We start from the raw sequence: 56,439 nt of genomic DNA, 5'->3' as shown, positions 1-56,439 counted from the left end.
GACGAGCTGGTGCTGGCGCTGCCCGGTCGGCACCCCCTCGCCGCCCGGTCCGAGGTCGACCTCGCGGAACTCGCCGACCTGCCGCTCCGGTTGACCGAACGGCGCAACCATCCGGCACTGGTGGACCTGGTGATGGAGTCCTGCGCGAGGGCCGGCTTCGAGCCGACCCTCGGCCCGCCGCACGGCTCGCTCCAGGACACCCTGGCGTCGATCGGCACCGGCACGCCGATGTGGACGGTGGTGTACGCCGCGAACGCCCGGATGGTGAACGCCCGCCGGATCGCCTTCCGCCCCTGCCGGACCCCGCTGGCCCTGCCGACCTCGATCGCCGTACGGCGTTCCGGTCCGCTCCCCCGACTGCTCCTGGAAGCCTGCCGGTCGGCGGTGGCCTGGGACGATCAGGATTCGTGATCGCTGCCAGAGCGATTCCGGTCTGGGTGCGGCGGGCCCGCCCGGGATGGACTGTTCCCAGCCGGAGATCCCGGTGGAACACACCCGGTCAGGAGCCGAGGATGCCGATCGTCACCATTCAGCAGGGCCCGCGCGAGGTCGAGCAGAAGCGCGAGCTGGTCAAGCGGGTCACCGAGGCCTTCGTGGAGGCGCTGGAGGTTCCCGCCGAGAGCGTGTACGTGTGGATCCAGGAGTACCCGGCGGAGAACTGGGGCGCCGCCGGCAGGCTCGTCGCGGACCGGTAGCCCGTCCGGACGGCGGGGCGCCGGCACCGGTCCCCGCCCCGTCCTCGCCCCCGCCGCCGCACAGGAAGTCGGGTAGACCGACTTCCTGTGCGGCGGGCGCTTTCCCGGCCCCGCTCAGGGGGCCGCGTAGCGCGTGACGTTGGTGATCCGGCAGTTGACCTTGCCGGACACCTGCGCCGCCCCCGGGGCCTTCTGCACGGCGGCCTGGTTGGGGGCGAGGTTGTTGGTCGCGGCGGCGCCCTCGGCGATGCGGGTGCCCGAGGCGTCGGTGAACTCCAGTTGCACGATGTAGTTGCTGCTCTTGCTGCTGTGGTTGGTGATCCTGACCTCGGCCTCGGGCATCTTCAGCAGGTCGTTGACCGTGCACTTGGTGATCTCGGCGTCCTTGGCGGCGTCGCCACCACCGGCGGGGGCCGCGGCCGGCGGGGCGGCCGAGGGAGCGGTGTCGCCCGCCGCGGGTGCCGCCGGGGCGCCGGCGCTGGTCGCGGCGACGGCGGGGGCGGTGCTCTTGCCGCTGGTGGAGGTGCTGGGGTCGCATGCTGCCAGACCGAGAACGGTGGCGACGGCGGCGAGCAGGGTGAGGGCGGTGCGACGCATGGGTTCCTCTGGGACGTGGTGCGGTTGGTTGGAGCGACCGTAGCGATGCGCACCGTCGCGCGGGGATCCCGTGATGGGTCCGTGACCGGTCCGGGACCTACCCGTCGGTCATGATCTGAGGACCGTGGGCCGTGCGTTCGAAAGTTCGCAAATACGGTCGGATAAGGCTCATATGACGACTCATCCGATCGAGCCGAGCGCGGCCGCGTAGTCCGCCGCCGCGTCGGCGCAGCCCCAGCTGAGGGTGACGCCGGCGCCGCCGTGGCCGTAGTTGTGGACGATGCGGCCGGCCGGGTCCGGTTCGAGGCGGGGGCCGCCGTGGCGCGCGGGGCGCAGGCCGACGGCGTGGCCGATGACGCCGGCGTCGCGGAGGGCCGGGATGCGGGCCGTGCAGCGGGCGAGGATGGCTGCCGCGGTGGCGGGGTCGGGTGCGGTGTTCCAGTCGTCCGGTTCGAAGGTGCCGCCGAGGACGACGTCGGCGCTGCGGGGGTGGACGTAGGTGTAGCCGCCGGGGTCGTCCTGGATGCGGGTGGAGGCGGGCAGTCCGGGGTTGCGGACCAGGACGAGCTGACCGCGCACCGGGTGGACGGCCGGGTCGTCGCAGAGCCGTCGGGCGCCGATTCCGGTGGCGTTGACGACCACGGGCGCCCAGGCCCGGGCCTGGTCGAGGGTGTCGAGGCGGCGGTGGACGATCTGCCCGCCGTGGCCGAGGAACCGGTCGAGCAGCCAGGGCAGGTAGAGCGGCATCTCGACGGCGGGCGCGGTGAACGACCAGCCGTCCGCGCTGTCCGGTCCGCGTTCGGCGGCCGTCAGCCGGCGCAGGTCGGGGACGGCGGCGCCCCACCAGGGCAGGCCCGCCGGCTGCCGCTCGTGCTCCAGCATCCGGGTGCTGCGCATCGAGACGCCGGGGACGCCGTCGGCCGCCTGGCGGGCGAACACGGCGAAGGCGGTCGCGGACCAGTCCGCCACCCGGCCGCTGGTGCCGGTGGCGACCGGGAACCAGACGGCCGCGGCCACGGCCGAGGTCGTCGACAGCAGGTCGTCGGCCGTCACCACGACGACCCGAAGTCCCTTCTCCTGCAGCCGGATCGCTGTGGTGAGCCCGATGATCCCGCTTCCGACCACGACGACGTCCATGGTGAACTCCTCGCTCGAAGGGTGGCCCGCCGGGGGGCCGGCGTCCGCCTCCAGGAAAGCCGGTCACGCCGGGGGCCGTCCACGACCGGTTCCGACCGGGAGCGACAGGCCGCCCCCTTGTCGTCTTCACTCGAGCCGCCGGACGGCTGGTCGAGCGCACCGGTAAGGGCTGTGCGCCGGCGCCGGTCGGGCACGCGGTCGCCGAGGAGGCACGGCGGGTGCTGCGGGAGCGTGGTGGAGACAGCGCGCGGGCGTCGGCACCGGCGCCGGGCGACGGCATCCGGCCGTGAGCAGCTCGAAGGTCCAGCTCTGGGACTGCGGGAGCCAGGCCAACCAGTACTGGCTGTCCGACTGACCGACCACCGGCCCTGGGCGGCCCCGGTGCCCGCCCCCGCGAAGCAGGCGGGGGCGGGCACGGCCGTCAGGGGACTCAGCCGATGGTGGAGCCGGTGATCGGGGCGGAGAGCTCGACGGTCTCGCCGTTCCGCCCGGCCTTGACGAACTGCCAGCTCAGGCCGCTGATGACGCCCTTGTCCAGCGGGGCCAGCTTGGCGAAGGCCGGCTGGCTGAGGTCGATGTGGGTGGAGTCGCAGGAGGGACACTGGTCCTTCACCGGGACGGTGATGGTCTTGCCCTGGTAGGTCACCTTGACCGAAATGCCCTTGCAGACCGGGTCGTTGTTCGGGTTGGCGGTGGTCCACCAGGTGTGCGAGACGGCGACCAGCATCTGGGTGGCGGCGTTGATCTGGGTGCCGCAGGCGCCGTAGCCGGCGTCGTTGTAGTACGTGGCCTTGCCGGTCATGGGCTTGTTGATCGGTATCGCGGCGCTGGCGGAGCCGGCCGTGAGGGCGATCAGGGCGGCTGCGGCGAGCGGGGCGCCCGCGAGGATCCTGAGGTTCTTGCCGATGGCGCGCATGGTCCGTTCCCTCCGATTGCGGTTCAGGGCATGTGCATGACAGGCGGAATCCGACACGTCCGTACGACAGTTCGCCGACCGAATGTCCGCCCCTGTGGAGGAAACGTATGCGCCCGACCGCAAGGTGGTCCAGACCTCCACGATGTTGGCATGAACACAAGGCAAGCATCTTTACCAATGCGGCCGAAGGGGCGAAGATGCGTGACCGCCCAGCCACGGAGGGTGTTGACAGGCCGTCACCCGAGTCTCCGGAGGCCCCTCAGATGCGCACCTCGCTCGTCGCCCTGCTCCTCGGCACCGTCCTGCTCCCGACCGCCGCTCCCGTCGCCGCCGGTGCCGCGCCCCGTGAGGTGAACCAGGGCTACAGCATTCCGGTGGCCGGTGTGACCGACCTCGGCGCGCTGCCCGTCCTCGGCAGCCTCGGGCTGGACTTCGCCCGCCTGCTCACGCGGTAGCGGCCGCACCTCCACCGCCGAGCATCCTTCGGGAATCACCGAACGTCACCGTGCGTCACGGCCGCTCCGGCGTCCGGGCAGGCGTCGGCCCCGGGGCGGGAATCGCCCGCGCCGGCCCGGATTACTTCCGCTCCGAAAATTAGTAACCCGGCGCCCGGAGGACAAGCCCGGACGCCCGCCCGCAGTGCGCCCGCCATCCCCCCGCCATCGGCCGCAACACGCCGCAAGGAACCGCAAACGGCCGAAACGAAACCGCAACACCGGCTCTCACCAGCAAAGTTGACGATTGACAGGGGGCCGGTCGGTTCAGCACGATGAGGCCCGAGCCCAGCCGCAGCCACCGGGAAGGAGGGCCGATGCACACCGCTGTCCGCCCCGTTCCCCGTCGCCGCCCGCGCCGCTGTTGTCGCGGCGCGCTCGCCCGCTGACCGTCCGCGCAGCCGGACCGCCGCGACCGCACCCCGCTCCCCCGCGCTGCGGAGCCGTACGCCCACACCTGCCCGGACACCCGTCCGCGCACCTTCCGTACGTCACGCACCGTCACCATGCCCGGCGTCGCCACGCCCGCCGTCACCGCACCGACCCCGAAAGGGCCCCGCCATGACCTCCGCCCCCGCCGAGCCGACCGTCACCGGCATCGCGACCGACACCGACGCCACCGCACCGACCGAGCTCCGCCTCACCCCCGCGGCCGGCCGGATCGGCGCGGTCGTGCACGGCATACGCCTCGGCGGCGACCTCCCCGCCGAGACTGTCGCCGCCCTGGAGGCCGCCCTGTACGAGCACAAGGTGCTCTTCTTCCGCGGCCAGCAGCACCTGGACGACGCCGGGCAGGAGGCCTTCGCCCGGCTGCTCGGCCACCCGGTCGGCCACCCCACCGTGCCCAGCGCGGACGGCCGTTACATCTTCGAGCTGGACGCCACCAAGGGCGTGCGCGCCAACAACTGGCACACCGACGTCACCTTCGTCCCGTCCTACCCCAAGGCCTCCATCCTGCGCGCCCTGGAGGTCCCGCCGGCCGGCGGCAGCACCGTCTGGGCCAACACCGCGGCCGCCTACCGGGACCTTCCCGCCCCGCTGAAGACGCTCGCCGAGAGCCTGCGCGCCGTCCACACCAACGACTACGACTACGCCGCCCGGCTCGCCCTGCGCACCGACCTCGCGGACAACGCCGACGTCGCCAGGCTGTTCCGGGACGTGTTCGTCTCCACCGCCTTCAGGACCGAGCACCCGGTGGTCCGGGTCCACCCGGTGACCGGGGAGAAGTCCCTGCTCCTCGGCGCCTTCGCCCAGCGTGTCCAGGGCGTCTCCGGCGCCGACGGCAAGGCGCTGATCGACCTCTTCCAGCGCTACGTGGAGCGGCTGGAGAACACCGTCCGCTGGGACTGGCAGGTCGGCGACGTGGCGATCTGGGACAACCGCGCCACCCAGCACTACGCGGTCGCCGACTACGGCGACGAGCCGCGCCTGGTGCGCCGGATCACCCTGGACGGCGACCTGCCGGTCGGCGTGGACGGCACCCCGAGCCGGCTGCTGGAGCCCGCCGACCCGCCGCGGGTGCCGGGCCTGGTGCCCGCCGAGGAGCTCGAAGCGGCCAACTGACCGGGGCCGGGGAAGAACCGACGGCAGCGACGACGCCGTGACCACGTCCACCGCCCTGCGCACCGGCGACGACCGCCGGGACGCCAACGCCGCCGCCGTCCTGCGCACGGTGCTCGACCACGGGCCGATCGCCCGCAGCCGGGTCGCCGCGCTCACCGGGCTCAGCGCCGCGGCCGTCTCCCGGCAGGCGGTGGACCTGGTCCGGCTCGGACTCCTTTACGAGCGGCCGGAGTTGGCGGTCGGCGGCAGCGGCGCACTGGGCCGCCCGCAGCTGCCGCTCGACCTCGACCCGGAGCGACTCGCCGTGGCCGGGCTGCACATCGGCCTGCCGTTCACCACCGTCGCGCTGCTCGACCTGCGCGGCCGGGTGCTGCGGCGCAAGGAGGTCCCCAACCGCGGCCGGACCGGGCCCGATCTGCTGAAGCCGCTGGTGGCCCGGCTGCCCCGGCTGGTCGACGCCCTGCGCGGCGACCGTACGGTGGTCGGGCTGGGCGCCGTCACCGGCGGCTCGGTCGACCCGGCGGGCGGGGTGGTCATCCGTCACGACCCGCTCGACTGGCGGGACCTGCCGCTGCGCGATCTGCTGGTGAACGCCACCGGACTTCCCGTCCAGGTGGACAACCACGCCCGGGCGCTCACCCAGGCGGAGATCCTCTTCGGCCACCCGGCGGCCCGCCGCAGCATGGTGCAGCTGTTCGTCGGGCACGTGGTGGACGCGGCGCTGGCGGTCGCGGGCACCGTCCACCTGGGCCCGCCCTCGGTCACCGGCGACCTCGGCCACCTCCCGGTCTCCGGGACGGTCACCGACCCGGACGCGGACAGCCGGGAGCGCTGCCACTGCGGCCGGCTCGGCTGCCTCTCGGTGGCCGCCTCGGACACCGCGCTGTTCGCGGCGGCCGCCGCCGAGGGGGTCACCGCCGGGCCGGACCGGGCCCAGCTGATCGCCGCCGTCCGGCGCGGCGACCCGACGGCGAACCGGCTGGTCGGCAACCGGGCCCGGCTCATCGGCCGCGCGCTCGCCCTGCTCGCCGACGTCGTCAACCCCGACCTGCTGGTCCTGACCGAGCACTTCGCCGCCCTCGATCCGGCCCATCTCGACGTCGTCCGGGACGAGTTCGCGCTCCGCTCGCACCTGCACCGGGACGCCGGCCTGCTGATCTCCCAGCAGCGCGGCCGGGACGTGCTCGCCGTGGCCGCCGGGGCGCCGGTGCTCGGCGAGCTGTACGCCCGGCCGGTCCACGCGCTCACGGCTCCCCGCCCGTAGCCCACACATCCGCACCAGCCCCCTGTCCCCGAAGGACCCTTATGACCGCGCTCCCCCGTCCCCCCGCCGCCCCGAGCCGCCGCGCCCTGCTGCGCGCGGGCCTCGCCGGCGCCGGCCTGCTGACGCTCGCGGGCTGCCGGTCGGCCGTCGAGCACGCCCGGAACGCGGCCGACGCCGTGGACGCCGGCTCCCCGCGCCGGGGCGGCGTGCTGACCGTCTCGACCGGCATCGACGTCACCCCGAGCCTGCTCTTCGCCGTGAGCGCCAACACCCTCGTCCAGCGCCTCGTCTTCAACACCCTCACCAGGTACGACGACCGGCTCCAGCCGCAGCCCGAACTCGCCACCGCCTGGCAGACCGCCCCGGACGGCCTGAGCGTCACGCTCAGGCTGCGCGAGGACGTGCTGTTCCACAGCGGCCGCCGGTTCACCGCCGACGACGTCGTCTTCGCCGTCCGGAACCTCCAGAACCCGGCCCGCTCGGCCCAGTTGCGCTCCACCGCCGCCACCGTCACCGACTTCCGCCGGAACGGGGACTTCGAACTGACCCTGGTGCTCGCCCACCCGGTGAGCAACCTCTTCGACCTCTTCGAGTTCATGATCATCCCGGACCGGGAAAGCATCGAGGACGCCGTCGCCGGCACCCGGCTGATCGGCACCGGCCCGTTCGCCCTCACCGGGCGCAAACCGGGCTCCTCGCTCTCCTTCGCCCGCAACGAGCGCTACTGGAACCCCGGCCGCCCGTACCTCGACGGCGTGGAGATCCGGATCATCCCGCAGGCGGAGTCGCTGCTGTCCTCGCTCAGGACCGGCCAGACCCACCTGTCCTACAACATCCGGGGCAAGGACGTCGCCACCCTGCGCACCGACCCGCGGTTCCGGATCAAGCAGTACGACACCGGCTCCGGCGCCCACTACATCGGCGTCGACGTCACCGCCGAACACGTCCGCGACAAGCGCGTCCGCCAGGCCATCGCCTGGGCCGTCGACCGCGACCGGCTCGTCCAGCAGGCCCTCGGCGGCTACGGCACCGCCTCCTCGGTGCCCTGGCCCAGGTCCTCGCCCGCCTACACCGAGGCCGGCGCCACCCACTACCGGCACGACCCGGAGCGGGCCCGGGCGCTCCTCCGGGAGGCGGGCGCGGAGCACATCACCCTGCCCTTCGCCCACTCCAACGAGGCCGGGCCGACCGCCATCGCGCAGGTCCTCCAGTACGACCTCCGGCAGGTCGGCATCGAGACGGTGCTCCAGCCGGCCGACTCGCCGACCATGCAGAAGCAGCTGATCTCCCAGGCCATGCCCGCACTGTGGACGCTCAGCCACGGCTTCGCCCAGCTCCAGCCCGCCACCCTGGCGGTGAGCGCCTACCCCTTCAACGAGGCCAGGAACAGCTCGCGCTTCGACTCCCCCGCCTACACCGACCTGGTGCAGCGCGCCTGGAACCGCGGCGACGGCGACAGCCCCGAGGCCCGGGCGCTCCACCAGCAGATCACCGAGGTGCTGCTGGACGAGGAGTTCGTGATCGACCTCGCCATCGCCGGACTGGTCGAGGTCGCGGGCCGCCGGGCCCGGGGCGTGACGCTCAACAAGTTCGGCTACCTCAACCTCGACGACGCCTACCTCACGGCCTGAGCAGGACGGCCCGGAACCCCATGCGCACCTTCCTCCTGAAACGCCTCCCCAGCGGACTGCTCGTCCTGGTCCTCGCCTCCTTCCTGGTCTTCCTCATCCTCCGGCTGATCCCCGGCGACCCGGCCACCACCCTCGCCGGCCCGGACGCCACCCCCGCCACCGTCGAGGCCATCCGCCATCAACTGGGGCTCGACGAACCGCTGTTCGGCCAGTACGCGAGCTGGCTCGGCCGGGTGCTGACCGGCGACCTCGGGCCGAGCTACGCGATCGGCGGCCAGGTCTCCGACCTGATCGGCAACGGCCTCGGCGCCACCGCCCAACTCACCCTCGGCGCCCTGCTGCTGGTGGTGCTGATCGCCCTGCCGCTGGCCGTGGCCGGCGCCACCACCCGGCGCGGCCCGGTCGCCGCCGCCGTCCAGGCGGTCACCACCGGCGTCCTGGCGGTCCCGCCGTTCGTCACCGGCGTGCTGCTGGTTCTGCTGTTCGCCGTCTCCTTCGAACTGCTCCCGGCCGGCGGGCACGCATCCCTGCTGGCGGAGCCGGACCTGGCCGTGCAGTACCTGGCGATGCCCGCCGTCTGCCTGGCCCTGCCCAGCGCCGCCGTGCTGGCCCGCTACCTCAAGGACGGCATCCAACGCGCCCTCGCCGAGGAGTACGTCCGCACCGCGACCGCGCTCGGCGTCTCCCGGCGTCGCATCGTCTGGCTGCACGCGCTGCCCAACGCGCTGCCCTCCGCCGTCACCGTCCTCGGCCTCCAGATCGGCCACCTGGTCGCCGGGGCCGTCCTGGTGGAGCGGATCTTCGCCTGGCCGGGCCTCGGCCAGCTGATCGAGCAGGGCGTGCTGCGCCGGGACTACCCGGTGGTGCAGGACCTGCTGCTGCTCGTGGTCGCGGTCCACGTGGCCGTCCAACTGCTCACCGACCTGGCCTACACCTGGCTCGACCCCCGGATCCGCTGGGAGTGACCCGATGACCACCACCACCCTTCCCCTCGAGTCCGCCCCACCGCGCGGCCGTCACCGCTCCGCCCTGCTCAGCGGGCGCGGCCTGACCGGCCTCGTCCTGGTCGGCGCGGTCGCCCTGGCCGGGCTGCTCGCACCGCTGCTCACCGGCACCGACCCGAACGCCCAGAGCGCGCTCGCGCTGGCCGGCCCCAGCGCCGCCCACCCCTTCGGCACCGACGACCTCGGCCGCGACCTGTACAGCCGCGTGCTGCACGGCATCGGCACCGACCTCGCGCTGATCGTCACCGCCGTCCCGATCGGCGCCCTGCTCGGCTGCTCCGCCGCCCTGCTCGCGGCCGCCTCCCGGTGGACCGACCTCGCCGTCCAGCGCGCCTTCGACCTGCTGCTCGCCTTCCCCGGGCTGATCCTCGCGCTGGCCGTGACCGCCGTCCTCGGCCCGGGCCGCTGGCCGGTGGTGATCGTCATCGCGCTGGCCGAGATCCCGGGCTTCGGACGGCAGTTGCGGGCCGGCATCCTGGTCCAGCGGGAGCGCGAGTACGCCGTGGCCGCCCGGGTCGGCGGCGCCTCCCGGGCCCGGGTGCTGCTGCGGCACGTCCTGCCCAACGCCGTCGACCCGCTGATCGTGCAGACCGCCGTGGCGCTCTCGCTCGGCGTGTTCATCGAGGGCGCGATGAGCTTCCTCGGCCTCGGGGTCCGCCCGCCGGATCCCACCCTGGGCAGCATCCTCAGCCAGTCCGTCGCCTACCTGGCCACCGACCCGACCTTCGCGGCCGCCCCACTGGCCGCCACCACCGCACTGGTGCTCGGCTTCACGCTGATCGCCGAGGCCCTGAACCGGGGGATCCGCCGATGACCACCGTGCTCCGAGTCACCGACCTCACCGTACGGTTCGGCGACGCCCGCGCCCCGGGCACCGCCGCCGTCGACGGCGTCTCCTTCGACCTGGCCGCGGGCGACACCCTCGGCATCGTCGGCGAGTCCGGCTCCGGGAAGTCCACCACCGCGCTGGCCCTGCTGCGGATGCTGCCACCCGGCGGCCGGATCACCGCCGGCTCGGTCGAACTCGCCGGGCAGGACCTCGCCGCGCTCCCCGAGGAGGCGCTGCGCGCTCTGCGCGGCCGGCGGATCGCCATGGTCTTCCAGGACCCGATGTCCTCGCTCAACCCCGTACTCACCGTCGGCCGCCAGCTGGACGAGGCACTGCGCGCCCACGGAAGCCGGCTCCGGAAGGCCGAACGCCGGGCCCGCGCCGCCGAGTTGCTCGACCTGGTCGGCATCCCCGACGCCGCCGGGCGGCTGTGCGACCACCCGCACCGGTTCTCCGGCGGCCAGCGCCAGCGCATCATGATCGCCCTCGCCCTGGCCCACGACGCCGAGGTGCTGGTCGCCGACGAGCCGACCACCGCCCTCGACCCGACCGTCCAGCAGCAGATCCTGCGCCTGCTGGCCCGGATCAACCGGGAGACCGGCACCGCCCTGGTGGTGATCAGCCACGACCTCGGGGTGATCGCCCAGACCTGCCGCCGGCTGCTGGTCATGCGGCACGGCCGGGTGGTCGAGCGCGGCACCACCGCCGAGGTCCTCGCCCGCCCCGAACACCCCTACACCCGCGAGCTGTCGGCCGCCGTCCCACGCCTGACGGAACCGTCCCGGGCAGCCGCCAACAGCACCCCGGGCACCCGGCCGCTGCTCACCGTCCGCGGCCTGACCAAGACGTACGGCTCCCGGCGGCGCCCCGTCACCGCGCTGCACGGCGTCGACCTCGACCTGCACCCCGGCGAGACGCTGGGCCTGGTCGGCGAGTCCGGCTCCGGGAAGTCCACCCTGGCCCGGGCGCTGGTGCAGGCGCACGCGCCGTCCGGCGGCAGCATCCGCTTCCGCGGCGAGGAACTCGGCCGGCGGCCGCACCGGGAGGTCCAACTGGTCTTCCAGGACCCGTACTCCTCGCTCAACCCCCGGATGACCGCCGGGCAGATCATCGCCGAGCCGCTGATCGTCCACCGCCTCGGCGGCCGGGAGCAGCGCGCCGCCCGGGTCGCCGCACTGCTGGAGCAGGTCGGGCTGGACCCGGCCACGGCCGACCGCCACCCGCGCGCGTTCTCCGGCGGCCAGCGCCAACGCCTCGGCATCGCCCGGGCGCTGGCGCCCGAGCCGAGCGTACTGATCTGCGACGAACCGGTCTCCGCTCTGGACGTCTCGGTACAGGCCCAGGTGATCGAGCTGCTCGCCCGGCTCCAGCGCGAACTCGGCCTGGCCGTCCTGTTCATCGCCCACGACCTGGCGGTGGTCCGCCGGGTCAGCCACCGGATCGCGGTGATGCGCCACGGCCGGATCGTCGAGACCGGCCCGGCCGACCGGGTCGTCACCGCTCCCGAACACCCGTACACCGCCGAGCTGTTGGCCGCCGTACCGCGCCTGGAATCCGCTCCGGCCGCCGCCTGAGACACCCCCCGCCCCAGCCACCCCCGGAGCCCCGCATGAGCACCGCGCCCGAGCCGAACCCGCACCGCCGCGACCCGTACGCCGGCTTCCCCGGCACCGTCGGCCGCACCTTCGCCGAGTCCGTCCCCGCCTGGCCGCAGCGGGTCCGCCCGCGCGAGGGCGCGCCCAACATCGTGGTCGTGCTGATCGACGACATGGGCTACAGCGACATCGGCCCGTTCGGCGCCGAGATCCCCACCCCGACCCTGGACCGCCTCGCCGCCACCGGCGTCCGGCTCGCCAACTACCACACCATGCCGCTCTGCTCCCCCGCCCGGGCGGCGCTGCTCACCGGCCTCAACCCGCACCGGGTCGGCTACTCCTTCGTCGCCAACGCCGACCCGGGCTTCCCCGGCTACGGCATGGAGGTCGCCGGGGACATCCCCACCCTGGCCGAGCTGCTGCACGACGCCGGGTACGCCACCTACGCGGTCGGCAAGTGGCACCTCACCCGGGACTCCGCCTCCAACGCCGCCGACGACCGCGCCAACTGGCCGCTCCAGAAGGGCTTCGACCAGTACTACGGCGTCCTGGAGGGCCTGACCAGCCTTTTCCACCCGCACCAACTCGTCCGCGACAACAGCCCCTTGGACATCGACGAGTTCCCCGACGGCTACTACTACACCGACGACCTCACCGACCAGGCCGTCAAGATGGTCAAGTCGCTGCGCGCCCACGACGCCGACAAGCCGTTCTTCCTCTACCTCGCCCACAACGCCGTGCACGGCCCGCTCCAGGCCAAGCCCGAGGACCTCGTCCGCCACCGCGGCCGCTACGACGGCGGCTGGGACGAGCTGCGCCGCACCCGCTTCGCCCGCCAGCTGGCCGCCGGCCACTTCCCGCCCGGCACCGAGCTGCCCGAACGCAACTCCGAGGCCGGGTACGAGGTCGGCCCCTGGGACGAACTCACCGACGTCCAGAAGAAGTTGTACGCCCGCTACATGGAGGTCTACGCGGCGATGGTCGACAACGTCGACCAGAACCTCGGCCGGCTCGCCGACACCCTGGCCGCCCTCGGCGAACTCGACAACACCGTCATCGTGTTCACCAGCGACAACGGCGGCACCGGCGAGGGCGGCGCCGAGGGCACCCGCAGCTACTTCAGCCGCTTCGTCCACCACCCGAACCTGCCGGCGGACTGGAACCCGGACGTCCGGCGCGAGATCGACCTGATCGGCGGCCCGCAGAGTCTGGTCCACTACCCGCGCGGCTGGGGCATGGCCTCCAACACCCCCTTCCGCCTCTACAAGGGCCAGACCCACGCGGGCGGCGTCCGCGTCCCCTTCGTGCTCTCCTGGCCGGCCGGCCTGCCGCGCGCCGAGGGCGACACCGGCGTCCGCACCCAGTACCAGTACGTCACCGACATCCTGCCCACCCTGCTCGAACTCGCGGGCGTGGAACGGCCGTCGGAGCGCCGGTCCCAGCCGGTCCAGGAGCTCGACGGCACCAGCTTCGCCTCCGTGCTGCGCGACGGCGCCGCGCCCAGCACCCACCACGAGCAGTACTGCGAGATGACCGGCAACCGCAGCTACTACCGCGACGGCTGGAAGCTGGTCACCCTGCACCGCCCCGGCACCCCGTACGAGGACGGCGAGTGGGCACTGTACGACCTGCGCACCGACCCCACCGAGATCCACGACCTCGCCGCCGAACACCCGGGTCTGGTGAAGGAGTTGTCCGCCGCCTGGGAGGCCGCCGCCTGGCGCGACGGGGTCTTCCCGCTGGCCGATGGCAGCGGCGCCCTCGCCCTGCGCGGCCCCGAGGCGGACCGGCTGCGCCGCCCGGTCACCCTGCTGGCCGGCACTCCCGAGCTGGAGCGCTACCGCTCCTCCCGGCTGATCTCCTTCCGCTCCTTCACGGTCGAGGTCGCGCTGGACGGCTACCGGCCGGGCGACCAGGGCGTCCTGGTCTCGCACGGCGACCAGGGCGGCGGCTACAGCCTCTACGTCGAGGACGGCCGGCTGCGCCTCGCCTACAACCAGTACGGCGAGCTGCTGGAGGCCGACGGCGGCCCGCTGCCGGCCGGGACCCGGCTGATCACCCTGGAGGCCACCGCCGTCGCCGACCTCACGTGGGAGTTCCGGCTGATCGTGGACGGCCGACCGGTGGACGGCCCGTTCCTGGACGGCCCGTTCCCGGACGGCACCGGGGACGGCACCCTTCCGGACGGCTCCCGGGGCGGCCGGCTCGGCCCGGTCCACCAGCTGATCGGCATGGCCCCGTTCCAGGGCATCAGCGTCGGCATCGACCGCAAGTCCCCGGTCTCCTGGCCGGTGTACGAGCGGCACCGCTCGTTCCGCTACACCGGCGCCCTGCACTCCGTCACCTACCGGCCCGGCGACCCGGCGCCGTACGACCCGGAGACGGTCGCCCGGGCACTGCACGAGGCGGCGGCCGCCTTCGAGTAGCCGGGCCGGGCCGAGCCGTCCGGCCGGGGTCCCCGATCCCCCTCCAAGATCCCTCCACCCGGGTTACCCTCGTCCCGCGCGGCGACCGTCCGCGCGGCCGACCGAGGGGGGAACGGATGATCGGGGACCTGCTGCCGGACGTCGTGGTGACCGAGGTGGCCTACGACGACCCGCCGGAGGCCCGGCTGGAGCCCGAGGAGGAGCCGGCCGTCGCCCGGGCCGTCGACAAGCGGCGCCGCGAGTTCACCACCGTCCGGCACTGCGCCCGGGCCGCCCTCGCCCGGCTCGGCGTCCCGTACCGGCCGCTGGTCCCGGGCCTGCGCGGCGCCCCGAGCTGGCCGGACGGCGTGGTCGGCAGCCTCACCCACTGCGACGGCTTCCGCGCGGCGGCCGTGGCCCGGGCCGGCGCCCTCGCCTCCGTCGGCATCGACGCCGAACCCGCGCTGCCGCTGCCCGAGGGCGTCCAGGAGGCGGTCGCGCTGCCGGTCGAGCAGCAGCGGCTCGCCAAGCTGGCCGCCGAGCACCCGGACGTGCCGTGGGACCGCATCCTGTTCAGCGCCAAGGAGTCGGTGTACAAGGCCTGGTTCCCGCTGACCCTGCTCTTCCTGGACTTCCACGAGGCCGAACTCGACCTCGCCCCCGACGGCACTTTCACCGCCCGGCTGCTCGTCCCCGGCCCGGTGGTCGGCGGCCGCCGGATCGACGGCTTCGACGGCCGCTGGGCGGTCCGGGACGGGCTGCTCGCCACCGCGATCGCCGTCTCCCCCTGACCCGCCGTCGGCGCCGCATATCCTCGACCCCGTGACGGTGACCTATGTGATCGACGGCAACGGGATCAGGACCCTGGAGGACTTCTGGGACGCGGTCGGGCGGACCATCGGCGAGGACGGCTACTTCGGCCGCAACCTCGACGCCTTCGCCGACTGCCTGCGCGGCGGTTACGGCACGCCCGAGGACGGCGACTGGGTCATCGAGTGGCGCCACCACGAGGCCTCCCGCCGCAACCTCGGCCACCCGGAGACGGTCCGCCAACTGGAGCTGCGGCTGGCCCGGGCCCATCCCGCCAACCGCGCGCAGATCACCGCCGAGCTGGACGCCGCCCGGGCGGGCCGGGGGCCGACGGTCTTCGACTGGCTGGTCCGGATCATCGAGGAGGAGCACCCGGGCGGCCTGCGCCTGGCCTGAGCCGTCTGCCCCGAGGCGCCCCCACCCGCCCGGCTACAGCACGTCCGAGAGCCGTACGAAGCGCCGCCCGGCCGCCAGCAGCCCCGGCACCGCCGCCGCCACCCCGGGGGCGGTGCCGCCGCCCGGATGGTTCAGATGGCCGATCACGATCGCGCCGGGCGGGGCGGAGGCCACCTCCTGCCGCACCTCGGCGGCCCGCAGCGTCGCCCCGCCGTCGCCGTTCACGGTGAAGCCGGCCACCCGCTGGCCGAGGTCGGCGACCACCCGGGTGGCGACGTCGTCGTAGTGCGCGGTGCCGGAGCGGAAGAACCGGGGCGGGTGCCCGAGCAGCTCGGCGAGCTTGTGGGCGTTGCCCGCCACCTCGTCGTACACCTCGCCGACGTCGCGCGTGCCGGCGATGCCGTACGCGGAGCGGCCGGTGACCGAGAGCGGGCGGTGGGCGGTGCCGTGGTTGCCGATCTCGAACAGCGGGTCGGCGGCGAGCCGCTCGAACTCCTCCGGGTTGGCGTCGATCCAGCGGGCGTTCAGGAAGAGGGTGGCCGGCACGCCGTTCGCCCGCAGGAAGTCGATCAGGTCGGCGTCGTAGCCGTTGCCGCCGGGGCCGCCGCAGGCGTCGAAGGTGAGCGCCATGGCGCTCTCGCCCTCCGGCAGCGCGGTGATCACCCCGGACACCTCCAGCCCCCAGTCGCCCGGGGCCTGCCCGTCGTACCGCTCCACCACCTCGGCCCGGGTCGGCTCCCGCGCCGGCTGCTTCGCGGCCTCCGGGGCGGGCGTGGGCTCCGGCCCGGCCGTCGGCGCGGCGGCGGCCTCGGCGGGCCCGTCGGCGGGCGTCGCGAGCGGGACGGCGGACGGTATCGCCGAGGCCCCCGAGGCGGAGCCGGCCGGCGGGAGCAGGGGTGAGTCGGCGCCCGACGACCTGGTCCGGCACCCCGTCAGCGCTCCTCCGGCCACCACCATGAGCAGCGTCCGCCGCCTCACCGACACGTCCGTCTCCCATCCGCACTAGTTCTCATATAAATCGATGACATGACTATGAACCGACCAATCGTCACTCCCCGCAACTCGCCCCCGCCCCCGCCCGGCACCTCTTCACCGCCCCGCCCCACCACCGTGGGCCCCGACTCACCCCCGGTTCACTCGCCGGGGTAGGCACGCGAGCGACCCGCCCGCCGCGAACCGGAGACCTCGATGCCGACCGAGCCCAGCACGCCCCGCCACGACCGGCCGACCGAGCCCAGCACCCCGCGCCACGACCAGCCCGCCCGCCGCGACCTGCTCCGCACCGGCCTCGCCACCGGCGCCGCCACCGCCCTCGGCCTGGCCGCCACCACCGCCGGGGCCGCCGCCGCCCCCACCGACGCCCCCGGCGGCGCCCCCGCCGACCGCACCCTCACCCTCACCGGCCATCTGCCCACCGGCGCCCCCGACTTCGTCCACCTCCCCGTCGAAGTGCCCGAGGGCGTCCGCGAGATCGCCGTCTCCTACCGCTACGACAAGCCGCCGGTCCCGGCCGGCACCCCCGGCAACTCCTGCGACATCGGCATCTTCGACGACCGCGGCACCGACCTCGGCGGTGCCGGCTTCCGCGGCTGGTCCGGCGGCTTCCGCGCCGAGTTCAGCCTCTCCCGCGGCGCCGCGACCCCCGGCTACCTCCCCGGCCCGATCAACCCCGGCACCTGGCACGTCGTCCTCGGCCCCTACCAGATCGCCCCGCAGGGCCTGGACTACCACGTCGAGGTCACCCTCCGGTTCGGGGCGCCCGGGCCGCGGTTCACCCCCCACTACCCGGCGGAGCGGGCCCGCGGCCGCGGCCGGGCCTGGTACCGGGGCGACTGCCACCTGCACACCGTCCACTCCGACGGGCGGCGCACGCCCGAGGAGGTGGCGGCCGGGGCCCGCGCGGCCGGCCTGGACTTCATCGTCTCCACCGACCACAACACCAGCTCCTCGCACGGCTCCTGGGGCCCGCTGGCCGGCCCCGACCTGCTGATCCTGCCGGGCGAGGAGGTCACCACCCGCAACGGCCACTGGCTGGCCCTCGGCCTGGAGCCCGGCCAGTTCGTCGACTGGCGCTACCGCTCGCGCGACGAGGAGTACCCGCGCTTCGTCCGCCAGGTCCACCGGGCCGGCGGCCTGGTGGTGCCCGCGCACCCGTACTGCCCGTACGTCGCCTGCCAGTGGAAGTTCGGCTACGAGGGGGCCGACGCCGTCGAGGTGTGGAACGGCCCCTGGACGTACGACGACGAGTCGGCGGTGGACACCTGGGACGGCCGGCTCGCCGTCGCCCTGCGCGAGGGCCGCTCCTGGCTGCCCGCCCTGGGCGACAGCGACGCGCACAGCGAGCCGCAGGCCATCGGCTCCCCGCACACCGTGGTGCTGGCCGAGGACCTCACCCGGGACGCGATCCTGGACGGGCTGCGCGCCGGGCGCAGCTGGCTGGCCGAGTCCTCCGCCGTCGAGCTCGACTTCACCGTCACCGGGCACGGCCGCCGGGCGGGCATCGGCGAGGAGCTGACCGTCCCGGCCGACGCCCCGCTGGACGTCCGGCTCACCGTGTCCGGGGTGCCCGGCGGGACGGTCCGCCTGCTCACCGACGAGGGGCAGCTGCACCAGGAGTCGCTGCCCGCCGACGGCTCCGGCACCGTGGTCTGGCGCACCACCGCCTCGCTCGCCTCCTACGTCCGGGCCGAGGTGCGCCACCCGAAGGCGGACGGCAACCCGGGCAGGGGAAACTCGATGGGGCCGGACCTGCCCTGGGGGCCGATGGCGGCGCTCACCAACCCGATCGTGCTGCGCACCGAGGACCGGTAGCGGCCGGCACCGACCCGCCCGGGCCTCCCCGGCCTCCCCGCCGACCGGCCCGGAGTTCCCCGCCGACCCGCGCCGACCTCCCCCTCCGACCCGCCCAGGAACCGGATGGGGGACGACTCCGCCACCCGTTTGGACTAGGTTGATCCCCGAAACGCATCAGTCGTAGGGACGAGGCGGTCGGTTGTCCGGTACAGGGGCCGACCAGCCCCTTCGCACGCCGACCGCCCCGCCCCCGGCTACCCGACCGTCCCCGGCCCGCGAAGGGATCAGCAGCTGTGAACCGTACGACCGTAGGTGGGCCGGAGCTCGGGGGCGGCCGGGGCGCCGGGGGCGTCCTCGTCCTCGTCGACCCCGACGGGGCCGGGAACAGCCCGGTCGCGGAGCTGCTCGCCCGGGAGCTGAGCCCGAGCGTCCACCTGCGGACGGACGACTTCCTGCGGGTCATCCGCAGCGGCCAGCTGCCGCCCCACCTGCCCGAGGCCGGGCGCCAGAACGCCACCGCCCTGGCCGCGGCCGCCCAGGCCGCCTTCGCCTACGCCACCCGGGGCTACCAGGTCGTGGTGGAGGCGCCCGCCGTCCCGGCCGCCCTCGACACCTTCCGCCGCGAGAGCCGCACCACCGGCGCCGCCCTCCACTACGTCGTCCTGCACGCCGGCCCGGCCGCCGAGGCCGCCGACCACGCGCTCGACACCACCGCCCTCACCCCCGAGACCGCCGCCGAAGCCGTCCTCGCGGCGCTCGCCCACCGCACCCACCTGCTCGGCTGGTAGGGCGCTCGGGCTCGTCAGGCGCCCACCACCCCGTCGATCGCCTCCCGCAGGAAGTCGGCGTGCCCGTTGTGCCGGGCGTACTCGTGGATCAGGTGGAGCATCACCAGGCGCAGCGACACCTCGGCGTCCCACCGGGGCTGGTGGCCGGTGACGTCGAGGGAGTCGGCGGCGAGCTCGATGCGCCGGGAGTGCTCGACCTCGGTCCGCCAGGCGGTGAAGGCCTCCGCCCGGGTGGCGCCGGCGGGGTCGTACGCGGCCTGGTAGTCGCCCTCCTCGGACCAGACCAGCGGCAGGTCCTCGGCGTTGATCACCCGGCGGAACCAGGTCCGCTCCACCTCCGCCATGTGCCGGACCAGGCCCAGCAGGCTGAGCGTGGACGGCGGGCTGGAGCGCAGCCGCAGCTGCTCGTCGGTCAGGCCCTCGCACTTCAGGGCGAGGGTCGCCCGGTGGAAGTCGAGGAAGCCGCGCAGCATCTCGCGCTCGCCTCCGGTCAGCGGCGGGGCGGGGCGGTCGTCGGGGACGTTCACGGTGTCGTACTCCTCGCGGTGGTCGGCGGTACCCGCGGACTGTAGCGAACCGCCCGGCCCGTCCGGAAAGCGTTTTCCCCTGCTCTCGCATCGCGCTGTCACATCCGCGTGCCCTCCGGTGTCTTCATGTCCGGCGAACCCGCCGCACCACCGAACCCCCGAACCGGGAGGACACCATGGCACTGCGACTGCCGAAGGCCCAGCTGCCCGCCGAGCTGAGCGAGAACATGATCAAGGGCTTCGGGACGGAGCTCGAACCCGTCGAGGCGATCTGGCACAACCCCGGCGTCGCCACCGCGAACCTGGACTTCTCCCGCCGGATCGCCGAGTGGGACGCGCTCGACGAGAGCCTCAAGTCCTTCGCGCACATGGCGGTGGCCGCGCAGGTCGGCTGCGGCTGGTGCCTGGACGTCGGCTACTTCCAGGCGCGGAACCAGGGGCTGGACCTGGCCAAGGCGAGCCAGGTGCCGAACTGGCGGGCGTCCGAGGTCTTCACGCCGCTGGAGCGGGAGGTGATGGAGTACGCCGAGGCGATGACCGTGACCCCGCCGGCCGTCACCGACGAACTGTACGAGCACCTGCTGGACGAGCTCGGCCCGGCGGCCATGGTCGAACTCACCGCCTACGTGGCCTTCGTCAACATGGCCACCAGGAACAACACCGCGAACGGCGTCCGCTCCCAGGGCTTCTCGGACTCCTGCGAGATCCCCCTGGCCCGGCGCGGCGCCGCCGCCGTCGACGACGCGGCCGGGGCGTCGCCGGCGTGACCGGGGCCGAGGACCCCTTCGTCACCCACCGCAGCCTGCTCTTCACCGTCGCCTACGAGCTGCTCAGCTCCGCCGCCGACGCCGAGGACGTGCTGCAGGAGTCCTGGCTGCGGTGGGCCGAGGTCGACCACGACCGGGTGCAGGACCCGCGCTCCTACCTCATCCGGATCGTCACCCGCCAGGGCCTCAACCGGCTGCGGACGCTCTCCCGCCGACGCGAGCAGTACGTCGGCGAGTGGCTGCCGGAGCCGCTGCTCACCAGCCCCGACGTCGCCGAGGACGTCGAACTCGCGGAGAGCGTCTCGTTCGCGGTGCTGACCGTGCTGGAGACCCTCGGGCCGGCCGAGCGGGCGGTGTTCGTGCTCCGCGAGGTCTTCGAGCTGCCGTACGAGGAGATCGCCGAGGCCCTCGGCAAGACCCCGGCCGCCGTACGGCAGATCGCCCGCCGGGCCCGCGGGCACGTGGCGGCCCGCCGGCCCCGGGTGCGGGTGAGCCGCTCCGAGCAGCAACAGGTGGTGGAGCGCTTCCTGGAGACCCTGCGCACCGGGCGGTTGCAGGACCTGATGGCGGTGCTGGCGCCGGACGTCGTCCTGATCGCCGACGGCGGCGGGATCGCGGCGGCCGTCACCGCCCCGGTGCACGGGGCCGAGGCGGTGGCGGCGCTGCTCGCCCGCGCCGGGCGGCTGCCGGTCGCGTTCGACGCCGCCACGGTCTGGCTCAACGGCGCTCCGGCCGGCCGGATCGACATCGGCGGCGAACCCTCGGTGGTGAGCCTCGCGGTGGAGGACGGCCGGATCACCCGGGTCTACATCGTGCGCAACCCGCAGAAGCTGACCCGGATCGACGCCCCGGCCGCCCTCACCCGGTAGCCGCCCCCGTCGCGTGGTGGTGCCCGCGCCCCCTCGGAGCACCACCACGCCCCCCGCCGCCCCCTGGACACCGCCCGCCCCGCCATCACGTACCGTGTTCGGACCACCACAGGTTTGGGTACGTACCTCGGCACGCCCGACGGCCGGGCACCCACCGACCAGGAGACCCAGCGGCCCATGGACCACAACCGCATCCCCCCGACCGTGCGCCAGACCTACGGCGCCGACGACCTCAGCACGGCCCCGTCATTCGCCGGCGGTTTCATCAACTTCGGCTACTGGCAGGGGATCGGCCTCGCGGCGCCGACCCCCGAGGACCGGGTGCGCAGCCAGGAGCAGCTGTACCGGCGGGTGTTGCGGGAGTTCCCCGAACCGCGCGAGCGGCTTCGGCTGGCGGAGGTGGGGTGCGGGCGCGGCCTGGGGAGCGCCCTCGCCCTGCGGGAGTTCCGGTTCGCGGGGGTGACGGGGGTGGACATCCACCCGGACCAGATCGAGCGGGCCCGGGCCGTCAACGCGAGAGCCCTGGCGACGTACCCCGATCGGTTGGCTTACACCCTGGGCTCGGCGGACGAACTCCCGTTCTCCGACGGCTACCTGGACGGTGTCTTCTCCGTCGAGGCCGCCCAGCACTTCCGCGAACTGAGCGGTTTCGCCCGCGAGTCCTCCCGCGTCCTGCGATCGGGCGGCCGCCTCGTCGTGACCACCTTCTTCACCGCCCCCGGCCCCGACGCCGCCGAACGCCTCAAGATCATGCTCGCCAGCTTCGCCGACGGCCTCGACGTCCCCCACCCCCTCGACGCCTTCACCGCCGACCTCACCCGCCACGGCTTCACCGACATCACCACCGAATCCATCGGCTCCGACGTCTGGCCCGGCTTCGACCGCTACCTCACCGACACCGTCCCCACCGCCCACTGGTCCCGTCACTTCCTCACCGCCTGGCGCGACGGCCTCCTCGACTACCACGTCCTCACCGCCACCCGCATCTGACGCCCTGCCCGGGCCCGGGCCCGCCCGCACCCCCGGCGGGCGGGCCCGCACCGTTCCGGGTGGACGCCCCGGCCCCGGCGTCGGCACCGCCTCGACGCCGGGGCCGGGTCAGCGGCCGGGCGGGTGGCGGCTCGGGCGGGCGGGTCAGTCCGCCGCCGGGGGTGTGCGGGCGAAGTGACGGGCGGTCGGGACCAGGGCGGCGGCGGCCGGCACCAGGAGGCAGGCGGCGGCGCACACGGCGAGGACGGCCGTGACCCCGAACCAGTCGATCGCCGGGGCGATCACGGCGAGGCCGACCGGCGCCAGGCCGTAGGACACCAGGAAGTCGAGCGAGGAGACCCGGGCCAGCTTGTCCGGGGCGACCTCGCGCTGGGTGGCCGTGAACCAGGGCACGTTGAACAGCTCGATGCCGACCCCGGCCACCGCGTACGCGGCGACGACCACGACCGGGTGCACGGGCAGCATCAGGCTGAGCGGGGCGACGCCGTACGCCGACAGCCCGGCGAAGGCGGCCCAACCCTGGGAGCGGGGCCGCCATCGGGCGATGACCACGGCCCCGCCGAGGGCGCCGACCGTGTACGCCGTCATGGCGGCGGCCAGCACCCATTCGGTGCCGTAGCGGTCCCGGCTGATCAGTGGCAGCGCGACGCTGGTGGCCGAGTAGCCGAGGGCGATGACCGCGACGAGGGCGGCGAGTCCGGCCAGGAACCACGGGTGACGGCGCGCCTCGCGGATTCCCTCCAGGAACTCCGCGCGGAATCCGGCGCGCGGGGCCGCTTCCGGGGCACGATCGGCGTCGGTGGCCGGGGCCGGGGCCGTTCCGCGGCCCGGGACGAGCGCGGCGACCAGCCAGAGCAGGCCGATCCCGAGCAGCAGCGCCCGGACGTCGAGGAAGGCCGCGAGCAGCGCGGTCAGGGCCGGTCCGGCGAGCGTGGAACCGCGGACGGCCATGGTCGTCGCGGCGTTGGCCTGCTGGCGCCGCTCGGGCGCGACGGTCTCGGCCGTGAGGGCCTGGAACGCCGGGCGGCAGGCGCCCTGTCCGGCTCCGGCGAGCACGGCGGCGGCCGTCATCAGCACGAGCGAGCGGCCCAGACCGGCGGCGAGCAGGGGCGCGGCGAGTGTCGCCGCGAGGGCGGACCACAGGACGACCGCGCGGCGGGAGTGCCGGTCGGCGAGCACTCCGCCGACGGCGACGGCGGCGAGGAAGCCGGCGGTGCGCGCAGCGAGGACCAGTCCGAGGCCGGCGGCGCCGAGTTCGCGGTGGAGGACGGCGAGACCGAGGACGAAGGGCAGGGCCCAGGTCGCGAGTCCGGAGGCGGTGGTGCCCGCCCACAGGCGCAGGAACGCGGGGTCGCGGAGGACCGAACGTGCGGGCGGGGCACCGGTGTCGGCCGTCCGCGGGGAGGTGGTGGTCACGGTGTGGTGGCTCCTTGGCGGTGGGGATCGGGGCGGCGAACCGGCCCCGGATGTGATTAATGGAAATGATTACCATTACAGTACCGTGAGAACGCGGCGCCCCCGGCCAGCGGTCCGGGGGATCGACCGACCGCGCCCGCGCCCCACCCAGACCCGCCCGCGCCCGATCCAGACCGGAGAACTCATGCGTCACCCCGCCCGCCTGGGCATCGCCCTGACCATCGCTCTCACCGCCATGGGCTGCGCCTCGGCCACCGGCGGCGGCCCCGGAGCGACCAGCGGCCCCGCCGCCCAGGCGGCCTCCGTCACCAGCTGTGGCCGCCGGTTGACCGTCACCGAGCCGCCGAAGCGCACCGTCACGCTGGATCAGACCTCGACCGAGACGCTGCTCGAACTCGGGCTCCAGGACCGGATGGTGGGAACGGCCAACCTCAAGACCAAGATCCCCGCGAAGTACGCGGCCGCGTACGCCGCCGTGCCGGTGATCGCCCCCAGGATCGCCACCGGCGAGCAACTGCGCGCCGCGCTGCCGGACTTCGTCGTGGCCGGCGAGACCGGCCTGTTCACCGAGGACCGGGCCGGCACCCGCGAGGAGCTCGACGCCCTCAAGGTCCCGAGCTTCGTGAGCGCCGTCGACTGCCCGCAGCAGAACCCCGCCGGCCGGACCCCGTTCGAGCTGCTCTTCTCCGACTACGAGAACCTGGGCCGGATCTTCGGCGCCGAGGAGCGGGCCGGCCGGCTCGCCGCCGACCAGCGGGCGGCCGTCGCCAAGGCCGGGGAGAACGCCGCCGAGGCGCCCCAGGGCGCGGAGCGGCCCACCGTGGTCTACCTCTACTCCGTCTTCAACGGGATGCCCTACGTGGCGGGCAGGACCGGCCTGCCCAGCGAGATGAGCCGGATCGTCGGTGCGAGGAACGCCTTCGACGACGTGGCCGAGGACTGGCCGGAGGTCACCTGGGAGGAGGTCGCCAGGCGCGACCCGGACTTCATCGTGATCGGCGACCTGTCCGAGCGCGGGCGGCCCGGCGACAGCGCCGCCGAGAAGCGCGCCACGATGACCGGGCACCCGGTGATCTCCAAGCTGGCCGCCGTGCGGGACAACCGGATCCTGGAGGTGCCGGGCATCGAGCTGGACCCCTCGGTGCGCTCCGTCCACGCCCTCGGGCTGCTGGCGGACGGCATGAAGGGCCTCGGGTATGTCCGCTGAACCGGTTGCCCCGGCCGGGCCGGCCGCCGCTGCCGGCCGGCCCGCGGCCCGGGCACTCCTCCTCGTCCTCGCCGTCGGCGCCCTGGCCGGCTCGGTGGCGGCGGCCGTGCGGATCGGCACCGCCGACGTCGGCTGGGGCGGCCTCGCCCGAGCCCTCGGCGCCCGGCTCGGACTGGCCGTCGAGCCGCTGCCCCCGCTGCTGGACTCGCTGCTCTGGGACCTCCGGCTGCCGCGCGTCCTGATGGCCGCCCTGGTCGGCGCCTCGCTCGCGGTGTGCGGCGCGGTGCTCCAGGCGGTCACCCGCAACGCGCTCGCCGACCCCTACCTGCTCGGCGTCTCCTCGGGCGCCTCGGCGGGCGCCGTCACCGTGGTCGTCCTCGGGATCGGCGCGGGCACGCTCGGCGTCACCGGCGGGGCGCTGGCCGGGGCGCTGCTCTCCTTCGGGCTGCTCCTGCTGCTGCTTCGGCGCACCGGCCTCGACTCGCGTCGCATCGTCCTCACCGGTGTGGTCGTCGGCCAGCTGTTCACCGCGCTGACCTCGCTCGTCCTGATGGCCTCGGCGGACGCGGACACCACCCGGGCCGTCACCCACTGGCTGCTCGGATCGATGGCACCGGCCCGCTGGGACACCGTCGCGGTCTGCGCCGTCGCCACCCCGCTGGGGCTGCTGGCGGTGTGGCTGTGCTCGAACGCCCTCGACGGTCTCGCGTTCGGCACCGACACCGCCCGCTCGCTCGGGATCGGCGTGCGGCCCACCCGGATGCTGCTGCTCGTGGTCACGGCCGCGCTGACCGCGGTGGCGGTGGCCACCGTCGGCGCCATCGGCTTCGTCGGGCTGATCGTCCCGCACGGGGTGCGGTTCCTGGTCGGCCCGTTGCACCGGGTGCTGCTGCCGTACACGGCACTCGTGGGCGCGGTGTTCCTCGTCTGGACGGACACGCTGGCCCGGTTCGCCTTCGCCCCCCGAGAGGTTCCGGTGGGCGTGGTCACCGCCCTGCTCGGCGTGCCGCTGTTCCTGCTGGTCCTGCGCCGCAGGGGTGAGCTGTGAGGATCACCGCCGAAGGGCTGAGCTGGTCGGTGGCGGACACCCCGGTCGTCCGCGAGGTCGACGTGGACATCGCGCCGGGCGAGACGGTCGGCCTGCTCGGCCCCAACGGCTCGGGCAAGTCCTCGCTGCTGCGCTGCCTGGCGGGCCTGCGCCCGCCGAACGCGGGAACCGTCCGGTACGACGACGAGTCCGTCCGGGGCTGGAGCCCGCGCCGGATCGCCAGCAGGGTCGCCTTCGTGGAACAGGACTCGGGCGTGGACAGCGATCTGCGGGTCGCCGACGTCGTGGGCCTGGGGCGGACCCCGTTCCGGGACCGCTGGAGCGGCCCGGACGCCACCGACCGGGCCGTGGTCGCCGCCGCGCTGGAGCGCGTCGGCCTCACCGCTCTCGCCGACCGCCCCTGGAAGGCGCTCTCCGGCGGCGAGCGCCGGCGCGCCCACATCGCCCGCGCCCTGGCCCAGCAGCCGGACGCGCTGCTGCTGGACGAACCCACCAACCACCTCGACGTCAAGCACCAGTTGGAGCTCATGGAGCTGCTGACCGGCACCGCCCGGACGGTCCTGGTCGCCCTGCACGACCTGTCGCTCGCCGCCCGGTACTGCGACCGGCTGCTGCTCCTGCACCGCGGCCGCCTGGTCGCCGCGGGCCCGCCCGGCACCGTCCTGACGGTCGAGCGGCTCGCCGAGGTCTTCGAGGTGGACGCCGAACTCACCACCGACGCCTTCGGGCACCCCTCGGTCGCCTACCGGGGGCCGCTCGGCGCCCCGAACGCCATACCCGCACCCCAGCCCACCCCATGACGAGGAATCCCGTGAACCGGACGACCACCACCCCCGCCACCACCCCGGCCGTCGACGCGACCACCGCCCCGACCGCCGCCCCGACCGTCGACGCGCTGATCGAGGCCGTCCTCGCGGGCGAACACGGCCCGCTGCCCGCCGACCTCGTCGCGACCAGCGTGTTCTGGATCCACCACGGCACCCGCCTGGCCGGCGGCGCGACCACCTACCTCAACCAGTACGTACTGGTCCGCCTCGGCGGCTCGTTCGGCGGCTGCGCCTTCGAAGCCGGCGAGATCGACCCGGCGATCTGCCGGAACTCCTCCGGCACCCCGCTCGACGTCCTGCTGCGCGAGGCCCCGCGCCCGTTGCGGATCGCGGCCCTCGACGCCTACCTCTCCGAGGCCCGCCCGCACCGCCTCGCCGCCGCGGCCGGCGAGGCCGAGCCCGTCATCCTTCCCACCGGCACCCCCGAGGTGCGCGCACGGGCCCGCGACGCGGCCATCGCCGGGCTGCTGGACATCGGGAAGGGCGCCGCGGTCGGCCTGATCGGCGTCGTCAACCCCCTGGTCGCGGCGATCCGCGAGCGCGGCGGCGAACCGCTGCTCTGCGACTTCAACCTCCGGGCCACCCAGTGGGGCGACCCGGTCACCGACGACATGAACGAGGTGCTGGACCGGGCCGAAGCCGTCGTCGCCACCGGGATGACCCTGAGCAACGGCTCGTTCGACACCGTCCTGGCCCGCTGCCGGGCCCGGGACATCCCGCTGATCGTCTACGCGCAGACCGGCAGCGCCGTCGCCCGCGCCTTCCTCGGCTCGGGGGTCACCGCGCTCTCCGCCGAGCCGTTCCCGTTCTCCCAGTTCAGCGCCGAGGAGACGGTCCTGTACCGCTACCGTGTGGTGGACGGCGCATGACCTCCACCGCCCGACCGGGCGTACCCGGTGCCGGTGGCCTCCCCACCGGCACCGGGTACGCCCCGTGCCACCACGGCGAACTCCTCCAGGGCGTCTTCCGCGACGGCGAGGGGCACCGGTGCGCGGGCCTGGTCACCCTGCCGATGGCGGGGCCCGGCAGCGACGCCCGGTTCGTCCGCCGACCCGGCACCCCGCCCGAGGCACTGACCGTCCTGCCCGCCGACCGGGCCAAGGCCGCGCGGGCCGCCGCCCTCACGGTGGCGGAGTGCGCGCGGCGGGCCGCCCTGCCGCCCTGCGGCGGGGAGTTGAGGCTCACCGGCGACATCCCGGTGGGCCTGGGCATGGGCAGCTCCACCAGCGACGTGATCGCCGCCGTGCGCGCGGTCGCCGACTCGTACGGCCTGCGGCTCCCCGCCGACACCGTCGCCCGGCTCGCCGTGCGCGCCGAACTGGCCTGCGACCCACTGATGCTGGACGGCCGGCCGGTGCTGTTCGCCCAGCGCGAGGGCCGGGTCCTGGAGGTCCTCGGCCCGGCCCTGCCGCCACTGGTCGTCGTGGGCTGCACCCTCGGCGGGGGCGAGCCGGTGGACACCCTGGCGCTGCCCGCACGGACCCCCGCCGAGGCCGGCGCCGACGAGGTCCGGGCCTACGAGCGGCTGCGCGCCATGCTGCGCCGGGCGGTGGCGACCGGCGACGTCCGGCTGCTCGGCGAGGTCGCGACCGCCAGCGCGCGGCGCGGCCAACAGGTGCTCCGGCACCCGGAGTTCGAGGCACTGACCGCCGTCGCCCGGCGGGCCGGGGCGGTGGGCGTACAGATCGCGCACAGCGGCGCGGTGGCCGGCGTGCTGTTCGACCCCGCGGCGCCGGGCCTGCGACACCGCGTGCGCGACTGCGTACGGGGGCTGGACGCCCACGCCATCCCCGCCACCCGGACCTTCACCACCCTCACCACCCTCACCACCGTCACCACCGGCAAGGAGCCTGCGCATGGACCAGCACGTCGCGGAGTCGATCGGCCGACCGGACCTGATACGCCTCGACAGCCGGCTCGTCTGCCTGCGCTTTGAGACGATGAAGGTGGTCTCCGCCCTCGCGGCCGTACGCCACCTGCTGGACACCGGGGCCGTGCGGCGCGGGGACACCCTGCTCGACAGCTCCAGCGGCATCTACGCCTACGCCCTCGCCCTGGCGTGCCACCGGCACGGCATGCGATGTCACATCATCGGCTCGACCACGGTGGACCACACGCTGCGCACCCAACTCGCCGTGCTGGGGGCGACACTGGAGCAGATGGAGCCGTGCAGCGACCTCAAGCTCGACCAGAAGCGGCGGGTGGAACGGATCCACGAGGTCCTCGCCGAGCACCCCGAGTACCACTGGATGCGGCAGTACCACGACGACATCCACTACCTCGGCTACCGCGCGATCGCCGACCGGATCCGGGACGCCGTCGGGGCGGACGGCCTCACCGTCGTCGGCGGCGTCGGATCGGGCGCCTCCACCGGCGCCCTCGCCCGCTACCTGCGCGACGGTTCGCCGGCGGGGCCGGCCGACGTCGAGCTGGTCGGCGTCCAGCCGTACGGCAGCGTCACCTTCGGCGCCGAGCACGTCGCCGACCCCGAGATCATCATCGCCGGCATCGGCAGCTCGATCCCCTTCGGGAACGTCGCGCACGAGCTGTACGACACCCTGCACTGGGTCTCCTTCGACGCGGCGCTGGCCGGGAGCGTCGACCTGCTGCGGCGGCACGCGGTGTTCGCGGGCCTGTCGACCGGCGCCGGGTACCTCGTCGCCCGTCACGAGCGGCGGCGCGCCCCGGAACGCACGGTGCTGTTCGTCGCCGCCGACACCGGCCACCGCTACGTCGACACCGTCTACGCCCGGCACCGCGAGGCCGCGCGGATCGCGGACCTCGCGCCGCGCGAGGTGTCCGACCGCAGCGAGCTGGCCCTGCCCTGGTCCCGGATGCGCTGGAACCGGGCCCCGGCCCCGGCCCTGGCGGTCGCGTCGTAGCGCGTTCCGCCCGTGAGCGCGGGCGGCGTGGACCGGCAGACCGGCCCGGGGCCACGCCGCCCACCTCCGCTGTTCGGCCGGCTCCGGGGAAGACCACTCCGCCGGTTCCGGCCTGCTCCGTGCCCGAGGGCAGGCCGTGGGCGCTGTCCGGCAGGAGGCGATCTCTGCGATGAGGCCACGGGGGCGTGGACGGCCGCGCGCAGGGCCCCGGCCGGCCGTCAGGACGTGGCGGCGCGGCCGAAGCGGGGTGCGCTGTCGTCGTCGAGCTGTTCGAGGAAGCCGCCCAGTGTGTCGGCGACCTCGGACAGGGCCCGGGCGCCGAAGAGGACCGGCTGGTAGCCGGTGATGTCGTAGTCGGTGGCGAGCACGGCCGTGATGTCCAGCGGTCGGACGCGGGCCCGCGTCAGCCGTCGGATCTCGCCGTAGGAGGAGAGCAGGGCCGCGCCGTACGCCTTGGGCGTGCCGTCCTCGTGGAGGACGCCGTACTCCAGGGTGAACCAGTAGACGTCGCTGATCATCTGCAGGACGTCCTCGTCGTCGATGCGTCTCGCCGCCTCTCCGATCAGGCGGTAGACCTCGGCGAAGTCCGGCGAGGCCAGGTGGATGCCGTGGCCGAAGACGTCGTGGAGGACGTCGGGCTCGGGCGTGAACAGCGGCATGGCCGGGTGGCGGACGAACTGTACGGCGTGGAAGTAGCCCTCGGCCATCGACCCCAGGAACCGCTTGTTCTCCACCACGCCCCCGGCCGCGGTGAAGTCGAAACCGGTCAACTGCCGCAGCCGGGAGCCCACTTCGGCGTGCTGCGGGATGCGGTCGGCGGGAATCGGAGCCTGCTCCCGGGCTTTCAGCACGGCACGGCACGCGTGCTCGCCCTGGGCCGTCCACAGTGCGCGGTGGACCGCCCGCCAGGTCCGCTCCTCGCTGTCGCTGTACGCCACCGTCGGCGACGGGTCGCCGACCCGCAGGCCACGGGCGAGAGCCGCGACGGCCGCGCGTCTGCACAGGTAGCGGGGGTCGCTGAACCCCGGGTGCTCGGCCGCCGTGCCGAGTCGTCCGTCGGGGGCCACGGGCGTGCGCGCCTGGGTGTCGTCCACGATCCGATTCTTGCCATCGCACCGTGGTGGCGCACCGGGACTCGCGGTAGCCCGCAGCAGTAGCCGCGGCCGGTACGGCGGTCGCGGGCGGCCGGGCTTCGGCGCCACCGCGGTCGTACGTCGAAGGTACCGGTGGGAGCCGGTCGGTCCTCGGCGCGCAGGCGTAGGACCAGCGCCCGATGGCACGCGGTCACGTGATCCCTAGGCTCGCTGTCGTCCGAGCCCGAAGACCCGGCCGCCGGCCCACGCCCGGCCCGCCCGATGACGAGGTGCCACGAAATGCCGGCTGACTCCACCGCCCACATCCGCATGGCCCGCCCCTCACGCGACCTCCGGGCGGCGGAACGCTTCTGGGTCTCGGGCCTCGGCCTCGACGTCCTCTACCGGCACGCGGCGGACGGCACCCCCGGCCGCAGCTCGCTCCTCATGGTCGGCTGGCCCGGTGCCGGCTGGCATCTGGAACTCGTGCACGACCCCGCCGCTCCCGTGGAGCCGCGGTCGACCCCCGAGGACCTCCTGGTCGTCTACCTCGGCGAGCCGGTGCCCGACTCCCTCGTGGAACGGCTGGAACGGCACGGCGGGAAGCGGGTGCCGGCTCACAATCCGTACTGGGACACCTGGGGTGTGACGTTCCAGGACCCCGACGGCTATCTGCTGGTGCTGTCCACCCGCGCCTGGTCCGACTCGTAGCCCACGCAGGGCGCGCCGGTCGGGCCCGCGGGCCCGACCGGCGGGCTCCCGTCAGGGAAGCGCGACGAAGGGGGCGAGGAACCCCCGGGCGACCGGCGTGTCGAGTCGGTACGCGACGTTGGTCGCGTAGCACGGCCCGTCGCCCGTGACGGTCGTCGCGACCAGCAGCGTCCGGCCGTCGATCGTGGCGAAGTTCGGACCGCCGGAGTCCCCGTAGCAGGCGCCGCCGTTGCCCTGCGGCGCGGTCATCGCCAACCGCACCCACGGGGCGTTGAGCGCGTCGAAGCCCACCGGGGCCTTCATCCGCACGCCGCCGCCCGGGTGCGTCTGGCCGCCGGGGCCGCGTTGCGCCTCCTGGGTGCCGTAGCCGGCGACGGTGAACGGGGTCGCGTCGAGTCGCTGCGGCCCGAGCGCGCCGAGCCGGCCCTCCGTGGGCAGCGTGGCCGGGGTGAAGGTCCAGCGCGCGGCCACCTCGGCCGCGGGCAGCTGGACGACGGCGATGTCGTGGGGGTCCGAGGAGGGCCCCGGGTAGGCCGGGTCCTGATGGGCGGTCCCTTCGACGGCCACCGCCGCGGCGACGGCCGACGGGTCGCCGGGGTGGGCGGCCCGGGCGGCGTCCAGGCCGGCCTGGACGTCCTGGTCGAGCGAGACGTGGAAGCGGGCGCCGGCCGGCCAGTCGCTGGTGCAGTGCGCGGCGGTGAGGAAGGTGTCGGCGTCCACCATGGTGCCGGTGCACATCCAGTCGACCCGGTCCGGGGTGGCGGGGTCGCCGTCGTCGTCCCACTGCACCACCAGGGCACCGACCTCGGTGCGCTCCGGTGCGGGTGAGGCGTTGTACGAGTTGATCGCGGCGGCGGGCGTGGTCCCCGTGACGAGCGCGCCGACGGCGAGCGCTCCGGCGAGGGCGGCACCGGCCGCCCGTCTGAGGGCTGGGGGGAAGTCGGTGATCGGCACTGCTGGGGGTTCCCTTCCGGGCCACCGGAACCTCCGGTGGCCCACTGCTCGGCACCGTGGGGCGCCGTCGGACGGACGTCCGGCGCCGCCCGGCCGGACCCGGCCGCCGCACGCGGCCGGAGCTCCGGCCGGGCGGGCCGGGGGTGTGGCGGTCGGGCCGGAGATCCGGCCCGGGGTGTCGCGGTCGGGTCAGAAGACGCTGACGCCGTACTTGGCGAGGGCCTCGTTGGCCGGTTGGAAGAAGGTCGTGCCGCCGGTGCTGCAGTCGCCGCTGCCGCCGGAGGTGATGCCGAGGGCCTTGGTGCCGTCGTACAGCGGGCCGCCGGAGTCCCCGGGCTCGGCGCAGACGTTGGTCTGGATCATGCCGCGGACGGTGCCGCCGTCGGCGTAGCGCACGGTGGCGTTGAGCCCGGTGACGGTGCCGCCGTGGGTGCCGCTGGTCGACCCGCTGCGCTTGACCGACTCGCCGACGTAGGCGTTCGGGGCGGAGGTGAACCCGCCGCTGTGGCTCAGGGCGCTGTTGTCGTAGCGGACGAGCGCGTAGTCGTTGCCCGGGAAGCTGGAGTTGACGGTGGCCCCGATCAGCGTGGTGTGGCCGGAGTTGGTGTACCAGGTGTTCGCGACGTTCCCGCAGTGGCCCGCGGTGAGGAAGTAGTACGTGCTGCCGCTCACCACGTTGAAGCCGAGCGAACAGCGGTACTGGCCGCCGTAGACGGCGTCACCGGCCGCGAGCAGCGGGCGGAAGGTGCCGGGGGCGCGCTGGATCGTCAGCTTGGCCGCGTCGGCGCCCGCGGCCTGCTTGATCCTGGCGATCGCGGCCGGCGACACGGTGCCGTCCGCCGTGACGACGACGCGGTCGGCCGCCTGGTCGACGTACCAGGCGATGCCGTTGACGTCGGTCCGCTGCACGGCGTCGCCCACCGCCGCCAGTCGGGCCTGGCCGGTGGCGGGGGTGGGGGCGGACGGGGCGGCGACCGCGCCCGGCGCGGCGACCGCGGTGGCGGACAGCAGGCCGACGACGGCGGCGAGCAGTCGGGTGGTCCTCGCGGTGCCGGTGTGGGGGGTTGTGCGCGTGGTCCTCACTGGGTCTCCTCCTGGGAGTGAGAGGCCCCCTGAGGGTGTGGGGGCCGTGAGGCGCGATCAGGGAGTGCGCGGACACCCGACGGTGCCCATGGGGGAGCCACCGCGGATGAACTGCCCCTGACAGGCGCTGACGGGAAGTATGGGCAGGCCCGTGGAGCGGCACAAGGCCCCGGACGCGGCCTGCACACCATCTCGACAACCCCCCGGGGCACCGCCCGGCGGCACCGGTCCTGAACTGCCGGTTTCCTCAACGGAATTCAGGCGCGACCTCGCTCGGCACGGTCGGCCGCCCGGCCCGACCGCCCCCACCGCCGGCGGTGGGCCACCGGCCGACGGCCCACCCGGCTCAGCCCCCCGCGGGCACCCGGAGCGTCCCGTACCGCTGCATCCGCTGCCAGCGCAGGCGGGATCCCGCGAGCGCGGTGAAGACCGAGTGGATCACCACCAGGTACATCAGCTGCCGGTAGACGAACTGCTGCAGCGGCAGGCTCCACAGCGGCCCGAGCCGTTCCTTGTCGAGCCGGAACGCGTAGGCGCCCATCAGCATCTGGACCACCAGGAACGCCGCCCACAGCCCGACGATCCGCACCGGGTCGAGGAAGACCAGTCCGTACAGCGCGAAGACGTCGACCACCGGCGCGAGCAGCGGCAGCAGGACCTGGAACATCAGCAGGTAGAGCAGCCCCCGACGGCCCAGCTTCCCGGCCTGCCCGCCCTGGACCAGCGCGCCGCGGTGCTTCCACATCGCCTGCAGGGTGCCGTAGCACCAGCGGTAGCGCTGCCGCCACAGCGCGCTCAGCGAGGCCGGGGCCTCGGTCCAGGCCTTCGCCCGCTCCTCGTAGACCACCCGCCAGCCGGCCCGGCAGAACGCCATGGTGAGGTCGGTGTCCTCGGCGAGCGTCTCCTCGCCCACCCCGCCGACCGCCAGCAGTGCCGAGCGGCGGAAGGCGCCGACCGCGCCCGGCACGGTGGGCATGCACTCGGCGAGGTCGAAGAGCCGGCGGTCCAGGTTGAAGCCGACCACGTACTCGATGTGCTGCCAACGCCCCAGCAGTCCACCGCGGTTGATCACCTTCGCGTTGCCGGAGACCGCGCCGACCGAGGGGTCCGCGAACGGCTGCACGAGGTGCCGGACGGCGTCCGGCTCGAACACGGTGTCACCGTCCACCATCACCAGCAGCTCCGCGCGGGCGGCCGCGATGCCGGTGTTGAGGGCGGCCGGCTTCCCCGCGTTCTCCTGGCGGATCACCCGGGTGTACGGCAGGTCGAGCGCCTCGACCAGGTCGGCGGTGCCGTCGGTGGAGCCGTCGTCGACCACGATCACCTCCACCGGATGGTCCGAGGCGAGCAGCGACCGCAGTGCGGCCTCGATCCCGGCGGACTCGTTGTACGCCGGCACGATCACGCTGACCGGTTCGGTGACCGGCGCCCCCCAGCGGCGGCGGCGCAGCCGCCGGTGCCGGCGGGCGGCCACCAGGACGGCCACGGCGCGCAGCACGCTGATCGCGCCCGCCGCCCACAGCAGCCAGCCCAGGGCGGTGAGCGTCCAGTCGCCGCCCCGCAGGATCCAGATGAACGCGGTCCCCTGGAGGCGGTCGGCGGTCCCGGCCGGGTGGACCGGGTCGGACAGGCCGACCGCCTCGCTGACGGTGGTGAAGCGCAGGCCACGGGCCTTCAGCCGGGGCAGCTCGGTGGTGAGCGCCGCGACGGTCTGGGAGCGGTCGCCGCCCGCGTCGTGCAGGAGCACGATCCGCCCCGGGCCCGCCGGAGCGTCGTCGAGCGTCCGCGCGATCTGCGCGGCCCCCGGCAGTCGCCAGTCCTCGCTGTCCTGGGTGGTGAGCACGGTCAGGTAGCCGGCACGCCCGGCCTCCCGGACGGCGTCCCACGCGCGGTCGTCCAGGGCGTCCGGGCTGGAGGAGTACGGCGGCCGCAGCAGGGAGCTGGTCACCCCGGCCGAACCGGCCAGCACCAGCTGGGTCTCGCGCAGCTCCAGCGAGCGACGCCAGTCGGGCGCGGCGCCGAGGTCGGTGTGGGTGAAGGTGTGCACACCGATCTGGTGGCCCTCGGCGACGATCCGGCGGACCAGCTCCGGGTGGGCGGCGGCCTGGGTGCCGACCACGAAGAAGGTGGCGTGCACCCCCTCGCGGCGCAGCACGTCGAGGACCCGCGGGGTCCAGGTCGGGTCGGGGCCGTCGTCGAACGTGAGGGCGACGGTGCCGGGCCCGGGGGCGGCGCTGCGCGGCTGCGGGTCGGCGGCGTCGATCACCGGACCGCCGTCGAGGACGGGCGCCGGCACGGTGTTCGCGCTCGTGCGGGTGGCCGTCCCGTCCGGGCGGTCGTCGAAGCTGTGCTGGGTGTACCCCTGGAGCAGCAGCGCGCCGGAGAGGGTGAGCAGCAGGGCGGTGAACAGCACCCAGTGGGTGCGCAGCGGACGCTGCCTCACCATGGCGCGCCGACCTCTTCGGGGACGGTCGGGGGCTGGGGCTCGACGGCGGCGGGCGCTGCTCATGGGGCTGCTTTCGATGTGCGGGTCGTGAATCGGGGAGATCGGGGGTCAGGGCTTGACGGGTTTGTTGCCGGAGTTCCCGGGCTGGCTGGTGGGGCGCCCGCGCCCTGGCGTGGGCGTGGTGCCGGGCTGCGCGCCCGGGGGTGCCGTGGCGGTGGCGACGGGAGCGGGTGAGCCGGCACCCTCGGAGGCGCCCGGCAGGCCGGCGGCCGGTTCGGCCGGCTCGCCGGTCGGCCGCGCGCTACGGCCCCCGGTCGCCGGGCCCGGGCCGGTCTGGCGGGCGGGGGCGGCCGTGGGCGGCGCGCCGGGCGGGGCCGCGGCCTCCGGGGCGGCGGAGGGCGCCGCGGACGGGGTGGCCGAGTGCGCCGGCGCGCTCGGCGCGGCGGGCTGGGGGACCGGGAGGAACGGCGCACTCACGGTGGGGCCACCGAGCAGCGTGCTGGCCAGCAGAACGAGGTACCCGCCGGCCGGCACGGCCAGCGCCACCCCGAGCCGGCGGATCCGGCGCTGACGGCGTCCGGAGGCGTCGACGAACACCGGCGGCGGGACGGAGGCGGGCTCGGACGCGGGCTCGGACGCGGACGGGGGCTGCCGGTCCGCGGCGTCGGCGAGGACGGGCAGCTCGGCGGTGGGCGGGTCCTGCGCCTCGCCGGGCCACGGCTGGTGGTCCGCGGTACCGGCCACGGGGGCGAAGTGGTCGGTCACGGGGCCGAAGCGGTCGCCCGGGGCGCCGAATCGGTCGGTCTCGGGGCCGAAACGGTCGGCCGGGGCGGCAAGCGGTTCGTCGGCCGATGGGCCGTGGAAGTACCTCGGGACCAGCGGTGGCTGAGGTTGTTCCTCGGCGGTCGGCCACGGGCCGTACGACGTGACGGGCACGATGTCGAGTCCAGGGGTTGTCGGTTCACGGGGCTACCACGGCTGCGCCCGTCGATCACGGCGGACCGGACGGTGAGGTGGTCGCACCCTCTTCAGCGCCGACTCCCGGCCCGCTGTCACACCCCGGCGGCCGAGGACCGCGCACCGCCGCCGGGCGGCCCCCACGGTCGGGCGGCCACTTCGGCTCCGAGGCACGTCGGAGCCGGGCACGGAGGCGACAGGAGCCGTACGCATCGGGACCAACCCGCCCTCGCCCCCGCCCGTAGCCTCCGGAGCGATGAGGGCCCGCCGCTCTGCCGGCGCCCGCCCCGAGGACGCCGAGTACCGAGAACGAGGAGCGAGTCGATGGTGGCAGTGGTGAGGGAGGACGAGCAGGTGCGCGGGCCGGGCCCGGCGGTGTCCGGGACGGAGACGTCGACGGGCCCGGAACCGGAGGCCCGCTCCGGGGCCGAGCGGGACCTGCACGCCATGACCCGGATCACCCTGCGGCCGATCGCCTCGCCGATGCCGCTGGGCTTCTTCACGGTGGCCATCTCCTCCGCCGTGACCAGCAGCCTGCAGCTCGGCCTGATCGACGCCGCGAACCGGCAGGCCGTGGCGCTCACGGTCTTCTCCGCCTTCGTGCTCCAACTGCTGGTCAGCATCCTGGCCTTCGGCGCGCGTGACGTCATCGCGGCGACCCTGATGGCCGGATTCGCGGGCGCCTGGCTGGCCAACGGCCTGGTCACGGCGACCGATGCGCACGGCGGGGCGCAGGTGCTCGGCGTGATGAACCTGGCGTTCACGGTCTTCGCGGCTCTGATGGCCTCGGTGGCCAGGCCGAAGCGGGTGCTGTGGGTGCTCCTGCTGATCGCCGTGCCGCGCTACTTCGTCGCCGGCCTCCACGGCGTCTCGGGCGTGGCCGTCCTGGGCCAGGTGGCCGGCGCGCTCGGCATGCTCCTCGCGGCGGTCGCGATGTACGCGGCCTACGCCTTGATGCTGGAGGAGCTCCGGGGCCGGGAGGTCCTGTGGATCGGGCGCAACGGCCCCGTGCGGGACGCCATGCGGGCGGGGCTGGACGGCCAGCTGCAGCGGCTGGAGCGGCAGGCGGGGGTGCGCCGCACCCTGTAGCCGGAGGAGCCGGGGCGGTCCTAGGGATCGGACGGCCCCGGCTCGACCGGGTGCCGGAGTCGGACAAGGCCGGCGACGCGGTCGGCTGCCAGGTCGGCGGCCATGGCGGCGAGCGGGTCGCCGTCAGGCCCGGAGGAACTCCAGCACCGCCAGCACCCGCCGGTGGGTCTCCTCGGCCGGCGGCAGGTCCAGCTTCATCAGGATGTTGCCGATGTGCTTGCTCACCGCCGCCTCCGACACCACCAGCTCCCGGCAGATCGCCGCGTTCGACCGCCCCTCGGCCATCAGCGCCAGCACCTCCCGTTCGCGCGGGGTCAGCCGCTCCAGCGGGCTGCGGCGGCGGCGCAGCAGCTGCCGCACCACCTCCGGGTCCACCACCGTGCCCCCGGCCGCCACCGTGCCCAGGGCCGCCACGAACTCCTCGATCTGCCCGATCCGGTCCTTCAGGAGGTAGCCGACCCCGGAGCCGTCCCCCGCCTCCAGCAGCCGGGCCGCGTACGAGTGCTGCACGTACTGGCTGAGCACCAGGACGGGCAGCCCGGGGAAGCTCTCGCGCAGCGCGAGGGCCGCGCGCAGCCCCTCGTCGCGCTGGGCCGGCGGCATCCGCACGTCCGTGACCACGAGGTCCGGCCGGTGCTCCGCGACCGCCGTCCGCAGCGCCTCGGCGTCCCCGACGGCGGCCACCACCCGGTACCCGAACCGGGTCAGCAGGCCGATCAGGCCCTCGCGCAGCAGGACGCCGTCCTCGGCCAGCACCACCCGCAGGCCGTCCGTCGTCGGTCCGTCGGTCGTCACGCCGCTCCTCGGTCGATCGGGGTGCAGGGGATCTCCACCCGCACCAGGGTCGGTCCGCCGGGCGGACTGCTGACGGACAGTGTGCCGTGCACCACCGCGACCCGGTCGGCCAGCCCGGTCAGTCCGGTGCCGCGCGCCGGGTCGGCGCCGCCGTGGCCGTCGTCCGTCACCTCGATCGTCAACCGGCCCTGCGCATACCGTCCTTCCACCGTCGCGCCGCTCGCGCCGCTGTGCTTGGCGAGGTTGGCGAGCGCCTCGGCGACGGCGAAGTAGCCGGCCGACTCGACCGGGCCCGGAAGCCGCCCGGGCAGGTCGAAGCGGGTGACGACCGGGACCGGCGAGCGGTCGGCGGCGTCCGCGCAGGCCTCCGGCAGGCCGTGGTCGGTGAGCACCTGCGGGTGGATACCGTTGATCAACTCCCGCAGCTCCGCGAGGACTTCACCGGCCTCCCGGTGGGCCTCGGCCAGCCGGGAGGCCAGTGGCCCGTCCGTCGGCGCGTCCAGCCGGGCCAGTCCGAGCGCCATGGTCAGTGCCACCAGCCGCTGTTGGGCGCCGTCGTGCAGGTCGCGTTCGATCCGGCGCCGCTCCGCCTCGAAGGCGTCCACCAACCGGGCCCGGGAGCGCACCAGTTCGCCGATCCGCTGCTCCTGCCCGCCGGGCGCCAGCACCAGCCGGACCAGCGCCGCCCGGGCGGCCGCCAGGACGGCCAGCGGGTAGGCGAGCAGCGGGAGCAGCAGCAGTCCGGCCAGGCCGAGCAGGGCGGCCACCGTCGGCGAGTGCACCACGACCACCTTGAGCACGTTCACCTGCTCGCCGTCCCGCAGCAGCAGCGGCAGGGCCGCGACCAGATAGCCGGGGACGACGAGGAAGCAGCCCGCCACCACCAGGTCGATCGGCCAGAGCACGAACGCCGCCAGCAGCGCGAAGCCCAGCTCCCGCCAGGTCGCCTGCTCGCGGTAGCGCAGCCGCAACCAGGCGGCCAGGCCCGGTTCCTGCGGGACGAGGTGCGGGTCCGAAACCCGGCCACCGTCCAGGAAGCGGACCAGCCGCCGCTCCCAGGCGGCGATCGGCACCCCGGCCAGGGCCAGCGCGGCCGCCAGCGGCAGCCCGACCAGCACCACCGACAGGAGCCCGGCGACCAGCCCCGACAGCAGCAGTCCGAAGCAGAGCAGCAGCCCGCTCAGGCCGGTGGCCAGCAGGTACCCGACCACCCGCCAGGGGGCGTCGGAGCGCAGGAACCCTGCCCGGACCGGCGACGCCCAGCGGCTCCCGGAGCCCGCGCCGCCCGTCGTCGCCCCCACCGCCGTCGTGCCCCCGTTCACCGTGCCCCCTCCGTCGCGAAAACCGTCCGGCCCACCCTAGGACGGACATCCAGGCGGTGGAGCCTGGCCCACCTTTCCTCCGGCACCAGGCAGGCCCGGCCCGCCTCCCCCCCGCTCCGGCCGGGTGCCGGCCACCGGGGACCTCCCCTACGGGTAGGGCTGCCCCTACCCCGCGGAGTAGGCCCCGGGCTGCTGACCGCCCCCGCCCCCGGCCGGTTCGCTGGACGCCATGAGAACGCTGCGGATCGCCCTCTCCTCCCTGGCCACGCGCTGGCCCTCCCTGCTCGGCGCCTTCCTCGCCCTGGCGCTCGGCGTCGCGATGACCGCCGTGATGCTGCTGGGCCTCGCCGCCGCACTCGACGCGCCGCCCGGCGGCGGGGAGTTGGTCTCGCTGGTCGCCGCGCTCGGCACCGCGGGCGGGGTGAGCGCGTTCGTGTCGGCGTTCGTCGTCTCCTCCACCTACTCCTACGCCGTCGTCCGGCGCCACCGCGAGCTCGGCCTGCTCCGGCTGGCCGGGGCCACCCGGGCGCAGGTCCGCCGCACGGTGCTCGCCGAGGCGCTGCTGCTGGGCGCGGCCGCCTCGGCCACCGGCTGCCTGCTCGGCCGGCTCGGCGCGCCCGCGCTCGTCCGGTGGCTGTCCGGCGTCGGCATGGCTCCGCCCGGTTTCACGCCGAGCGGTGCGGCCTGGCCGCTGCACGCCGCGTTCTGGACCGGCCTGCTGGTCGCCCTGGGCGGGGTCGCGGTGGCCGCCCGCCGTGCGGGCCGGGTCGGCCCGCTGGACGCCCTGCGCGCGGCCGACCTCGACTCCGGGGTGCTGACCCGCGGCCGGCTGCTGCTCGGCCTCGGCCTGTTCCTCACCGCGGCCGCGCTGGCCGGCACCGCGCTCGCCACCGACCCGGCCGACCTGCTGCACCGCAAGACGTACACCACCCAGCCGATGTGGCTGATCTGCGCGGCCGGCCTGCTCTCGCCGCTCCTGGCGCCGCCGCTGGTCCGGGCGCTCGGCCTGCTGCTGCCCACCCGGCTCACCGGCTACCCGGGCCGGCTGGTGCCCGCCAACGCCGCCGCCGCGCTGCGCCGGACGGGCGCGGTGGCCGCGCCGGTGCTGGTGGCGGTGGCGCTGACCGGCTCGCTGGCCGGCGCGCTGGACACGGTGGGCGCCGCCCGGGCCGCCGAGGCCGGGGCCCGGACCGCCGCCGACCTGGTCGTCCGCCCCGCCGGGCCGGCGGCGCCGCTGGTCGCCGCCCTGCGGACCGTCCCCGGGGTGACCGCCGTCTCGGCGACCGCGCCCACGCCGCTGGCCCTCGTCGAGCCGGACGGCGTCACCGTCCACTCCGAGGCCCGCGCCGCCGACCCGGCCGGGCTGGCCGCCCTCGCCCGCCTCCCCCTGCTGGCCGGCTCCCCGGCCGACCTCGACGACGACTCCCTGGTCCTGCCCGCCGAGTGGGGCCGTACGGTCGGCGAGCCGGTCCCGGTGGTCCGGGCCGACGGCAGCCGGACCGTCCTGCGGGTCGCCGCCGTACTGCGCGACGGCCTCGGCGACAACGGGCTGTACGTCACCGCCGCCAACGCCCCCGGCGCCCGGGTCGACCGGATCGAGGCGCGGCTCGCCCCCGGCACCGACGGCGCGGCCGCCCTCGACCGCGCCCGCGCCGCCCTGCTCCCGTACGGCGCGACGGTGCTGGACCGGGCCGAGGGGCTCGCCCCCTCCCCCGCGGCCGGCCGGATCGCCTGGCTCCGGACCGTCCTGGTGCTCGGCCTGGCGCTCCTCTACACCGCGATCGCGCTCGCCAACACCCTGCTCACCACCACCGGGGACCGCCGCCGCGAACTCGCCCTGCTCCGGCTGGCCGGCGCCACCCGGGGCCAGGTGGTACGTCTGGTGACCGCCGAGGCGGTGCTGGTGGCGGCAGTCGGCGTGCTGCTCGGGTGCGCCGTGGCCGCCGCCCAACTCGGCGCCATGCACGCCGCGTTGGGCGTCCTCGGCGCGCCCGGGCCGTGGACGCTGCCGTGGCGCCCGGTGGGGCTGGTGGCGGCCGGGGCGCTGGCCCTGGCGGCCCTGTGCGCCGCCCCGGCGGCCGTCTGGATGCTCCGCCACCGCCCGGTCACGGCCGCCGCCCGCTGAGCGGCCCGGCCCCGCCCGGACCCTCCCGGCCCCGCCTGGCGTCTCAGCCCACCGGTCCCTCAGCCACCGGTGCCTCAGCCCGCCGGAACCGTCGCCGACGGCGCCGCGCCGGCCCCGGCGCCGTCGGCCGCCCGGCCCAGCGCCGCCAGCCGCCGCAGGCTGGCCCGGCGCTGGAGCGCGCCGAGGCCGACGGTCGCCGCGCCGAGCCCCAGCCAGCCGAGCGGCCCGGCGGCCATCACCACCCCGGTCAGCAGCAGCGGCCCCACCGACTTCTGCACCGACTGGGACATCCCGGCGACCCCCAGGTACGAGGCCCGGGCGCCGGGCGGGGCCAGCACGACCGCCAGCTCCCAGGAGCTCACCGAACGCAGCAGCTCCGCCAGGGTGACCAGCATCGCCGCGGCCAGCAGCGCGACCGAGGCCGCCACCGGCCCGGCGCCGGTGGCGAGCGCGATCAGCACGCAGCCGACCAGCACCGTCACCCCGTACCAGCGCACCGCCGCGGCCGCCCCGAGCGCCCCTTCCGCCCGGGCCGAGACCCGCAGTTGCAGCACCACCACGAGCACCGTGTTGAGCACCAGGAAGACCGGGACGACGGCGTGCGGCGCGCCGGTGTGGTGGACCAGCCAGAGCGGCAGGCCGACGTTGAGGATCGAGTCGTCCAGGTTCAGCGGCATGTCCAGCAGGACGAACCGCAGGTAGCCGCGGTCGCGCCAGGGGCTCGGCACGGCGGACGGCGCCCCGGCGGGTTCGTCGCCCGCCTTCGCGGCGACCAGGCCGCGCCCGGACGGCTCCCGGGTGCGCCAGACCAGCACGGCGGCCAGCACGTAGGACAGCGCGTTGGCCAGGATCAGCACCCGGTAGGCGCCCGTGGTCCCCACCGCCAGCCCGATCGCCGCGATGCCCGCGCCCAGCGCGTACCCGGCGTTGGCCACGCTGCGGAACAGCGCCTGGTAGGTGGCCCGCCGCTCGCCCGCCACCCGGGTCGCGAACAGCATCTCCAGCGTCTTGGCGGCCCGCTCGGCCAGGCAGATCAGGGCCACCACGGGCAGCAGCGCGGCGAAGTCGTCGACCACCAGCAGCAGCCCCATCGCGCCCAGCCGCAGCAGGTGGCAGCCGATCAGCAGCCACCGCACCGGCACCCGCTCGGCAGCGCGCCCGGCCAGCGGCGATCCGGCGATCCCCGCCACCGCGCCCACCCCGAGCAGCAGCCCGAGCTGCCGCGCGTCCATCCCGCAGACGTAGGTGAAGTAGAGCACCGAGGCGGCCGCCCACACCCCCGTTCCGGTCCGGTCGACGCACTGCGCCAGCAGCATGATCCGCGCGTCCCGGCCGCCCGGCGGCCGCCTCAGCTGCGCTATCAGTCCGTTCCCCCGCATGGCAGGCCCCCGTCCGTGGTGTGGGTCGCGGTGTGTCCCGTGAGTCGTCGGGTCGCACGACCGGCATCAATCTCGACATCAAGATACTTCACATCAAGAGACTGACGGAACCCCCGAAACCGCCGGCGCCGCGACGCCGGACGAGGAGCCCCCGCCCGAACCGCCTCGACGCACGGCGGCCGGTGCGCCACACTCTCCCCAGCAGCACCCGCGCTCCCAACGCACCGGCACGACGAAACGACCACCGCACTACGGAGAGCCGATCGGTGACCACTCGCCAACTGCTGGAGCTCGCATTCTCGTCCGGACGGACCGGTTCCGGACCGGCCACCTGGGGCCAACGGGCCATCTGGGACGCCGTACGACGGCTGCCGCCGGCCGACGCGCCGCGCTATAACATCGCCACCGCTGCGCCGCTGGACCCGGGGCTTCCACTGCCCGTCCTGCTCACCGCACTGGAGCGGCTGCTGCACCTGCACGACTCGCTGCACACCCGGCTGCTCCCGGACGAGGCCGGCGGCCTGCGCCAGGTCGTCGACGGCGAAGGCGCCCTGGGCGTCCACCTGCGACCCGCCGGGGAGCACCAGGACCCGGCCGAACTCGGCGCCCGACTCCACCAGGAGCTGGCGGCACAGGCCTTCGACACCGCCACCCAGTGGCCGATCCGGATCGGCGCGGTGACGGCGGACGGGCTGGTCCGGCACATCAGCCTGGTGCTCTCGCACACCGCGGTGGACGGCTCCGGGATGAGCCGGCTGGTCGCCGACCTGTCCGCGCTCTGCCTCGGCAGTTCCCCCGAGGAGCTGGCCCAGCTGCGCGAACCCGCCCAACAGCCCTTGGAGGAGGCCCGGTTCCAGACCTCCGAGCGGGGCCTGCGGCGCGACGCGGGCGCCCGCGCCCAGTTCACGCGCAAGCTCCGGCTGGGCCCGGCCCGGCTCTTCCCTCCGGCCGCCGAGCAGCCCGCCCGGTTCCCCAACGCGGTGCTCCGCTCCCCCGCACTGCCCCAGGCCGTCGAGCGGGTGGCGGCCCGGCACCGGGTCAGCACCGGCTCGGTGCTGCTCGCCGCGACGGCCGCGATGACCGCCCGGCTCGCCGGCACCTCCGAGGCCGTGCTGAACGTCGTGGTCAACAACCGCTTCCTGCCCGGACTGGCCCACGCGGTGAGCGTGGTCGCGGGTGACGGACTTTTCCACCTCCCGGACGCCACGGGCGAGTTCGGGGACGTGGTGCGCCGCACCCACGCCGCCGCGATCGGCACCTACCGCCACGCGTACTACGACAAGCTGGCGCTGGCCGCCGAGACCGACCGGCTCACCGCCGAGGGGGTCCGACTGGCCGACCGCTCCTGCGTGTTCAACGACACCAGGGAGCTGCTCCCGGCCACCACCGACCCCGGCGGCGACCGGACCACCCTCACCTGGCCGGTGGAGTTCGAGCCCCGCCCGGGCCTCACCTACGCCCTGGACGCCCTGCAGTCCGCCGAGGCGCTGAGCCTGGCCATGACGGCGGACCCGTCCGTGCTGCCGCGCCCGGCGATGGAGCGGTTCCTGTACGGCATCGAGGAGTTGATCCTCACCGAGGCCGCAACGGACGCCCGGACGGACACCACCGCGACGGAACCCCCGACCGACCCCGCGGCCGCCGATCACGCTTGAACCTGACACCGGTGTCAGGTTCTACCGTACCGGCATGACCACGACCACCACCTCCTCCCTGCTCACCCCGTACCGCCTCGGCCGGCTCGACCTGCCGAACCGCGTCGTCATGGCCCCGATGACGCGGTACCGGGCCGCCGAGGACGGCACGCCGCTGCCCGTCGTCGCCGAGCACTACGCCCAGCGCGCCGGCGCCGGCCTGATCGTCACCGAGGGCATCTGGCCCAGCCGGCAGGGCCAGTCCGGCTGGCGCCTGCCCGGCCTGGAGACGCCCGCGCACGCGGCCGGCTGGCGCGCGGTGACCGAGGCCGTGCACGCCGCCGGCGGGCGGATCGCCGCCCAGCTGATGCACGGCGGGCGCCAGGGCCACCCGCTCAACCGGCTGCTCGGCGACGTCCCGGCCGGCCCCTCCGCCGTGCCCGCCCCGGGCCCGGTGCACGTCAAGGACGGCGGCAAGGCCGAGGCCGTCACCCCGCGCGCGATGACCCGCGAGGAGATCCACCGGACGATCGCCGACCACGTGGACTCCGCCCGCCTGGCCCTCGCGGCCGGCTTCGACGCCGTCGAACTGCACGGCGCCAACTCCTACCTGATTCACCAGTTCCTGGCCGACAACACCAACCTGCGCACCGACGAGTACGGCCCCCGCACCCTCGCCGACCGGCTGCGCTTCCCGATCGAACTGGTGACCGCCGTCGCCGAGGCCGTCGGCCCCGACCGCCTCGGCCTGCGGCTGTCCCCCGGCAACCCGCAGTTCGGCATGTACGAGGCCGACCCCGCACCGGTCTACCGCGCGCTGCTCGCCGAACTGGACGGCCTCGGCCTGGCCTACCTCCACCTCACCGACAACGACGACTACCCGGCCCTGGCCGACCTGCGCCCGCGCTGGTCCGGCCCGCTGATCGGCAACGTCGGCGAGAACCGCACCGCCACCGACCGCGAGCGCGGCGAGGCGGTGCTGGCCGCCGGCCTGGCCGACCTGGTCTCCTACGGCCGCGCCTTCATCGCCAACCCCGACCTGCCGGAGCGGTTCGCCGCCGACGCCCCGCTCGCCCCCGTCGACCCCACCCACCTCTACGGCCAGGAGGCCACCGGCTACACCGACTACCCGCGGTTCCGGCCGGCCGACCGCCCCTGACCGCGCCGGAACGAACCCGTCCTGACCGGTTGTCAGTACCACCCGCTATGGTCGGCCCCGAACGATCCCAGTACGAACAGCACCAGGGGGCACCACCATGACCGCACCGGGCACCGGCCGGCTCACCACCGCCGACCTCGTCGAGGGCTGGCGCCGGGCGGGCGTCCGCGAGGGCATGGCGCTGATCGTGCACTCCTCGCTCTCCAGCCTCGGCCGGGTCGAGGGCGGCGCGGCGGCCGTGGTGGCCAGTCTGCGCGAGGCGGTCGGGCCCGGCGGCACCGTCGCCGCGCCCACCTTCACCACCGACACGGTCCGCGACCCGGCCCCCGGGCACACCGGCCCGCCCGGCCCCGAGCTCGCCGAACTCCGGGCGGGCGTCCCGCTGTTCCACCCCGGGCTGCCCTCCGCCACCGGCGCGGTGGCGGAGGCGCTGCGCGCCCTGCCGGAGAGCCTCCGCAGCACCCATCCGCAGGTCTCGGTCGCCGCCGTCGGCGCGCACGCCCGGGAGGTCACCGCCCGGCGCTCGCTCGGCTTCGCCGTCGGCCGGGAGTCGCCGTTCGGCGCGCTGCACGACCTCGGCGGGCACGTGCTGCTGGTCGGCGTCGGCCACGACCGCAACACCTTCCTGCACTACGCCGAGACCTTCGCCCCCAACCGCCGGCTCAAGCTCCGCCGCTTCCCGATGGCGATCCAGGGCGAGCGGGTCTGGATCGAGGCGCCCGACGTGGCGGACGACAACGGCACCCACTTCCCGGTGGTGGGGCGGGAGTTCGAGGAGTGGGCGGGCATCCGGGAGGTCCTGGTCGGCAGCGCACCCTGCCGGCTGCTCCCGGTCCGCGACCTCATACCCTTCGCCGTCCGCCGCCTCACCGAACTGCTGGCGGCGGACGGCCCGGGAGCGGCGTAGGTCAGGGCCCGCGGTCCCCGCCGTACGCGCGGAACCGCCGGCCCGTTCCCCGTGCCGTCAGCGACGGGCTTCGTGCACCGAGGCGGCCTCCTGGATCTTCTTCCAGGACTTCGGCTCGGCGGGCAGCCGCCCCGCGTCCGCGCCGCCGCCCGGCGCCAGCGAGGCCGCGGCCGCCGTCCCCGGCGGCACCGGCCCGACGGCGGGCTTGCCCGGGGTGAACAGCCAGGTGTTCAGCACGTCGCCGAGCTTCCTCCCGGAGACCTTCTCCGCGTACGCCTGGAACTCCGGAATGGTGGCGTTGCCGTAGCGGCGCTCGCTCGGCCAGCCCTTCAGGATCCGGAAGAAACTCTCGTCCCCGACGGCATTGCGCAGCGCCTGGACGGCCACCGCGCCGCGGTAGTACACCGCGGCGGAGAACTGGTTGTCCTCGCCCGGGTCACCCGGCTTCACGCTCCAGAACGGGTCGTCGGCCGGACGCGAGGCGTAGACGTAGTCGGCCAGTTCCTGCGCGGTGCCCTCGTTCTCGTGCTCGGACCAGAGGAACTGGGCGTACTGGGCGAAGCCCTCGTTCAGCCAGATGTCGCTCCAGCGGGAGAGCGAGACGCTGTCGCCGTACCACTGGTGGGCCAGCTCGTGCACGACCACCGAGGTGTTGGAGCCGCGGGTGAACATCCCGGGGCCGTAGAAGATCCGGGTCTGGGTCTCCAGGGCGCCACTGGCCTGGACGTTGGGGACGTAGCCGCCGACGGAGCTGAACGGGTACTCCCCGAAGTAGCCGCTCAGCCAGTCGACCAGCTCACCGGTGCGCTCGACGCTCGCCCTCGCGGCGGCGGCGTTCTCCCCCAGGTCCTTGCTGTACGCGTTGTAGACCGGCAGCCCGCCGGCCGTGGTGTCCGTGGTGACGTCGAACCTGCCGATCGCCAGGGTCGCCAGGTACGTCGCCTGCGGCTTGCTCTCGCGCCAGTTGTAGCGGGTCCAGCCCGCCTGCGAGCTGGTTCCGGTCAGCACCCCGTTGCTGATCACCTGGTTGCCGTCCGGCACCAGCACCGAGACGTCGAAGGTCGCCTTGTCACTCGGGTGGTCGTTGCCCGGGAACCACCACCCGGCCGACACGGGCTCGCCGGCCACCACCGCACCGTCCGGCGTACGGCGCCAGGCGGTGTAGCCGCCGTACTTCTTCACCGTGGACGGCACGTCCTGGTAGCGCACCACCACGGTGGCCTGGGAACCCTTCGCCAGCGGCCGGGCCGGGGTGACCTCCAGCTCCTGGTCACCGCTGGTGGCGAAGGCCGCCGGCCGCCCGTTGACCCGGACCTCCGAGACGTTCAGCGCGAAGTCGAGGTTGAACCGGGACAGGTCCTCGGTGGCCGTGGCGAGGATGGTCGTGGTGCCCTCCAACCGGTCGGTGGCGGGCTGGTACTTCAGCCGGATGTCGTAGTGCGAGACGCGGTAACCACCGTTGCCGAGAGTCGGGTAGTACGGGTCCCCGACGCCGTCCGCTCCGGGTCGGAAGCCGGAAGCCGAAGCAGGCACGGCCAGGAACAGGCTCAGGGCACTGGCAGCAGAGACGATCAGCCTCTTGCGCACGTGGTCCTCCAGGATTCGTCGGATTGACGGGATCGACCGATCCCTGTCCTGAGAACCCCGCCCCCATTCCCCTCCGGTGAGATGTTCATGAAAAGAAACCCGCCGACATGACGGCTCCGCAGCGGTGCCGCGAAGCCGTCATGACACGTGCGCGAAGCCGGTGGCTCCTATGGCACGACGTTCTGTCAGCTGTGTGTCTCATGCGCCGAGTTGGTGTCCTGGATCTTCTTCCAGGACTTCGGCTCGGCGGGCAGCTGCCCCGCGTCCGCACCGGCACCCGGCGCCAGCGAAGCCGCGGCCGCCGTCCCCGGCGGCACCGGCCCGACGGCGGGCTTGCCCGGGGTGAACAGCCAGGTGTTCAGCACGTCGCCGAGCTTCTTCCCGGAGACCTTCTCCGCGTATGCCTGGAACTCCGGAATGGTGGCGTTGCCGTAGCGGCGCTCGGTCGGCCAGCCCTTGAGGATCCGGAAGAACTTCTCGTCCCCGACGGCGTTGCGCAGCGCCTGGACGGCCACCGCACCGCGCTCGTAGACGGCGCTGGAGAACTGGTTGTCCGGGCCCGGGTCACCCGGCTTGATGGTCCAGAACGGGTCGTCGGCCGGGTGCGAGGCGTAGACGTAGTCCGCCAACTCCTGCGCGGTGCCCTCGTTCTCGTGCTCGGACCAGAGGAACTGCGCGTACCGGGCGAAGCCCTCGTTCAGCCAGATGTCGCTCCAGCGGGAGAGCGAGACGCTGTCGCCGTACCACTGGTGGGCCAGCTCGTGCACGACCACCGAGGTGTTGGAGCCCTTGGCGAACTGCCGGGGGCTGTAGAAGATCCGGGTCTGGGTCTCCAGGGCGTAGCCGGTCGGGACGTTGGGGACGTAGCCGCCGACCGAGCTGAACGGGTACTCGCCGAGGTAGCCGCTCAGCCAGTCGACCAGCTCACCGGTGCGCTCGACGCTCGCCCGCGCCGCGTCGGCGTTGTCGCCGAGGTCCTTGCTGTACGCGTTGTAGACCGGCAGCCCGCTCGCCGTGGTGTCCCGGGTGATGTCGAACTTGCCGATCGCCAGGGTTGCCAGGTACGTCGCCTGCGGCTTGTTCTCGCGCCAGCTGTAGCGGGTCCAGCCGGCCTGGGACGACGTACCGGCCAGCACGCCGTTGCTGATCACCTGGTTGCCGTCCGGCACCAGCACCGAGACGTCGTAGGTGGCCTTGTCGCTCGGGTGGTCGTTGCTCGGGAACCACCACCAGGCCGCCTCGGGCTCGTTGGCCGCCACCGCGCCGTCCGGGGTGCGGTGCCAGCTGGTGAAGCCGTACTTCTTCACCGTGGAGGGCACGCCCTTGTACCGAACCACCACGGTGGCCTGGGAACCCTTCGCCAGCGGCCGGGCCGGGGTGATCTCCAACTCCTGGTCACCGCTGGTGGCGAAGGCCGCGAGCCGCCCGTTGACCCGGACCTCCGAGACGTTCAGCGCGAAGTCGAGGTTGAACCGGGACAGGTCCTGGGTCGCCGTGGCCAGGATGGTGGCGGTGCCCTCCAGTTCGTCGGTGGCGGGCTGGTACTTCAGCCGGATGTCGTAGTGCGAGACGTCGTAACCGCCGTTGCCGTATGTCGGGTAGTACGAGTCGCCGACTCCGGCCGTGCCGGCCCGGAAGTCGGAAGCCGAGGCGGGGACGGCCAGGAACAGGCTCAGGGCACTGGCAGCAGAGACGATCAGCCTCTTGCGCACGTGGTCCTCCAGGGATCACCGGAACGATTGGGTCGGATCGATCCTTGTCCCGGAAGCCCCGCCTCCACTCCCCTCCGGTGAGATGTTCATGAAAAGAAACGCGCCGACATGACGGCTTCGCAACGGCGCCGCGAAGCCGTCACATCGCCTCACCCGTCCCTCCCGGCCCTCCCGTCACTCACGCCCCGAGCACCACCGGCGCCCGCACCAGCGAGCCGTACTCCGTCCACGAGCCGTCGTAGTTCTTCACGTGCGGGTACCCGAGCAGCTCGGTGAGCGCGAACCAGGTGTGCGCGGACCGCTCGCCGATCCGGCAGTACGCGATCACCTCGCGCTCCGACTCCACGCCCCGGCCCCCGTACAGCGCCCGCAGCTCCTCCGCCGAGCGGAACGTGCCGTCGTCGTTGGCCGCCTGCGACCAGGGGATGTTGACCGCGCCCGGGATGTGCCCGGGCACCTGCGCCTGCTCCTGCGGCAGGTGCGGGGGCGCGATCAACTCGCCCCGGAACTCGGCCGGCGAGCGGACGTCCACCAGCACCGAGTCCGCCCCGGGCTTGGCGAACACCTCGGCCTTGGCCAGGACCTCGTCCCGCAGCGCCCGCAGCTCCGGCCGTTCGGGCCCGCTGAGCCGGTAGCCGGTGTGCTGGTACTCCATCACCTCGGGGGTCAGCTCCCGGCCCTCCAGCTCCCACTTCTTGCGCCCGCCGTCCAGCAGCCGCACCGGGCCGAAGCCGCGCAGCCGCAACAGCCAGTAGGCGTAGGCGGCGAACCAGTTGTTGTTGCCGCCGTAGAGCACCACGGTGGTGTCGTCCTCGACCCCGGCCGCCCGCAGCAGGTGCTGGACGCCGTCGCGGTCGATGTAGTCCCGGCCGACCCGGCTGTGCAGGTCGGTGGTCCAGTTCCAGCCCACCGCGCCGGGGACGTGGTCCCGGTCGTAGGCCTGTGTGTCCTCGTCCACCTCGACGACCCGGATCGTCCCGTCGTCCAGGTGGTGGGCCAGCCAGTCGGTGCGGACCAACGTCTCGGGGTGCGCGTAGCCGTTGCCGGTCATCCCAGGCCCTCCTTCGCTCTGCCCAGGCCGCGGAGCCCGACCACGGGCACAGCGGGCCGTACGACGACAGCGGGGCACAGGGGCACGGCGGGGCGCCGGCGACCGGGCCGGACAGTTCGAACCTACGCCGCCCGTCCGGCCCGGGCCACCCCGGGGAGGGCCGGGCCGGTCAGCCGTCGGCCGCCGCCCCGTCGAGCCGCGCCACGTAGTACAGGTTCAGCACGTCCCCCTCGACCCGCTTCGCCTCGACCGACCGGAAGCCGGCCGTCGCCAGCATCCGCCGCGCCGTCTGCTCGCCCCAGACCGTCCCGAGCCCCTCCCCGCCCTCACCGAGCGAGACCGTCATGCAGTAGAAGGTCGAGAAGGTGTAGAGCGCGGGCGCCAGCGGGTGGCCGATGTTCTCCGCCAGCTCACTGCTGGCGGCGATGTCGCCCATCAGGAAGACGCCGTCGGGCCGCAGCGCGCCCGCGACGGCGGCCAGCGTGCGGGTCGGGCGGGCCAGGTCGTGGATCACGTCGAAGGCGGTGACCAGGTCGTACTCCCCGGTCAGCGTGGCCGAGTCGGCGACCTCGAACCGGGCGTTGCGCAGGCCCAGTTCGGCCGCCGCCGCGCGGGCCGCGGCGATCCCCTCCTCGGAGATGTCGATGCCGGTGAAGCGGCTCCGCGGGAACGCCCGGGCGAGCACCGTGACGGCGTGGCCCTGCCCGGTGCCGATGTCCACCGCGTCGATCCCGGCCCGCAGCCGCTCGGTCAGCCCGTCCACCAGCGGCACGATCGCGTCCACCAGCGCCAGGTCGTACACCCGGGCGGTCTCCTCGGCCTGGAGCCGCTGGAACCGCGGGTACGCCGAGTAGGGCATCCCGCCGCCGGTGCGGAAGTGCCCGAGCAGCTCCTGCTCGACCTCGCCCATCATCGCGAGGAAGGGCATCATCCCGGCCAGGTTGTCCGGCCCGGCGGCCCTGGTCAGTGACGCCGCGTGCTCGGGCGGCAGCACGTAGGTGCGCTCCTCCGGGTCGTACTCCACGAACCCGGCGACGACCATGCAGCCCAGCCACTCGCGCACGTAGCGCTCGTCGAGCCCGGCGGCCCGGGCGATCTCCTCGCCGGTCGAGGGGGCGAGCCCGGCCATCAGGTCGAACAGCCCGGTCTGGTGGCCGATGCTGGTCATCAGCCCCAGGCAGGCGTCGTTGAGGACCTCCAGCACGCGCCCGCCGAATGCCTCCTGCTTCACCGCGTCCAGTTCCCGTACGGACATGGCTTCCTCCTCCGCGGCCGGGACGGCGCCCCCTCCCCAGTCACGCTACGCCACTCACCCGAACGGCCCCACAGGAAGTGCGGCGGGGCCGGTTCCGGTCGGTCCGCCGGCTCCCGGACCGACCGGATCCGCGGTGACCGCGCGCTCAGGAGAAGACGACGGAGCGCAGCTTCAGCCGGTCGCCGAGCTTCTTGCCGGGGCTCATCACGTAGAACACGTCACCCGCGCAGCCGAAGTCCAGGAAGACCGTGGCCGTGGAGCGGGTGAGGTTCTCCGGCGCGAAGCCCGGGGCCTCCTCGGTCGTCCACGGCAGGTCGACGCACTCGCGGCTCTGCGGGTCCGCCAGGCCGGTGCGGACCCCGGGGCCGACCTTGTAGAGGAAGTCGCCCGCCGCGGCGTTGGCCGAGAACGGAACGGCGAGGACGAGGGCGATGGCGCTGGCGGCGGCGAGCACGGCGTTGCGGAGACGCATGGGTGAGGGCCTTTCAGGTGGTACGCGGCGGTACCCGGTTTATCGATGCGATATCACCCTAGAGGCCCAAAATCCGCAGAAACGGTTCTTCCAGCCCACCCGTTCGAGTGGTTTAAGGGTTGAAACCGCTACCCGTACGAAAACCCGCTCAGTTCGGCGGGGCCGTGAAGTAGTACCCCGAGTCGACCAGCACCGGCAGGTACGTCTTCAACGCCGCCACCGTCTGCGACCGGTCCCCGCCGCCGTCGTGGTTGAGCACGATCGACCCGGGCCGGACGCCCTTGAGGATCCGGTCGATGATCGCCGGGGTCCCGGGCCGGGCCCAGTCCCGGGGGTCCACCGACCAGGCCATGTTCCGCATCCCGAGGTCGGCGGCCACCTTGAGCGAGGCCGTGGACCAGTCGCCGCCCGGCGCCCGGAACCAGGTCGGCTGCCGGCCGGTCGCCCGGTGCAGCAGGTCGGAGGTGCGCTCCAGCTCGTCCCGCACCTTGGCCTCGGACAGGTGCCGCAGGTCGGGATGGGTCCAGGTGTGGTTGGCGATGTGGTGGCCGCGGTCCGCGATCTCCCGCACCAGGGCGGGGTGCTCGGCCGCGTTCTCGCCGATCAGGAAGAACGTCGCCCTGATCCCGTACTGCTCGAACAGCGCCAGCACGGTCGGCGTGTGCCGCGGGTCCGGGCCGTCGTCGATGGTGAGCGCCACCACCTTCCGCTCCGGATCCAGGTCGTACACCGGTTTGCTCTCCGCTTCGGTGAGCGCCCGGCGCACCGGCACCGCACTCGGCACGGCGGCGGACGGGGCCGCCGCGGACGGCGTGCCCGCCGGGGCCGGTACGGCACCCGGCCCGGCCGGCACCCCCTCCGGCCCCACCGGGGTGGCGGGGACGGCCACCTCGTTCACCCCCGTCGCCGCACCGCCCTCCCCGTCGCTCCAGGTGCTCCGACATCCGGCGGCCGCGCCCAGGAGGGACATTCCAGCCGCAACCAGCAACAATCTACGCGAAGTAATCTGACGATCTGACAGCATTCTGAATGCATCCCCCCGCCACCACCGCCCTTCCCGATCACCACTCCGACGGCCTACGGACCCGCCCTTCCCCGCCCCTTCACAGCCCTCCCCCGACCGGACGCTCCACCTCCCCCGGAGCCGCTACGCTGTGCCTTCCCCAGTGTGATGATCTGCCATCAGAGGACGTGGCCATGACGACAAGTCAGGACTCCCCCCGCCAGGGCCCGCGGGACGACGACGCCGAGCTCAGCCAGTGGGAACGTTTCGGCGTCGACACCACCACCCCGCACTCCGCGCGCGTGTACGACTACTGGCTGGGCGGCAAGACCAACTTCCCGCCGGACCGCGCCATGGGGCAGGCCATCGAGCAGGCCGTACCGAGCGTCAAGGCGATGGCCAAGGCCAACCGGGCCTTCCAGGGCCGGGCCGTCCGCTACCTCGCCCGGGAGCACGGCATCCGCCAGTTCCTCGACCTCGGCACCGGCATCCCGACCTCGCCGAACACCCACGAGATCGCCGAGGCGGTCAGCCCGGGGACCAGGGTGGTCTACGTCGACAACGACCCGATCGTGCTCGCCCACGCCCGCGCGCTGATGGTCTCCTCCCCGGCCAGCCGCACCACCTACATCCACGCCGACCTGCGCGAGCCCGCGGAGCTGTTCGCCGACCCGGCGCTCACCGCCACCCTCGACCTCACCCAGCCCGTCGGCCTGCTGATGATCGCCGTGCTGATGCTGATCGCCGACGAGGACGACCCGTGGGGCCGGGTCGCCGCGCTGCGCGACGCCCTGCCGGCCGGCAGCTGCATCGCGCTGACCACCCCCACCCCGGACTTCGACCCGGAGGCCGTCGGCAAGGTCGCCGAGGCCGCCCGGGCCGGCGGGATGACCCTGGTCCCGCGCGGCTACGACGACGTGGTGCGCTTCTTCGACGGCTGGGAGCTGGTCGAACCGGGCGTCGCCCCGGTACTGGCCTGGCGCCCGGACGGCGAGCCCCCGGCCGACCCGAAGGCCGCGTACTACTGGGGCGGCGTCGCGATCAAGCGCTGACCCCGTCGAACACCGGGTGGGGCGCGGGCCGTCCCACCCGGCTCACTTCAGCAGCCGCGACAGCCGCCGGTCCGCCAGCGGCTTGCCCCCGGTCTGGCAGGTCGGGCAGTACTGGAGCGAGGAGTCCGCGAAGGACACCTCCCGGATGGTGTCGCCGCACACCGGACAGGGCTGGCCGGTCCGGCCGTGCACCCGCAGCCCGAGCTTCTTCTCCGCCTTCAGCTCCCCCGCCGCCAACCCGTGCGAACGCTCCACCGCCTCGCGCAACGTGCCACCGAGCGCCTCGTACAACCGGGCCACCTCGTCCTCGGTCAGGCTCGCGGCCTGCTTGTACGGCGACATCCGGGCCGCGTGCAGCACCTCGTCCGAATAGGCGTTGCCCACCCCCGCCAGCACGCTCTGGTCCCGCAGCACCCCCTTGAGCCGCCGCCGGTCACCCCGCAGCAACGCGGCGAAGTCCGCCAGCGCGAAGGCCGGGTCCAACGGATCCGGACCGAGCCGCGCCACCCCCGGCACCTCCCCCGGATCCCGCACCACATAGACCGCCAGCCCCTTCTTCGACCCCGCCTCCGTCAGGTCGAACCCCTCCCCGGCCTCCCCCTCCAACCGCACCCGCAACGCCAGCGGATTGCGCGGCCCCGGCCGCGGCGGCTCGACGGGCAGGCCCTCCTTCCACCGCAACCAGCCCGCCCGGGCCAGGTGGACCACCAGGTGCAGCCCCTCCACCTCGATGTCCAGGAACTTGCCACGCCTGGTCACCGCCCCGACCGTCCGCCCCTCCAACTCCCCCACCGGCGGGTCGTACGTCTTCAGCGCACTGATCGCCACCGGCAGCACCCGGGCGATCACCCGCCCGGTCAACCGCTCGGACAGAAAGGCACTCAGCGCCTCGACCTCAGGCAACTCCGGCATGCGCCCAGTCTCCCCCGCCCCACCCCCACCCGCGCGCCCACACAAGCCCCACCGGCAGCACCCCCCACGCCCCGGCCCCACCCACCAGCACCCACCCCCCAGCAGCAAGCACCCCCCAGCAGGCCCCCCACCTCCCCCACCCACCCACCCCCTCCCACCCCCGCGAGAGGGACGCGCTGCGGAAGGGGGCGGCGCAGGGGGTGGGTGCGGAGAGGGGCGTGACGGGTGATTTTCAGACTGCCAACGAAGGTAGGCCCCCCACCCCCAGGACCGGCAGTCTGAAAATCATCCAGCCCCCGCAGCACCCACCC

52 protein-coding genes (1 of these 52 only partly in view) are annotated in these 56,439 nt (G+C 74.5%); 31 read left to right on the top strand and 21 right to left on the bottom strand.

Translation table 11 applies throughout. The annotated features are described in order from the left end of the window. Both ACIQI7_RS26780 and dmpI read left to right on the top strand, forming a co-directional pair. On the top strand, positions 1–411 hold the final stretch of the coding sequence (locus ACIQI7_RS26780) for a LysR substrate-binding domain-containing protein (protein WP_401114270.1). It extends 483 nt beyond the left edge of the window; only the last 411 of its 894 coding nucleotides appear in the window; its start codon lies beyond the left edge, outside the window; the stop codon is at positions 409–411. Between the two features lie 101 nt (positions 412–512). Further along, on the top strand, positions 513–695 hold the full coding sequence (gene dmpI, locus ACIQI7_RS26775; protein WP_401114267.1) for a 4-oxalocrotonate tautomerase DmpI: 183 nt from the start codon (positions 513–515) through the stop codon (positions 693–695). A gap of 114 nt (positions 696–809) precedes the next feature. Here dmpI and ACIQI7_RS26770 read toward each other — a convergent pair whose 3' ends face one another. The 3 genes from ACIQI7_RS26770 to ACIQI7_RS26760 form a co-directional block, all read right to left on the bottom strand. Further along, positions 810–1,292, bottom strand: coding sequence for a hypothetical protein (locus ACIQI7_RS26770; RefSeq protein ID WP_401114264.1), 483 nt, complete (start codon positions 1,290–1,292; stop codon positions 810–812). A 180-nt stretch (positions 1,293–1,472) separates the two neighbouring features. Next, positions 1,473–2,429: an FAD-dependent oxidoreductase gene (locus tag ACIQI7_RS26765; RefSeq protein ID WP_401114262.1), complete on the bottom strand. Its 957-nt coding sequence runs from the start codon at positions 2,427–2,429 to the stop codon at positions 1,473–1,475. Between the two features lie 430 nt (positions 2,430–2,859). Continuing rightward, positions 2,860–3,345: a cysteine/serine endopeptidase inhibitor gene (locus ACIQI7_RS26760; protein ID WP_401114260.1), complete on the bottom strand. Its 486-nt coding sequence runs from the start codon at positions 3,343–3,345 to the stop codon at positions 2,860–2,862. A 263-nt stretch (positions 3,346–3,608) separates the two neighbouring features. On the opposite strand from ACIQI7_RS26760, the gene ACIQI7_RS26755 reads away from it, so the two are divergent. The 10 genes from ACIQI7_RS26755 (at position 3,609) to ACIQI7_RS26710 (ending at position 15,336) form a co-directional block, all read left to right on the top strand. Beyond that, positions 3,609–3,800, top strand: a complete 192-nt coding sequence (locus ACIQI7_RS26755; RefSeq protein WP_401114257.1) for a hypothetical protein — start codon at positions 3,609–3,611, stop codon at positions 3,798–3,800. A 600-nt stretch (positions 3,801–4,400) separates the two neighbouring features. Next, positions 4,401–5,402 (top strand): TauD/TfdA dioxygenase family protein, encoded by a 1,002-nt coding sequence (locus ACIQI7_RS26750; RefSeq protein ID WP_401114254.1) that lies wholly within the window; start codon positions 4,401–4,403, stop codon positions 5,400–5,402. A gap of 37 nt (positions 5,403–5,439) precedes the next feature. After that, positions 5,440–6,666 carry an ROK family protein gene (locus tag ACIQI7_RS26745; RefSeq protein WP_401114250.1) on the top strand — a complete coding sequence of 409 codons (1,227 nt, stop codon included), beginning with the start codon at positions 5,440–5,442 and terminating at the stop codon, positions 6,664–6,666. Between the two features lie 41 nt (positions 6,667–6,707). Further along, positions 6,708–8,297, top strand: a complete 1,590-nt coding sequence (locus tag ACIQI7_RS26740; RefSeq protein WP_401114247.1) for an ABC transporter substrate-binding protein — start codon at positions 6,708–6,710, stop codon at positions 8,295–8,297. 20 nt (positions 8,298–8,317) lie between these two features. Next, on the top strand, positions 8,318–9,262 hold the full coding sequence (locus ACIQI7_RS26735) for an ABC transporter permease (protein WP_401114244.1): 945 nt from the start codon (positions 8,318–8,320) through the stop codon (positions 9,260–9,262). Between the two features lie 4 nt (positions 9,263–9,266). Beyond that, on the top strand, positions 9,267–10,115 hold the full coding sequence (locus ACIQI7_RS26730; RefSeq protein WP_401114241.1) for an ABC transporter permease: 849 nt from the start codon (positions 9,267–9,269) through the stop codon (positions 10,113–10,115). Beyond that, positions 10,112–11,704, top strand: a complete 1,593-nt coding sequence (locus ACIQI7_RS26725; RefSeq protein ID WP_401114238.1) for a dipeptide ABC transporter ATP-binding protein — start codon at positions 10,112–10,114, stop codon at positions 11,702–11,704. The genes ACIQI7_RS26730 and ACIQI7_RS26725 overlap by 4 nt, the downstream gene beginning before the upstream one ends. A 35-nt stretch (positions 11,705–11,739) precedes the next feature. Next, positions 11,740–14,151 (top strand): arylsulfatase, encoded by a 2,412-nt coding sequence (locus ACIQI7_RS26720; protein WP_401114236.1) that lies wholly within the window; start codon positions 11,740–11,742, stop codon positions 14,149–14,151. A 116-nt stretch (positions 14,152–14,267) separates the two neighbouring features. Further along, positions 14,268–14,921, top strand: coding sequence for a 4'-phosphopantetheinyl transferase (locus ACIQI7_RS26715; RefSeq protein WP_401114233.1), 654 nt, complete (start codon positions 14,268–14,270; stop codon positions 14,919–14,921). A gap of 31 nt (positions 14,922–14,952) precedes the next feature. Continuing rightward, positions 14,953–15,336, top strand: a complete 384-nt coding sequence (locus ACIQI7_RS26710) for a barstar family protein (RefSeq protein WP_401114230.1) — start codon at positions 14,953–14,955, stop codon at positions 15,334–15,336. A gap of 33 nt (positions 15,337–15,369) precedes the next feature. Here ACIQI7_RS26710 and ACIQI7_RS26705 read toward each other — a convergent pair whose 3' ends face one another. After that, positions 15,370–15,999, bottom strand: coding sequence for a polysaccharide deacetylase family protein (locus tag ACIQI7_RS26705; RefSeq protein WP_401114227.1), 630 nt, complete (start codon positions 15,997–15,999; stop codon positions 15,370–15,372). On the opposite strand from ACIQI7_RS26705, the gene ACIQI7_RS26700 reads away from it, so the two are divergent. The 3 genes from ACIQI7_RS26700 to ACIQI7_RS26690 all read left to right on the top strand — a co-directional run bounded on the left by ACIQI7_RS26700 (position 15,965) and on the right by ACIQI7_RS26690 (position 18,917). Then, on the top strand, positions 15,965–16,342 hold the full coding sequence (locus ACIQI7_RS26700; protein ID WP_401114224.1) for a hypothetical protein: 378 nt from the start codon (positions 15,965–15,967) through the stop codon (positions 16,340–16,342). The genes ACIQI7_RS26705 and ACIQI7_RS26700 overlap by 35 nt on opposite strands. Before the next feature lie 182 nt (positions 16,343–16,524). Next, positions 16,525–18,147, top strand: coding sequence for a CehA/McbA family metallohydrolase (locus ACIQI7_RS26695; RefSeq protein ID WP_401114221.1), 1,623 nt, complete (start codon positions 16,525–16,527; stop codon positions 18,145–18,147). 275 nt (positions 18,148–18,422) lie between these two features. Further along, positions 18,423–18,917, top strand: a complete 495-nt coding sequence (locus tag ACIQI7_RS26690) for a hypothetical protein (protein ID WP_401114218.1) — start codon at positions 18,423–18,425, stop codon at positions 18,915–18,917. A gap of 14 nt (positions 18,918–18,931) precedes the next feature. On the opposite strand, the gene ACIQI7_RS26685 is transcribed toward ACIQI7_RS26690, so the two are convergent. Beyond that, a complete protein-coding gene (locus tag ACIQI7_RS26685; RefSeq protein WP_401114604.1) occupies positions 18,932–19,390 on the bottom strand; it encodes a DinB family protein in 459 nt (152 codons plus the stop codon). A gap of 230 nt (positions 19,391–19,620) precedes the next feature. On the opposite strand from ACIQI7_RS26685, the gene ACIQI7_RS26680 reads away from it, so the two are divergent. The 3 genes from ACIQI7_RS26680 (at position 19,621) to ACIQI7_RS26670 (ending at position 22,070) form a co-directional block, all read left to right on the top strand. Beyond that, complete coding sequence (locus ACIQI7_RS26680) at positions 19,621–20,211, top strand: carboxymuconolactone decarboxylase family protein (protein WP_401114215.1); 591 nt, start codon at positions 19,621–19,623, stop codon at positions 20,209–20,211. Next, entirely contained in the window at positions 20,208–21,080 is an 873-nt protein-coding gene (locus tag ACIQI7_RS26675; protein ID WP_401114212.1) for an RNA polymerase sigma-70 factor, read from the top strand. The genes ACIQI7_RS26680 and ACIQI7_RS26675 overlap by 4 nt, the downstream gene beginning before the upstream one ends. Before the next feature lie 177 nt (positions 21,081–21,257). Then, a complete protein-coding gene (locus ACIQI7_RS26670; RefSeq protein WP_401114209.1) occupies positions 21,258–22,070 on the top strand; it encodes a class I SAM-dependent methyltransferase in 813 nt (270 codons plus the stop codon). A gap of 144 nt (positions 22,071–22,214) precedes the next feature. On the opposite strand, the gene ACIQI7_RS26665 is transcribed toward ACIQI7_RS26670, so the two are convergent. Beyond that, positions 22,215–23,486, bottom strand: coding sequence for an MFS transporter (locus ACIQI7_RS26665; protein WP_401114206.1), 1,272 nt, complete (start codon positions 23,484–23,486; stop codon positions 22,215–22,217). Between the two features lie 184 nt (positions 23,487–23,670). On the opposite strand from ACIQI7_RS26665, the gene ACIQI7_RS26660 reads away from it, so the two are divergent. The 6 genes from ACIQI7_RS26660 (at position 23,671) to ACIQI7_RS26635 (ending at position 29,450) form a co-directional block, all read left to right on the top strand. Next, positions 23,671–24,693 (top strand): ABC transporter substrate-binding protein, encoded by a 1,023-nt coding sequence (locus ACIQI7_RS26660; RefSeq protein ID WP_401114203.1) that lies wholly within the window; start codon positions 23,671–23,673, stop codon positions 24,691–24,693. Next, positions 24,683–25,741, top strand: coding sequence for a FecCD family ABC transporter permease (locus tag ACIQI7_RS26655; RefSeq protein WP_401114200.1), 1,059 nt, complete (start codon positions 24,683–24,685; stop codon positions 25,739–25,741). Before ACIQI7_RS26660 ends, ACIQI7_RS26655 begins: the two co-directional genes overlap by 11 nt. Continuing rightward, positions 25,738–26,541 carry an ABC transporter ATP-binding protein gene (locus ACIQI7_RS26650; protein WP_401114197.1) on the top strand — a complete coding sequence of 268 codons (804 nt, stop codon included), beginning with the start codon at positions 25,738–25,740 and terminating at the stop codon, positions 26,539–26,541. The genes ACIQI7_RS26655 and ACIQI7_RS26650 overlap by 4 nt, the downstream gene beginning before the upstream one ends. Before the next feature lie 95 nt (positions 26,542–26,636). Next, positions 26,637–27,437: a Rossmann-like domain-containing protein gene (locus tag ACIQI7_RS26645; RefSeq protein WP_401114601.1), complete on the top strand. Its 801-nt coding sequence runs from the start codon at positions 26,637–26,639 to the stop codon at positions 27,435–27,437. Then, the gene (locus ACIQI7_RS26640) at positions 27,434–28,504 is read left to right on the top strand and encodes a GHMP kinase (RefSeq protein ID WP_401114194.1); all 1,071 of its coding nucleotides are present in this window, start codon (positions 27,434–27,436) and stop codon (positions 28,502–28,504) included. Before ACIQI7_RS26645 ends, ACIQI7_RS26640 begins: the two co-directional genes overlap by 4 nt. Then, the gene (locus tag ACIQI7_RS26635; protein WP_401114191.1) at positions 28,425–29,450 is read left to right on the top strand and encodes a pyridoxal-phosphate dependent enzyme; all 1,026 of its coding nucleotides are present in this window, start codon (positions 28,425–28,427) and stop codon (positions 29,448–29,450) included. Before ACIQI7_RS26640 ends, ACIQI7_RS26635 begins: the two co-directional genes overlap by 80 nt. A gap of 218 nt (positions 29,451–29,668) precedes the next feature. On the opposite strand, the gene ACIQI7_RS26630 is transcribed toward ACIQI7_RS26635, so the two are convergent. After that, the gene (locus ACIQI7_RS26630; RefSeq protein ID WP_401114188.1) at positions 29,669–30,544 is read right to left on the bottom strand and encodes a phenylalanine 4-monooxygenase; all 876 of its coding nucleotides are present in this window, start codon (positions 30,542–30,544) and stop codon (positions 29,669–29,671) included. A 279-nt stretch (positions 30,545–30,823) separates the two neighbouring features. Between ACIQI7_RS26630 and ACIQI7_RS26625 the strand changes: the two genes are divergently transcribed. Next, a complete protein-coding gene (locus ACIQI7_RS26625; protein WP_401114186.1) occupies positions 30,824–31,234 on the top strand; it encodes a VOC family protein in 411 nt (136 codons plus the stop codon). 51 nt (positions 31,235–31,285) lie between these two features. On the opposite strand, the gene ACIQI7_RS26620 is transcribed toward ACIQI7_RS26625, so the two are convergent. The 4 genes from ACIQI7_RS26620 to ACIQI7_RS26605 all read right to left on the bottom strand — a co-directional run bounded on the left by ACIQI7_RS26620 (position 31,286) and on the right by ACIQI7_RS26605 (position 36,653). Continuing rightward, positions 31,286–32,188, bottom strand: coding sequence for a trypsin-like serine protease (locus ACIQI7_RS26620; RefSeq protein WP_401114183.1), 903 nt, complete (start codon positions 32,186–32,188; stop codon positions 31,286–31,288). 189 nt (positions 32,189–32,377) lie between these two features. Then, entirely contained in the window at positions 32,378–33,271 is an 894-nt protein-coding gene (locus ACIQI7_RS26615) for a S1 family peptidase (RefSeq protein ID WP_401114180.1), read from the bottom strand. 346 nt (positions 33,272–33,617) lie between these two features. After that, on the bottom strand, positions 33,618–35,717 hold the full coding sequence (locus ACIQI7_RS26610; RefSeq protein WP_401114178.1) for a bifunctional polysaccharide deacetylase/glycosyltransferase family 2 protein: 2,100 nt from the start codon (positions 35,715–35,717) through the stop codon (positions 33,618–33,620). Positions 35,718–35,825: 108 nt separating this feature from the next. Beyond that, entirely contained in the window at positions 35,826–36,653 is an 828-nt protein-coding gene (locus tag ACIQI7_RS26605; protein ID WP_401114175.1) for a hypothetical protein, read from the bottom strand. 345 nt (positions 36,654–36,998) lie between these two features. Between ACIQI7_RS26605 and ACIQI7_RS26600 the strand changes: the two genes are divergently transcribed. Next, on the top strand, positions 36,999–37,763 hold the full coding sequence (locus tag ACIQI7_RS26600; RefSeq protein WP_401114173.1) for a GPR1/FUN34/YaaH family transporter: 765 nt from the start codon (positions 36,999–37,001) through the stop codon (positions 37,761–37,763). A 123-nt stretch (positions 37,764–37,886) separates the two neighbouring features. Here ACIQI7_RS26600 and ACIQI7_RS26595 read toward each other — a convergent pair whose 3' ends face one another. Both ACIQI7_RS26595 and ACIQI7_RS26590 read right to left on the bottom strand, forming a co-directional pair. Beyond that, positions 37,887–38,519, bottom strand: coding sequence for a response regulator (locus ACIQI7_RS26595; protein ID WP_401114599.1), 633 nt, complete (start codon positions 38,517–38,519; stop codon positions 37,887–37,889). A gap of 35 nt (positions 38,520–38,554) precedes the next feature. Further along, positions 38,555–39,880 (bottom strand): sensor domain-containing protein, encoded by a 1,326-nt coding sequence (locus tag ACIQI7_RS26590; RefSeq protein ID WP_401114169.1) that lies wholly within the window; start codon positions 39,878–39,880, stop codon positions 38,555–38,557. Between the two features lie 229 nt (positions 39,881–40,109). Here ACIQI7_RS26590 and ACIQI7_RS26585 point away from each other — a divergent pair, with 229 nt between their 5' ends. Next, positions 40,110–42,005 carry an FtsX-like permease family protein gene (locus ACIQI7_RS26585; protein WP_401114166.1) on the top strand — a complete coding sequence of 632 codons (1,896 nt, stop codon included), beginning with the start codon at positions 40,110–40,112 and terminating at the stop codon, positions 42,003–42,005. 74 nt (positions 42,006–42,079) lie between these two features. Here ACIQI7_RS26585 and ACIQI7_RS26580 read toward each other — a convergent pair whose 3' ends face one another. Then, the gene (locus ACIQI7_RS26580; RefSeq protein WP_401114163.1) at positions 42,080–43,384 is read right to left on the bottom strand and encodes an MFS transporter; all 1,305 of its coding nucleotides are present in this window, start codon (positions 43,382–43,384) and stop codon (positions 42,080–42,082) included. Positions 43,385–43,650: 266 nt separating this feature from the next. Between ACIQI7_RS26580 and ACIQI7_RS26575 the strand changes: the two genes are divergently transcribed. The 3 genes from ACIQI7_RS26575 (at position 43,651) to ACIQI7_RS26565 (ending at position 47,084) form a co-directional block, all read left to right on the top strand. Further along, on the top strand, positions 43,651–45,039 hold the full coding sequence (locus tag ACIQI7_RS26575; RefSeq protein WP_401114161.1) for a condensation domain-containing protein: 1,389 nt from the start codon (positions 43,651–43,653) through the stop codon (positions 45,037–45,039). A gap of 34 nt (positions 45,040–45,073) precedes the next feature. Further along, positions 45,074–46,177, top strand: a complete 1,104-nt coding sequence (locus ACIQI7_RS26570) for an alkene reductase (protein WP_401114158.1) — start codon at positions 45,074–45,076, stop codon at positions 46,175–46,177. A 97-nt stretch (positions 46,178–46,274) separates the two neighbouring features. Further along, positions 46,275–47,084: an aminoglycoside N(3)-acetyltransferase gene (locus tag ACIQI7_RS26565; RefSeq protein ID WP_401114156.1), complete on the top strand. Its 810-nt coding sequence runs from the start codon at positions 46,275–46,277 to the stop codon at positions 47,082–47,084. A gap of 57 nt (positions 47,085–47,141) precedes the next feature. On the opposite strand, the gene ACIQI7_RS26560 is transcribed toward ACIQI7_RS26565, so the two are convergent. From ACIQI7_RS26560 to ACIQI7_RS26535, 6 genes are all read right to left on the bottom strand, one after another. Next, positions 47,142–48,671 carry a M1 family metallopeptidase gene (locus ACIQI7_RS26560; RefSeq protein WP_401114154.1) on the bottom strand — a complete coding sequence of 510 codons (1,530 nt, stop codon included), beginning with the start codon at positions 48,669–48,671 and terminating at the stop codon, positions 47,142–47,144. Between the two features lie 185 nt (positions 48,672–48,856). Next, complete coding sequence (locus ACIQI7_RS26555; RefSeq protein ID WP_401114152.1) at positions 48,857–50,383, bottom strand: M1 family metallopeptidase; 1,527 nt, start codon at positions 50,381–50,383, stop codon at positions 48,857–48,859. A 178-nt stretch (positions 50,384–50,561) separates the two neighbouring features. Next, on the bottom strand, positions 50,562–51,434 hold the full coding sequence (locus ACIQI7_RS26550) for a sulfurtransferase (RefSeq protein WP_401114149.1): 873 nt from the start codon (positions 51,432–51,434) through the stop codon (positions 50,562–50,564). Positions 51,435–51,603: 169 nt separating this feature from the next. After that, positions 51,604–52,689, bottom strand: a complete 1,086-nt coding sequence (locus ACIQI7_RS26545) for a class I SAM-dependent methyltransferase (protein ID WP_401114146.1) — start codon at positions 52,687–52,689, stop codon at positions 51,604–51,606. A gap of 145 nt (positions 52,690–52,834) precedes the next feature. Beyond that, positions 52,835–53,161: a hypothetical protein gene (locus ACIQI7_RS26540; protein ID WP_401114144.1), complete on the bottom strand. Its 327-nt coding sequence runs from the start codon at positions 53,159–53,161 to the stop codon at positions 52,835–52,837. A gap of 148 nt (positions 53,162–53,309) precedes the next feature. Then, positions 53,310–54,050: a polysaccharide deacetylase family protein gene (locus tag ACIQI7_RS26535; RefSeq protein ID WP_401114141.1), complete on the bottom strand. Its 741-nt coding sequence runs from the start codon at positions 54,048–54,050 to the stop codon at positions 53,310–53,312. Positions 54,051–54,358: 308 nt separating this feature from the next. Between ACIQI7_RS26535 and ACIQI7_RS26530 the strand changes: the two genes are divergently transcribed. Then, the gene (locus tag ACIQI7_RS26530; protein WP_401114138.1) at positions 54,359–55,216 is read left to right on the top strand and encodes an SAM-dependent methyltransferase; all 858 of its coding nucleotides are present in this window, start codon (positions 54,359–54,361) and stop codon (positions 55,214–55,216) included. A gap of 42 nt (positions 55,217–55,258) precedes the next feature. On the opposite strand, the gene ACIQI7_RS26525 is transcribed toward ACIQI7_RS26530, so the two are convergent. Further along, positions 55,259–56,128, bottom strand: a complete 870-nt coding sequence (locus ACIQI7_RS26525; RefSeq protein ID WP_401114135.1) for an Fpg/Nei family DNA glycosylase — start codon at positions 56,126–56,128, stop codon at positions 55,259–55,261. Positions 56,129–56,439 lie beyond the last annotated feature (311 nt).

The sequence above is a fragment of the Kitasatospora sp. NPDC092039 genome (genome assembly GCF_044756065.1).
In the GTDB taxonomy this organism is placed as follows: domain Bacteria; phylum Actinomycetota; class Actinomycetes; order Streptomycetales; family Streptomycetaceae; genus Kitasatospora.
The sequence above is the reverse complement of the archived record's forward strand: the minus strand, read 5'-3'. Positions and strand labels throughout refer to the sequence as shown.

Excerpts from the sequence above, each read along its gene's own strand:
- dmpI (WP_401114267.1), top strand. The coding sequence starts at position 513 with ATGCCGATCGTCACCATTCAGCAGGGCCCGCGCGAGGTCGAGCAGAAG.
- ACIQI7_RS26530 (WP_401114138.1), top strand. The coding sequence starts at position 54,359 with ATGACGACAAGTCAGGACTCCCCCCGCCAGGGCCCGCGGGACGACGAC.
- ACIQI7_RS26550 (WP_401114149.1), bottom strand. The coding sequence starts at position 51,434 with ATGACCGGCAACGGCTACGCGCACCCCGAGACGTTGGTCCGCACCGAC.
- ACIQI7_RS26755 (WP_401114257.1), top strand. The coding sequence starts at position 3,609 with ATGCGCACCTCGCTCGTCGCCCTGCTCCTCGGCACCGTCCTGCTCCCG.
- ACIQI7_RS26570 (WP_401114158.1), top strand. The coding sequence starts at position 45,074 with ATGACCACGACCACCACCTCCTCCCTGCTCACCCCGTACCGCCTCGGC.
- ACIQI7_RS26565 (WP_401114156.1), top strand. The coding sequence starts at position 46,275 with ATGACCGCACCGGGCACCGGCCGGCTCACCACCGCCGACCTCGTCGAG.
- ACIQI7_RS26580 (WP_401114163.1), bottom strand. The coding sequence starts at position 43,384 with ATGCGGGGGAACGGACTGATAGCGCAGCTGAGGCGGCCGCCGGGCGGC.
- ACIQI7_RS26770 (WP_401114264.1), bottom strand. The coding sequence starts at position 1,292 with ATGCGTCGCACCGCCCTCACCCTGCTCGCCGCCGTCGCCACCGTTCTC.
- ACIQI7_RS26640 (WP_401114194.1), top strand. The coding sequence starts at position 27,434 with ATGACCTCCACCGCCCGACCGGGCGTACCCGGTGCCGGTGGCCTCCCC.
- ACIQI7_RS26760 (WP_401114260.1), bottom strand. The coding sequence starts at position 3,345 with ATGCGCGCCATCGGCAAGAACCTCAGGATCCTCGCGGGCGCCCCGCTC.
- ACIQI7_RS26545 (WP_401114146.1), bottom strand. The coding sequence starts at position 52,689 with ATGTCCGTACGGGAACTGGACGCGGTGAAGCAGGAGGCATTCGGCGGG.
- ACIQI7_RS26635 (WP_401114191.1), top strand. The coding sequence starts at position 28,425 with ATGGACCAGCACGTCGCGGAGTCGATCGGCCGACCGGACCTGATACGC.
- ACIQI7_RS26685 (WP_401114604.1), bottom strand. The coding sequence starts at position 19,390 with ATGCTGCGCGGCTTCCTCGACTTCCACCGGGCGACCCTCGCCCTGAAG.
- ACIQI7_RS26655 (WP_401114200.1), top strand. The coding sequence starts at position 24,683 with ATGTCCGCTGAACCGGTTGCCCCGGCCGGGCCGGCCGCCGCTGCCGGC.
- ACIQI7_RS26750 (WP_401114254.1), top strand. The coding sequence starts at position 4,401 with ATGACCTCCGCCCCCGCCGAGCCGACCGTCACCGGCATCGCGACCGAC.
- ACIQI7_RS26695 (WP_401114221.1), top strand. The coding sequence starts at position 16,525 with ATGCCGACCGAGCCCAGCACGCCCCGCCACGACCGGCCGACCGAGCCC.
- ACIQI7_RS26610 (WP_401114178.1), bottom strand. The coding sequence starts at position 35,717 with ATGGTGAGGCAGCGTCCGCTGCGCACCCACTGGGTGCTGTTCACCGCC.
- ACIQI7_RS26715 (WP_401114233.1), top strand. The coding sequence starts at position 14,268 with ATGATCGGGGACCTGCTGCCGGACGTCGTGGTGACCGAGGTGGCCTAC.
- ACIQI7_RS26765 (WP_401114262.1), bottom strand. The coding sequence starts at position 2,429 with ATGGACGTCGTCGTGGTCGGAAGCGGGATCATCGGGCTCACCACAGCG.
- ACIQI7_RS26660 (WP_401114203.1), top strand. The coding sequence starts at position 23,671 with ATGCGTCACCCCGCCCGCCTGGGCATCGCCCTGACCATCGCTCTCACC.
- ACIQI7_RS26600 (WP_401114173.1), top strand. The coding sequence starts at position 36,999 with ATGGTGGCAGTGGTGAGGGAGGACGAGCAGGTGCGCGGGCCGGGCCCG.
- ACIQI7_RS26725 (WP_401114238.1), top strand. The coding sequence starts at position 10,112 with ATGACCACCGTGCTCCGAGTCACCGACCTCACCGTACGGTTCGGCGAC.
- ACIQI7_RS26670 (WP_401114209.1), top strand. The coding sequence starts at position 21,258 with ATGGACCACAACCGCATCCCCCCGACCGTGCGCCAGACCTACGGCGCC.
- ACIQI7_RS26735 (WP_401114244.1), top strand. The coding sequence starts at position 8,318 with ATGCGCACCTTCCTCCTGAAACGCCTCCCCAGCGGACTGCTCGTCCTG.
- ACIQI7_RS26540 (WP_401114144.1), bottom strand. The coding sequence starts at position 53,161 with ATGCGTCTCCGCAACGCCGTGCTCGCCGCCGCCAGCGCCATCGCCCTC.
- ACIQI7_RS26740 (WP_401114247.1), top strand. The coding sequence starts at position 6,708 with ATGACCGCGCTCCCCCGTCCCCCCGCCGCCCCGAGCCGCCGCGCCCTG.
- ACIQI7_RS26680 (WP_401114215.1), top strand. The coding sequence starts at position 19,621 with ATGGCACTGCGACTGCCGAAGGCCCAGCTGCCCGCCGAGCTGAGCGAG.
- ACIQI7_RS26625 (WP_401114186.1), top strand. The coding sequence starts at position 30,824 with ATGCCGGCTGACTCCACCGCCCACATCCGCATGGCCCGCCCCTCACGC.
- ACIQI7_RS26700 (WP_401114224.1), top strand. The coding sequence starts at position 15,965 with ATGGCGCTCTCGCCCTCCGGCAGCGCGGTGATCACCCCGGACACCTCC.
- ACIQI7_RS26720 (WP_401114236.1), top strand. The coding sequence starts at position 11,740 with ATGAGCACCGCGCCCGAGCCGAACCCGCACCGCCGCGACCCGTACGCC.
- ACIQI7_RS26525 (WP_401114135.1), bottom strand. The coding sequence starts at position 56,128 with ATGCCGGAGTTGCCTGAGGTCGAGGCGCTGAGTGCCTTTCTGTCCGAG.
- ACIQI7_RS26585 (WP_401114166.1), top strand. The coding sequence starts at position 40,110 with ATGAGAACGCTGCGGATCGCCCTCTCCTCCCTGGCCACGCGCTGGCCC.
- ACIQI7_RS26730 (WP_401114241.1), top strand. The coding sequence starts at position 9,267 with ATGACCACCACCACCCTTCCCCTCGAGTCCGCCCCACCGCGCGGCCGT.